Source organism: Thauera terpenica 58Eu, from assembly GCF_000443165.1.
Lineage (GTDB): Bacteria > Pseudomonadota > Gammaproteobacteria > Burkholderiales > Rhodocyclaceae > Thauera > Thauera terpenica.
Genome location: NZ_ATJV01000103.1, coordinates 1 through 57103, shown reverse-complemented (window position 1 = coordinate 57103; position 57103 = coordinate 1). Strand labels below are relative to the sequence as shown.

The following is a 57103-nucleotide window of genomic DNA, read 5'->3' as shown; positions in this document are numbered from 1 at the left end:
GCTCCATCTCCACCGGCTGCAGGTACACGGCGGCGACTTCCAGGCCGTTGAGGTCCTGCGGCTGACCGATCGGGTATTCGGCGGCAAGCGCGGAGGTAGCCAGCCCCACGCCAGCGAGGGCAACAAGCAAGGAACGAATCATGAACAATCTCCAGTATTAAAAGTGGTGCTTCTCATTGACATACGCTTATCCAACTCAGAACTCCCAGGCCACACCCACATTGGCGATGTTGCGGTCGTTGCCACGCCCGGCTGCAGCCGACAACTTCAGCCCCTCGGCAATCTCGTAGCGCACGCCGAGCTGGCGGTCCGGGCCGGAATGCTCCTCGCCGAAGGTTTCCACCGCGAAGTCGAGCTGCTCGGTGATCGGGAAATCCATCGCCACGCCCCAGAAGTTGGCGTTGTCGCCGTCACGCACCCATTCACGCCCGAGATTGACATGCAGCCGCGGTCCGGCAGGAAAGGTCCAGGTGGCGAGGCCGGCGAGCGCATTGGCATGCTCGGCACGGTCGCCGCTGACGCGCTCGCGGCCGTATTCGTATTTCAGCCCCGCAGAGAGCCCGGTCTCGGCCTGCAGCGGCACCCATTTCACCGCCGCACCCAGGCCGCGCACGTTCACATGTGGCGAAGGCTCACGATCTTTCGCGCGCCCGAACCCGAGCTCGAGCTCCACGTTGTCGATGGGCCCGAAGCCCCCCCGCCTTCCAGCCCGCGCACGCTATCGTCCTTGCTCCAGCCGAACTCGAGCTTGGCTCCACCGCGCTCCAGCGTTCCGGCATCATCGACCGCCATCGGACGCTCGGCGAGCGCCGGGCTGGCCGCAAGCGCGAGCAGCCCGGCCAGCACCGTCAGCCGCACGCATGTTTTCCTGTTCTGCATCAGTCAACTCCAAAAAAGGGGAGATAAACAACAAACAGACACGCCGCCTCCCGGACGACCCGCCCTTTCAAGCCACACCGGGCTCGTTCAACACTTCTTCACAGCCTGTGCCCGCATCCGGGCGCGCGCGCATGAACACCGCGCCCAGATAAATGGCCGCAAGCCCATAGCCCAGCACCCAGGCAGCACCGCTCAAGGCCCGCAGCGCCGCCACCGGCAGGCCGGGGAAGCCGGAGGCAGCGCGCGCCAGCGCAGCACTGCAGAGCGCAATAGCCGCCACCTGCACCCACGGCCGCAGGTCGAGCTCGAATCCGGCATGGGTGCGTCCGGCAATGCACAGCACGGCGAAGATCGACACCCCCATCGCACCCACCGTCAGCAGATGCAGGCCGGCTGAGGGAGCGAGCGGCGCGCCCAGCGCCGCCACACCGATCAGCGCATAGCCCAGCGCCATCAGCCAATACACCGCATAGAGCATCAAGGCCCAGCGCGAGAACAGCGCGCGCCCGACATGCCAGTCGTTGAGCACATTGAAGATGGCGGCGGCGGCGGCCAGCGCCAGCCAGCCCGAGACGACCGATCCCGGCCACAGAAAATCAGCGGCGGTGTACAGCGCAATGCCGAAAATCGCCAGATTGCGCCGCGGCGGACGAGCGCGGTAATCGACGATCTCGTCGTCCTCGCGCCGCAGGAGCGGCTCTTCCGCACGGTGGCGCACACGCTCGGCGTCCAGGGCGTCATTGACGATACGCATCGACACCCGGCCGAGCACGATGAGGATCAGCGCCATCATCACCCCCACGCCCACCAACACCCAGCGCATCGGGTACAGCCCGCGCAGCACGTCAGCCTGAAAGCCCGCCACGGCCAGCCCCATCGCCACCAGGCCCCACAGGAAAGACAAGTGAGGGCGCTCGGGATCGCGCCACAGGCGCGGCGCAACCAGCACCACCAGCGCGCCCATGAAGCCGACGTTGAGCAGTGCGGAAAGCACCACGCCTGCCGCGCCCAGCCACCCCGACGACCAGAACGCAAGCCGCCCCGCCGCCCACAGCAGCACCATCGCCAGCGCCACGCGCCGCCCGAAAGCTGCAGTCGCGGTGAATTCGGGCAGCGCGGTGAGCACGAAGCCGGCGGCCGCAGCCAGACCGAAGCCGAACATCAGCTCATGGGCATGCCATACGAAAGGGCCACCGGGCACCGCGGGCACTCCTTGCCCGGCGCCGAGAAAGGCAAGCCAGACGAGCAGCACCAGCACGCCATAAACCGCCGTCGCCAGAAAGAAGGGACGAAAGCAGCACATGAAAAGCGGCCTGGCGGCGAGCCGGTCGAGCGTCCTCATCTCCATCCTCATCAGCCGCAGCGCGGGCCCGTGCGGGCCGTCAGTGCGGGCTGGGCTGGCACCACCAGGCGCAGCCCGGGGTTCGTCCCCATCAGGTTCATGCTGACGCTGTTCGTGCCGGCTGCGACGCGTCTGCCTGCGCCCTGCACCACGGGCGGCAGGCCGAAGCTGGCGCGCACCGCGGCGCTTTGCAGCAGCTCGGCGGTATGCTGGTAGACCCACAGCTCGTCACGCTGCGCCGCGGGCACGCCGAGTTCGAATCGACACACGATGCGCCCCGGTTCGGCGGCCATGACGAGAATGGCGTCCGACAGCCGCACCGCTTCCATGAGGTCATGGGTGATCATCAACACACCCATGCTGCGCGCCGCCTGCTGCTCGAGCAGCAGGCGGTAGAGCTCTTCCTTGAGGCCGACATCGAGCGCCGAGAACGGCTCGTCGAGTAGCAACAGTTCCGGCTCCAGCACCAGCGCACGCGCCAGGGCCACCCGGCTTTGCATGCCGCCCGAGAGCTGGTGCGGAAACTTGTCGAGGTCGCGATGCGACAGTCCGAGGCGCAAGGCGAGCTCACGGGCGCGAAAGTGGCGCTCGTCGCGCTTCAGGCCTGCCGCCTTGAGACCGAGCGCGATGTTGTCGAGCGCGCTCTTCCACGGCAGCAGGCGCGCTTGCTGAAACATGAAGGCGGTGCTGGCAAAGCCATTGGCAACCTGCCCCTGCTGCACCGTCAGCAAGCCCGCCGCCAGATGCAGCAGCGTGGTCTTGCCGCAACCCGAGGGCCCGACCAGGGCAAGCACTTCGCCGGCACGCACACGAAAGTCGATGCCCGCGAGCACCTCATCGCGGCCGAAAGCATGGTTGAGCGCGCTCACCCGCAGTTCGCTGCGTGTCATGCCGCATGCTCCCGCCAGCGCTCGACCTCACGCTTGATCGGCTCCAGCAGCAGATACTCCACCGCCAGCAACAAGCCCACCAGGGCCACGATCCAGGCCATCGTCGCTGCGGTGTCCAGATGCGAGCGCGACACTGCCAGAGCCGCCCCCACCCCATCCTGGGTGGCGAGCAGCTCGGCCATCACCACCACCTTCCACGCGGTGCCAAGCGCAGCAATCCAGGCTGGGAACAGATAGGAAACCACATGCGGCAGATAGACGTCGGTGAGCATCATGCGCCGCGGCAGGCGGAAGGCCTCGGCCATGCCGAAGAGCTGGTTGTCGAGCGTGCGCGTGCCCTGCAGCGCACCGATGAAGATCACCGGAAAGGCGGCGACGAACACGGTAAATACCGGCGTGCCGTCGCTGGCGCCAAACCACAACATGGCCAGCACCAGCCAGGCGATGGGCGGCGTGCCCATGAGCACGGTGACGAGCGGACGCGACATCATCGACGCCGTCATCGACAGCCCGGCCAGCAAACCCAGCACGCTGCCGGCGATCACCGCCAGCGCATAGCCGCTCATGGCGCGACGCGCGGTAATCGCCAGCTCCGGCCAGGCGGCGCCGCTGTCGATCAGACCGAGCAGGGTCGCGAACGCCGCGCGTGGAGCGGGCATCACCAAGGGGCCGTAGAGCAGGCTCACCGTCTCCCATGCGGCGAGCAGCAGGAACAGGCTGGCGATCGCCCCCCAGCCACTCCACAGGTAGGCGGGCAGACCGGCCAGCCAGGCGCGCAGCAGGCTCATTGCGCGCCGGCTCCGCCATAGAAGCCGTCGTCGGGCAGCTTGCCGCCGATCAGCGCCGGGCTCTTCTTCATCAGCTGGCCGAACATGAACTCGAGCTCGGCGCGCGCAGCATGTGCCGGCACCGCGTCCATCTGACTCACCGCGATCGAATCGGCCACCGCCTCGGCGCTGAGCATGTCGATGCGGGCGGCCACACCCTGGCCGCAGGCCTCGGCGTGGTCGCGGCACCAGGCCAGCGAGCGCGCATATTCGGCTTCGATGCGAGCGACCACATCGGGGCGCTCACGCAAGGCTCCCATCACCGCAATGCCCGCCTGCGGGATACGGGCGCTACGCGCGAACACCCGCCCCCACTCCTGCTGCAGGTCCACGCTGCGATGCAGTTCGGGCGCAATCACACTGAGCGGAAAGGAGCCGGTCTTGCGCAAGGCCATCGACACCGCCGGTTCGGCCAGCAAGGCATGATCGACGCGGCGCATCACCAGCAGCTGCATGGCGTCGATCGGGCTAGCCACGTAGCGCAGCTGCACGTCCTTGCGCAGGTCGACGCCTTGCTGCTCCGCCAGGAGCTGAAACACGATGTCGGGCATGTCGCCGCGGAAAGGCACCGCCAGCTCCTTGCCACGCAGATCAGCGAGCGACTTCAGCGTCGGGTCGCGCGACACCAGCCACAACACGCCCCAGGTCGACACATTGAGCAGCTGCAACTTTGCGCCGCGGTTATGGAGGTTGGCGGCGACATTGGTCGGCATCGCCAGCACGTCGGCACGGCCATCGAGCGCCATCACCCGCAGCTGGTCAGGGTCGCGCCAGAGCACGAACTCGACGCGCTCGGCGACATCGGCCAGCGCGCCGGAATCGACCATGTGAATGAGCGGGTTCGACACCGAGGCCGGCGGACCGGCCAGCGTCAGCTTGGGCAGCTTCTGTGCGTCGGCGGTGCCGGTGACGATCAGAAACGCCAGCACCACGCACGCATGCAGGACGAAGCGGCTCCAGCTCGGCAGGGGCGGACGTGGTGATTGCATGTCAGAAACTCCCGGAAAGGCTCAGCGTGATGCCCCGACCGGGCGCAGCCAGCTCGCGGCCGGAGACGCCCTCGCTCAGATGCTCGTGGTAGCGCTTGTCGGCCAGGTTGTGCACACCCACTGCAAGCGTGGTGGCATCGAAGGCAGCGAGCGCACCGAAGCGCCAGCCGAGCTCGGCGTCGGCGGTGACGAAGCCGGCGGTGGCGTCTTCCGTGCCATTGGAGAAGCGCGTGGCGACACGGTCCTGCTCGGCCACCGCGCGCAGCTGCGCACGCCAATAGAAGCCGCGCTGTGCCGGCTGGCCGATGCCGAGCGTGAGCTCAGGGGCGGGCATCTGATACAGGGCTTCGTCGTCCTGGTGATTCTTGCCGCGCAGCCAGGTGAAGCTGGCGTCGGTCACGAAAACCCCCAGCGGCAGGCTGGCGCTGCCTTCGAGGCCGTAGATCGTCACCTTGTCGAGGTTCTCGGTGCGCTTGAGCGGCAGCCCGCTACCCGCATGCGTGGCCCCGGTGATGCGACCGGCCACGTAGTCGTCGATACGTGTGTAGAAGGCGGCCAGACGGTATTGCAGGCCGCTGCCCGCCGCCTTCAGGCCGAGCTCGAAGCTGCTCGACACTTCGGGATCGAGCTGCGGATTGCCGACGTGGTAATAGCCATCGCCGCGCGCCGAATCCTCGAAGCGCTCGCGCATGTCGGCGGCACGGTAGGCACGGCCGAGATTGGCGTAGGCACTCAGGCTGTCGGTCAGCGGATGAATCACCCCCAGCGACCACGACAGATTGTTGTCGCTATGGTCGAGGCCGGTGGTCTGCGCCGACGGCCCCTGGCCTTTCTGTGCTGCATCGCCACTGACGCGGTCGTAGCGCGCACCAGCGACGATGCGGCTGCGGCCGAGCTCGAATTCGTCCTGCACAAAGACACCGACGGCTTCGATCTCGCCCCTGGAGAACGGGTCGTTGCGCATATTGTTGTTGAACAGGGGCGCGTTGTTGTCCATATAGCGCTCGGGGTCGCCCTTCATGCGCCAGGTGTCGGCACCGACGCTGAGCAGATGGCCGCCGCCGAACGCAAACATGTACTTGGCACGCGCGCCGTCGGTGACGAAGCTGACGTCGTTGCGCACATAGTCGCGGCCCAGGTTCGATGCGTGGGCGCGGATCTGGCGGAACACTTCCTGTCGATAGACTTCAGCCGACAACTGGCCCTCGCCGATCGCGGCGTCGATCCCCACCTCATAGAGCTCGCGGCGCTGCTTGGGCGAATGGATGGTCGCCACCCCGAGCGGGCGCGGAATGCCGGCGCCGCTGCGCGCCGAGCCCGGGTACCACACGTCTTCATCGGCGTGGCGCTGCAAGTTCAGGCGCAGGCTGATGTCCTCGTTGAGGCGCTGGCGGTACTTGGCCAGCAGGGTGTTCGACTGGTAGCCGGTGCGCGCCTCGCGTCCATCCGGGCTGCGATAGTCATCCACATCGCGCCCGGCCACGCCCAGCACCAGGGCGTGATCGGCGTTCGAGCGCTGCACCAGCAGCGCGCCCGCCACACCTTTATCCACGCTGGAGAAGCGCGCGCCGACGCGACCGCCAAGCTCGTCTGCGGTGGTGAAGCGCGCCTCGGGCGTGATCAGATTGACCACGCCGCCGATGGCGCCGCTGCCGTACAGCACCGAACCCGGCCCCTTCACCACCTCCACCCGCTCGAGCAGGCCGAGATCCATGAAGGAGGCGATCGCGCCCTGCGGTTGCGCGGAGTTGAGGCGCAGGCCGTCAACCATCACCACCACGCTTTCCTTCTTCAATCCGCGCAACACCGGGTTCTGCCCCCAGGCGCCATCGGATTGCACCGCCAGCCCCGGCTTTGAGCGCATCAAGTCACCCACGAGCGCAGCATCAGCGCCTGCAGGCTGCAACACCTCCACTGCCTGTGGCGTGTCCTGCGCATCGGCGGCATAGCCATTGGCGGTGACGATCTGGGCATTGAGCAGCGTCTCGGCCTGAGCGCTGGAAAACGGAACGCCAACCAGGCCCACAAGGGCGAGGGCCAGCGCGCACGGGTGCAAATTCATCTGCGACTCCATGGTGACGATGAGCTGGCTGGCGGCGGCTGGCTTGCTCGGAATGATTCTGATTCAAGGAGCGGCACGATAAACAAATACGAATCATTACGTTTTAATATCGATCAAATCTGCCCCGCGCTCAGCTCCGCGACTACTTCTTTTTCTTCAACTTCGGACAGCCCTTGCAGGGCTTGTCCTTCTTGCAACATTTCTTGCTCATCTGTGTGCTCCGAGGGCGAGGCTCAATTGCGAACGATTCGCAATATCAATCAAGGCGAGAGCCGTGTCAAGGTTTTTTGATTCCGAGCGCTCCCGCAACGAAGCTCAAGCACAGCACACTTTCGCCCCGCCACCGCGCAGCGGAATCCCGCCGCAACAGGGCTCACCAAGCACCCTGGTGCTCGGCACGAACCGTCCATGCACGAATTCGTGCGCGCTCACGACTGGCCGCAGCGCCGGACAAACCTGCGTGCAGCACCCGGTTGGCAGAGCGCGGAGTGCTGCAGCGCAAAATTTCGCCGGAATTTGAGCTGGATCAGTTGACTGTTAATGCGAGCGCGTATCATTTCGACGCACATCCCCGCACATGCGCCCAAGCTGATCCATGAGCCACGCCGCCTCACTGTCCACCTTCTCCAATCCAATGCGCACCCTCGCGCTCGTCGGCCACCCCAACGTCGGCAAGTCCGTGCTCTTCCATCGCCTCACCGGCACCTACGTCACGGTGTCGAACTACCCCGGCACCACGGTTGAGGTGTCGCGCGCCACGCCGCGCTTTGACCGTGAGGTCTCGCTGCTCGACACCCCCGGAGTGCTGGCTCTGCCCTCGCGCAGTGACGACGAGCGCGCCACCATGCGCGCGCTGCTCAACGAGAACATGCGCACCCTGATCCAGGTCGGCGATGCCAAGAACCTGCGCCGCACGCTCAACCTCACCGCGCTGCTGGCCGAACTCGGCGTGCCGATGGTGCTGGCGCTGAACATGAGCGACGAAGCCAGGGCGCGCGGTGTCAGCGTAGATACCGCCACCCTGGCCGAGGCCCTTGCCCTTCCAGTGGTGGCGACGGTGGCGACCGGCGGTGAAGGCATGGGCGCGCTCACCGACGCGCTGGCGCACGCGGCCATCCCCGCGCCGCTGCTGCGCTATGACGAGGCGCTGGAGTCCCGGATCACGGCAGTCGAAGACTTGATCCTCACGCACTGCCCGCATCCGCTGCTGGCCGCGCGCGGCCTGGCCATTCTGGGCATCGGCCGCGACGCCGAGGTCGATGCCTGGCTCGCTGCCCAGCCCGGCGGCGCCCCGGTGCGTGAGGCGCTCGCCGCACTCACCGCGCCCACCGGTCGCGACACCTTGCCCGCGCGGCTGGCACGCCAGCGCAGCGCCGCGGCCGAGGCCCTCGCGCGCACGGTCACCCAGCAGGCCGGCGCCAAGGACCGCACGCTGTCGATGCTGGTCGGGCGTGTGGCGGTGCACCGCGTGTGGGGCTGGCCGATGCTGCTGGGCGTGCTCTATCTGGTCTATCTGTTCGTCGGTGATTTCGGCGCCAGCACCCTGGTCGGGCTGCTGGAAGAAGACTTCTTCGGCGGCGTGCTCAACCCGGCCATCGTCGACTTCGTCCACGGCCACATCTCCACACCCTGGCTCGCCGACCTCTTCGTCGGCGAATACGGCTTGTGGACGATGGGCATGACTTACGCGCTGGCGCTCATCCTGCCCATCGTCACCACCTTCTTCCTCGCCTTCGGCGTGCTCGAGGACTCGGGCTACTTCTCCCGCCTGTCGGTGATCGCCAACCGCATGTTCGCCGTCATCGGCCTCAATGGTCGTGCCGTGCTGCCCATGGTGCTGGGTCTGGGCTGCGTCACCATGGCCACGCTGACCACCCGCATCCTGCACACTCCGCGCGAACGCCTGATCACCATCTACCTGATGGCACTGGCCATCCCCTGCTCGGCGCAACTGGGCGTGGTGCTGGGCCTGCTCGGTGGCATCTCCTTCACCGCCACGGTGATCTGGGTGGCGTCCATCGTGCTGGTGCTGCTGTTTACCGGCTGGCTGGCGAGCAAGGTCGTGCCCGGCCGGCGCGTGCCGCTGATCACCGAGCTGCCGCCGATGCGCATGCCGGTGCTGGGCAATGTGCTGAAGAAAACCGGCGGCCGCCTGAAGTGGTATCTGATCGAGGTCATCCCGCTGTTCCTGATCGGCACGCTGATCATGTTCGGGCTCGACCGCAGCGGCGCGCTGCCGTGGATCATCGAAGCCGGCAAGCCGCTGGTGGTGGGCTGGCTGGGTCTGCCGCCGGAGGCCAGCGCCGCCTTCGTGATGGGCTTTCTGCGCCGCGACTTTGGCGCCAGCGGACTGTTTGCGCTGCAAAGCCAGCTCGACATGGTACAGGCGGTGGTCGGCATGGTGACCATCACCCTGTTCGTGCCCTGCATCGCCAGTCTGATGATGATCGTCAAGGAGCAGGGCCTGAGGGTCGCAGCGCTGATGCTGGCGATGATCATCCCCACCGCCTTCTTCATCGGTGGCGTGCTCAACCACGGCCTGCGGCTGATCTTTTGAGGGCACTCACATCATGAACGCCACACCCCGCCCCTTGCATGAGCGCATCCGCCTGATCGGCACCCCGGTGGGACGCATGGTGCGCGTGGTCGATTTCGGCGACGAGATCGACCCCCTGCAGCGCGAACAACTGCACGCCTACGGCCTGTCGGCGGCGCACGCGGTGAAGGTGCTGCAACAGCACCCGCTCACGGTGCTGCTGTGCGAGCACGTCGAACTCGCCATCGAGCACGAGGTGGCGCGCCACGTCTGGGTCGAGCCGGCGTAAACACCGCCAGCGCGACACCCCAGCTGCGCTCGCTCAGCTCCAGCTCACCGGCGTGGCCAGCAGATAGCCGGCGCCATACACCGTCTTGATGAACTTGCCACTGTGTCCGCCCTGCTCGAAACGTTTGCGCAGACGCGACACGCGCAGGTCGATGCTGCGGTCAAGCGCGCTGACATCGCGCCCCGAGAGCAATTGCTCACGCGACAGGACCTGATTGGGGCGCTCGAGAAAGGCGCTCAGCAGCTGCGACTCCGCCAGGCTCAGGGTGTCCTCGATGCCCTCGGGCGAGATCAGGCGGTGGCTCGCATGCTCGAAACGCCAGCCCGCAAAGTGAGCGACGCGCAACGCCAGGTCCGCAGGCTGTGGCTCGGGCTGATAGCGGCGCAGGATGCTGCGCACGCGCGCGATCAGTTCACGCGGCTCGAAGGGTTTCACCACGTAGTCGTCGGCGCCCAGCTCCAGCCCCAGCACGCGGTCATGGGTGTCGACCCGGCCGGTGGCGATGAGCAGGCCGAAGCGGTGGCGCTTGCGCAGCTGCTGCAGCACGTCCATGCCGTCCATGTCGGGCAGGCCGAGATCGAGGATGGCGAGATCGGGTGACTGCACCCGCAGCTGGCGCAGGAACTCGCCGCCGGAGGGGAACACCGCGTGCTGATAACCGAAGCGCTCCAACGTGGCGATGATCAGGCCTGCCACATTGACATCGTCCTCGACCACATGAATCAGAGCCTGCGCTTTATCGTTCAAGCCTCCCCCTCCGCCTGATCAGGCCATTGCGGCGCGCACAACCTCCACCAGACGTTCGAGGGTGAAGGGCTTGTCGAGCATCGGCAGCTCGCCATCCTCGCGTGTCGCGCCGCGCGTCTCCGCGTAGCCGCTCATCAGCACCACTGGCAGTTCGGGCCGGAAGCGCCGCACGAAGCGCGCCAACGCGCGTCCATCCATGCCGCCCGGCATGACGATGTCCGTCAGCACCAATGCAATCGCGGGGATATTCTCGACCATGTCGGCCGCTTCGTGGCCACTTTCGGCTTCAAGCACCGCACAGCCCAGCGCCGACAACTGCTTGCGCACCACGCCGCGCACCTTGTCATCGTCCTCGACGAGCAGGACCAGACGAGCGTCGAGGAGCTTGGCCACCATCTCGGTGGGCACACGTGGCACCGGCTGCGCCGCTGCGGTGGTACGCGGTGCATGCGGCAGCAGCAAGGACACCGTGGTGCCCACCGCCTGGCGGCTGCGCACCCGCACGCCGCCGCCCGACTGCTTGATGAAGCCATACACCATGGCCATGCCCAGGCCGCTGCCAAAGCCGAACTTCTTGGTGGTGAAGAAGGGCTCGAAGAGATGGCTCAGGATGCTGCTGTCCATACCGGTGCCGTTGTCGCTGACGGCGATCTGCACGTAACAGCTCGGTGACAGTTCGAGATCAGCCGCGGCCCTGCCCTCGATGCAGTCGAGCGAGCACTCGATACGCAACTCGCCGCCATTGGGCATGGCGTCACGCGCATTGAAGGCGAGGTTGAGGAGTGCGCTTTCGAGCTGCCCGGGGTCGACCAGCGCGTGCAGCTCGACGTCACGCGCTGCGGTGGCAATGCTGATGGTGTCGGGCAGCGAACGCCGGATCAGGCGCGCCATGCCCAGCACCAGCGCATTGACGTCGACGACCACGGGCGCAACCGGTTGCTGACGCGAAAAGGCCAGCAGGCGCCGAACCAGGCCCGCACCGCCTTCGGCCGCGGCCAACGCAGGCTCGACATAGTCGGCAGCGGCAGCGGCGGCGGCGGGATGCTCGGCGAGGACTTCGACCAGACCCTGCAGATTGCCCATCACCACCGTCAACATGTTGTTGAAGTCGTGCGCGAGGCCGCCGGTGAGCTGGCCGATCGCTTCCATTTTCTGTGCCTGCGCCAGCGCGCTCTGCGTGCGCCGCTGTTCAGTGATGTCCACCGCATGCACATAGCACCCCACGACCTCGCCGGCCGCGTTGAAATCGGGCACCAGCGTGCTGCGCGCATGCAGCAGCTCGCCACCACGGCCCGGCATGCTGTATTCGTAGGTCACTTCGTCTCCACCGAGGGCTCGCCGCACCGCGCTCTCGACCTGATCGAACACGTGCTGGCCGATGACCTCGAGGATGGGCCTGTCCTTCATGCCTTCACTGCTGGTACCGAACCACTGCGCATAGCGCTTGTTGCCGTAGCGAAACATCCAGTCGCGGTCGAAGTAGCCGACATGGGCGGGAATGGTGTCGGTGATCTGGCGCAAGCGCAGCTCACCATGACTCAGCCCGGTCGCGCCCGCCGTTTGCTGTTCCGAACTCATGCCTGCGCGCTCCTGCCCCACCCGTCGGCGACGGGCACAAGCGCGCCATTCTAGAGCGCCCTCCAGCGCCCGCAAGCGCCGGACAAGATTGAGTACATTGCGGCGCAATTGGCGACACGATGTTTTGTCATTCTCCGCGCCGGGCCAAAGCCGTGCCCTAGCCGCCCTGCCGGCTGCTGTTCTGCCCTGGGCAAGCCCTGTGTCCAAAACAACAACACCTGGAGTCAATGATGGCAATTGAACGCCAATACGGTGCCGAGCATCCCTACTGGCCGCTCGGCCCGCTGAAGATCCGCCTGCCCTTCATCCATTACCGCTGGGAATTCCCGGAGATGATGCAGGGCCTGTTCATGTTCGTCGTCAGCCTGGGCATGATTCCGCTGTTGATGAAGTACCTGGGCATGCCCTATGAGGCTGCGCTGGCCTTCTGCGTCATCGCTGGCGTCGGTTACCTGCTGCCGGCCCTGCTCGGCGTTCCCCTGGTGCCGGGCTGGATCACACCCGCCATCCCGGTCGTGCTGCTCTACCTGCAGGGTTTCGAGCCCGGCCCTGAGGCGGTGAAGGCGATGTTCGCCCTCCAGCTCGAGGTGTTCATCATCTTCCTCTTCCTTGGCCTGACCGGCCTGGGCAACAGGCTGGTCACCATCATCCCGAACTCGCTCAAGAGCGGCATCATCATCGGCGCGGGCATCGCGGCCATGATGGGTGAGCTGAAAACCGGCGGTCGCATCGACAACACCCCGATCTCACTGCTCATCGGCTCGATTGTGTCGGCCTACATCCTGTTCTCGCTGTCGTTCAAGCACATCGTCGAGCACAACCGCATCGCCAAGATGATCTCGAACTTCGGCATGATTCCCGGCATGCTCATTGCCATGATGGTGGGCTGGGCAATCGGTGAGTATCCGCTGCCCGACGTCCAGTGGGGCATCACCCAGCCCGACTTCGGCTTGATGATGAACTACCTCGTGTTCAACGTGGGCATGCCCAGCATGGACATGTTCCTGCTCGCGATCCCCACCGCGATCATTGCCTACGTCATTGCCTTCGGCGACATCGTCGTCGGCTTCACCCTGTGCAAGCGCGTCGACCACCTGCGTCAGGATGAAAAGATCGAGCTCGACGTCACCCGCGTTCACCTCGTGACCGCTCTGCGCAATGGCCTGCACGCCTTGCTCGCACCCTGGCCCGGTCTTGCCGGTCCGCTGTGGACCGCTGCGCACGCCACCGTGGCCGAGCGCTACGCCCTCGGTCGCAAGGCGATGGACTCGATCTACTCCGGTGGCGGCACGTTCTGGATCACCGGCCTGATCGCGATCTTCATTCTGCCGCTGGTGTCGGTGTTCAAGCCCGTGCTGCCGATCGCGCTGTCACTGACCCTGGTGCTGACCGCCTACATCTGCATCATGGTGGGCATGGAAGAGTTGAAGGGCTCGACCGAGCGCGGCGTGGCCGGCATCGTTGCGGTCACCCTGGCGATGCCAGACCCGAAAGCCACCGTCTATGCGGTGGTGATCGGCCTGGTGCTGTACTGGCTGATCGAGCGCCCGAACGCCGCCCAGCGTGGCCAGCGCGACCTGTCCATCATCAGTGACAACACCGCCGCCATCGAAGCCGGCGACGAGCACGGCGTAGCGAAGAAAAGCTGAGCCTTGCGCTCCCACCGCGAGCCCGCACGCCCGATTGGGCCCGGCCTCGCGGTACGCAGCCGCCAGGGGCTGGGCAGGTCGCGAAAGCTACCAGCCCAGCCCTTTTCTCATCATCAACAGCGCGCCCATACCGAGCACGAAGGGCAGCCACGGATTGCGCCAGCGCAGCGCCACCACCACCACCACCACACCGGCGGCAAACTTGGGGTTGAAGGGCGACACCGTCGCGCCGTCGAGCAGCAGGTCGGGCAACACCAGCGCCGACAGCGCCGCCGCAGGTGCATAGCGCAAGGCGCGCTGCAGGGCAGAGGGCAGGCGTCCTTTCTCACCGAGCAGGATGAAGCTGCCGCGGGTGCCTATCGTCGTCATCGACATCAGCACAAACGCCAGCCATAGCCACAGACCTTCGGTCATGCTGCCTCCCGACGCTGCTGCCAGTGCTCGGCCGCAAACCCGGCGGCAATGCCGATGGCGATGCCCGCCACCACGCCCAGGCGCAAGGGCAGCCCGCGCAGCAACACCGCCCCCAGTCCCCCCGCCAGCGCCGCGACCAGCATCGGTCGGCTGCGCAACATGGGCAGCACCAGCACCATGAGCGCGATCGTCACCATGAACTCCAGCGACCAGTCACTGGGCACGAACTCGGCGCCGAACACACCTCCGGCCACGAACAGCTGCCACACCAGCCAGTTGAACACCGAGGGCGCGATGTAATAGCCCCAGCGCCATTGCGGGTCATCGCTGGTGACGGCCTTGTCGGCACAGATCGCGAACACGCCATCGACGAGCAGATAGCTCGACAGCAGTCGCGTGCTCCAGCGCCGCCCGGCAAAGAGCGGCGCGATCGCCGCGCTGAAGATGACGAAGCGCAGATTGAGGGCGAGCGCGGTGAGCATGATCAGCCACAGCGGCGCGCCCGCGGCGATCAGCGGCAAGGCGCCGAGCTGGGCGGTGCCGGCGTACACCAGCAGGTTCATGCCCAGCGCCTCGAGCTCGGTCAGACCGATCGAGCGCATGGCGATGCCGGTCACCACGGCCCAGGGCAGGAGACCGACCGAGATCGGCAGGAAGTCGCGCACGCCCTCGCGGGCGCCGCGGCGGAAAGCAGATTCCATTGGCTACCGCCACCAAAGCCGCCAAGCATAGCGACACAGGCCCAGCCGCGGCAAGCCGGCGCGTGCTCAAGTCCTGCGTTGCAAGGCCAGGCGATACACCAGCGGAATCGCAAACAGGGTGAGCACGGTGGAGAAACCCAGGCCCCACACGATGCTCGCCGCCACCGGCCCCCACATCAAGGACTTGCCTCCCAGGCCCACCGCGAGCGAGAACAGGCCACCGATCGTCGTCGTGGACGTGATCAGGATGGGCACCACGCGCCGCCGCGCCGCATAGATGATGGCGTGCTGCACGCTCATGCCCACGGCGCGGCGCTCATTGGCGGCATCGATCAGCACGATCGCCGAATTGACCGCAATGCCGGTGAGCGCGATCACCCCATACAAGGTGTACAGCGACAGCGGATTGCCCGACAGCAGCAAGCCGAACACCACGCCAGTGAAGGCCAGGGGCACCGTGACCAGGATCATCACCGGCTGCCAGTAGCTGCGAAACTGCGCCGCGAGGATGAGGTAGATAAGGCCGAGCCCGAGCGCGAACAGGCGCCCCATCGCATTCAGGCTTTCGTTGATGTCCTCCAACTCACCGGAAAAGTCCAGCTCCACGCCCGGGAACTGTGGCTGCAGCGCGGCCCAGGCTGCTTTCAGACGATCGTTGGCGCTCACCGTGTCGATGAGCGTGCGATCGAGCTCGGCTTCGACGGTGATCGCACGCGTGAGCTGATAGTGGCGGATGTAGCCTTTGGACAGGCGCAGCTCATGGTCGACCAGCTCACCGAGCTGCACCTGACGGCCGTCGGCCAGCGCCACCGTGCGCTGCAGCAGCTCGGTGACATCGACAAAGTTCTCCGGCCGTGCGCGCACCACGACTTCGATCTTTTCGCCCGCCGCGCGCGTGGTGGCCACGATCTCGCCCTCGCCATACAAGCGCAGCAGACGCGACACCTCACCCGGCGCGACCCCGGCGCGGGCGAGCTTCTCGCGGTTCAACAGCAGACGCAGCTCGTTGCGCCCGGGCACGTCGTCGTCGGTGATGTCCTTCGCCCCGGGCAGGCGCGCCACCTCGGCCAGCATCGCATCGGCGGCCGCGCGCAGCTGCGGGTAGTCGTCGGACTTCACCTTGACGCTGACCGGCCGTGCCGTCGGCGGCCCGCCCTTGAGCTCGAGAAAGGAAAAACGCCCCTCGCCATTCAGGGCTTCGATGTGCGGGCGCAGCGCAGCGATGATGTCGCCGGTGTCGCGCATGCCATCGCCGCGCGGCAGCAGCGACACCAGCACCTGCGCGTACTGGTCGCCGTACACTGGTTCGGTGTCGGAGAATTTCAATCCGGAGTAGGCGGCGACCGCACGCAGTTCACTGGCCGGCAACGCGTCCTCCACCACACGTACCGCGCGCTGGGCTTCGTCCAGGCTACGCTCGAGGGTGACGCCTGCAGGCATATCAACGCTGACATAGAACAGGCGTATGGGGTCGAAGGCGAAGAACTCCAGGCGCACCATGCCCGAAGCCAGCGCCCCACCGGCGGCGGCCATCACCAGCACCAGCACCGCCATGCCCGCCTTGGGGCGGCGCATCACGGTAACAAGCAGGCGCGCATACTTGACCCGTACGCTGCGGGTGAAGCGCTCGCGCCAGGGCTGCAGGCGACTGCGGCGACTGTCCAGACCCAGGATCAGGATGTGCGTGGGCATGATCCAGTAGGCCTCGAGCAGGCTCACCAGCAGGCCGACGGTGACCACAAAGGGCACGATGAACATGAAGTCACCGAGGATGCCCGGCAGCAGCATCAAGGGCAGAAAGGCGGCGATCGTGGTCAGCACCGAGGCCAGCACCGGCAGACCCACTTCGCTGATGCCGTTGATCACCGCGCTGCGCGGCGGCTCACCGCGCTGCAGACGGTAGTAGATGGACTCGACGATCACCACCGCGTCGTCGACCAGCATGCCGAGCGCGATCACCACCCCCAGCAGCACCGTCAGGTTGAGCGTGTTGCCCACCAGGTCGACGGCGATGAAGGTGCCCGCCAGCGCAAAAGGCACACCCAGGCCGATCAGCACGGCCAGGCGCGAGCCCAGGAACAGCCAGCACGTCGCCAGCACCGCGAGCAGGCCGAACACCGCGTTCGACTCCATGATGGAGATCGCGCTGCGCGTCGCATGCGTCTGGTCGTCGACCAGGGTCAGACGCATGCCTTGCGCAGCGAGCAAGGTATTGCGCTGCACCGCATGCGCCTGCAGGCGTTCGACCAGCTGCAAGGTATTGGTGCGCGCCTGCTTGGTGATCGACAGCATCACCGCGGGCTCGCCGTTGTAGCTCACGAGCTGTCCGGAGCGCTCGTGGCCGCGCGCCACTTGCGCCACTTCGTCCAGCGCCACCCGCCCCTGCGGCGTGATGATGGCCGCCTGCGCGAGCTGTTCCGGGTCTGGCGTCTTGCCTTCGAGGCGCGCCAGCCATTCGCGGTCCTGCACGCGGATACGTCCGCCCAGCGTGTTGCGAAACCAGGCCGCGACGCCATCAGCGAGCTGCATTGGCGATAGCCCGGTCGCCGCCAGTTGCCCCGGGTCGAAGTCGACATGCAGCTCCGGCTCGTCGAAGCCGGCTGCAATCACCTGATCCACCCCCGCCAGGCCCTCGATCTCGCGCTTCAGCGCAAAAGCCTGCGCACGCAGCGCCTCGCCCGCCGCACCGTGGAGCACGAGGATGGCGGTCGGGAAGCCATTCGAGCTGGTGATTTCAACTACTTGCGGATCGGTTGCATCGGGAGGCAATTCAGCCGAGGCCTTGTTCTGGATCTCGCGGCGCAGATCGTTGGCGCGCTTGTCGAACTGGCGCTCGGAAATCTCCTCGAAGCGCACCAGGATCGATGACACCGCTTCGCGACTGGAGGAAGACACGAAGCGGATGTCCTTCACCTGCTTGATCGCATCTTCGAGCGGGCCGGTCAGTTCGCGCTCGACGTCCTCGGCGGATGCACCCGGCAGCGCGGTGACGATGCTCACCCAATTGAAGTTGATCTCCGGGTCCTGCGCGCGCGGCAGGCTCAGGTAGCTGGCGATGCCGCCCAGCAGCACGATCAGGAAGGCGATGTTGGCGAGCGGGTGGTTGTCGATCAGCCGCCCGTAGAGCCCCTTCATCGCGCCGCCTGCGGCGACAGGGTGAAGCGCCCTTCGTCGATGACGCGGGTCGCCAGCGGCCAATCGACCGTCACCGCGCGCCCGGCCTGGGCCTGTGGCAGCACGACGAACACCGGCGCGCCCTCACGCTCGACCCAGGCCCCGAGCACATCATCGCGTTGCTGCACGTAAGCGGGCGGCAACTGTGGCCTCACGCTGCGCCAGCGCAACTCGCCGCCCAGGCCGGGCGGCAGCGGGGAAAGCGGGTCGAGCACCGCCTCGCGCACCTGGCCGGCGGCATCGAGCAGGGGCGAGACCCGACGCAGGCGCAAGGCATGCGCATCACCGCCGGCGTGCAGCACAAGCTCGGCTGCAGCCTGCAGACTGGCGACCTGTGCAGCGGGCACCTGTGCGCGCACCTCGGCATTGGCGCTGGCGGCAAAACTGAGCAAGGCGGTGCCGGGTACCGCCAGCTCACCCACCGCGGCGTGGCGCTCACGCACCACGCCAGCGAAAGGCGCACGAATCACGCAGCGGGTCAGGGCCAGTTCGGCGGCAGCCCGCGCCGCCTGGGCCGCATCGCGCTCGGCGATGAACACTTCGAGCTCGGTTTCACGGATGCGCAGGCCATCGGCGCTGATGAAGCCGCGCTGCGCGAGCGCGCGCGACTGCTCGAGCTGGGCGCGGGCAAGCGCAATGCGCCCCTCGATGAGGCGCAGCTGGGCCTGAGTGCGCTGGAGCTCAAGGCGGTAACTGGCGTCGTCCAGACGCACCAGTTCGGCACCGTGCGCCACCGCCTCACCCGCACGTACCGGCATGGCGAGAATGCGGGCGCCGACCTCGGCCGCCAGTCGCGCCTCATCGGCGGCGACCACTGCCGCCGGCGCACGGAATTCGGCGAAAACGGCCAGCTCCTGCAAGGGGCGACTGGTCCACTCGGCCGCCTGCAGCGCCAGCGGCCAGATGAGGATCAAGGCGAGGAGAAGTTGCATCGGGGACTACCGCGGTTTGGTTTGCACGCGCGGTCGAGCACACGGCATGGGGTAGATTGGCAGACTCAGGCTTCGTCAATCACCTGAAAGCTGAGCGTGGGCGCGGTGAAATCATCGAGCTGGGCACCCAGACCGATCTCACCTTCGCCATACAGGGCGCAGCTGTCGCGGCGCAGAATCACCGGCGCCGCCGACCCGGCGAAACGCACCCAGCTGCCGTTGCTGCTAAAATCGGTAAAGGTGCATTGTCCGCCCGTCCATTCGATACGTGCATGACGCCGCGACACACGCTGATCATCGACCGCAAAACCCACGCTGTCGCCGCGACCGATGATGAGCGGCCCGTCACCCGGATGCAGCTCGACATGCTGGTCCATGCGGCGGATATCGAGGCGCTGCACACAATGATTGCCTTCGATCAACTGATTGAAGTCAAACAGCGCGGTCACCGTGGACTCGGCGGTACGCGCCCAATCCACCAGCCACACCGGCATCGGCTCAGCCTTGCCCTTGATGGTGATGCGATCCAGGCTGTGACAGGCCAGCCGTTGCGCCTCGGGCAGACAATCGAAAGCGCCCTCGCCGATCAGCGTCTCCCCGCCCTGGGCGCGATCACTGAGGCGGGCGGCGACATTGACCGCGTCGCCGTAGCAGTCACCGTCATGCTCGACAATCGGGCCACGCTCGACGCCGGTCTTGATGCCCAGCCCGCCACCTTGCGGCAGGCCGGGAACCTGCTCCGCCAGCACCTGCTGCATGCGCGAAGCCGCTTCCACCGCGGCAAGGGTATTGTCGAACAGGACCAGCACGCCATCGCCAAGATATTTCACCAACTGCCCGCCCGCGAGCACGAGGTGACGGCCCAGGGTATGCGTACAGCGGGTAATGATGCGCGTGGCAACGACATTGCCCGCCGTTTCGAACAAACCGGTGCTACCCGTCAGGTCGGCAAATACCACGGTCCTCACCGATTGCTTCACGCTACTCCTCGCTCTGGATCATGAAATCCGTGCGCGGCGGAGGCGTTCTGCGTCGACACGAGAAGCGCTCCCGCCAGGGCCGGATTCAGGATGCTAGCATCAAGATCGCTGATAGTCATCGGCGAGAACGCTCGCATTCCGGTCGGAGCGTGCGCAAGGCCTGAAAAGACCGCCGCCGGGGGTGCTCAGTGCGACGTGATGGTGCGCAGGGCCGCTGCCAGCTCAGGGGCAACGCTCACCGCGTTGCTTGGATGAATGATGCAGTCGGTACTCCACACTTCGCCCACCCCCGCGTCCTTCATCAAGGCGAGCGCACCAGGGGCAAAAAGGGCATGCGTGACCGCCGCGTCCACGCTTGCCGCACCCGCCGCCAGCAGCAGCCTTGCCGCCTGCGCCAGGGTGTGGCCGGAGCTGGCCACGTCATCGAGCAGCACGACGCTGCGCCCGGCCACCGCCAGCCCTTCAGGCAGCACGATGGCGACATCGCGGTCGCCATGACGCGTCTTGCGGCACACGCCGAAGTCAAACCCATGGCGCGCCGCGGCAAGCTCGACCCATTGCGCGGACTCGGCATCGGGCCCCAGCAGCAAGGCTCCCGGGCGATGGCTGGCAACAAGGTCGGCGAGCAAGGGCGCGCCCGACAGCGCCAGTGCATGCGCCACCGGCACCGCCTCGGCGAGCGAAGACACGCGGTGCAGGTGGGGGTCCACGGTAATGACGGCGTCGAACAGGCCGGCGAGAAACTCGCCGACGACGCGCTGGCTGATGGCCTCGCCGGGAGTGAATTCGGCGTCCTGCCGCATATAGGCCAGATAGGGCGCGACCAGGGTCAGGTGCTGTGCCCCCAGCCGCCCGGCAGTACGCGCCACCAGCAGCAGTTCGAGCAGTTTTTCGTTGGGACGATGCAGGCTGCGATAGATGATGACGCGCGCGGGCAAGTTTGCCGGCAGGCGCAGGTGCAGCTCATCATCAGGAAAGCGGTGACGCTCGATCACTGCGCACTCGACACCGGCGGCACGCGCAAGTCGCTCCGCCTCCTGCGTTTCATCGTCGAAGTGCAAGACCAGGGTATTCATCAGAACTCCACAAACAAACGCGGCACTTCGTCCGCACTGCCAATGCTGTAAGCCGAGGCGCGCATGCAGGCCTGACGGGCAAACTCCAGATCGGCCGCGTAGTCGGCATGGACCCGGTACAGCACGCCGCCCCGCTCCACCGCGTCACCCAGCTTGCGCATCAGGTCCACGCCCGCGCCCTGCACCTTGGGCGCACCGGCGATGCGCGCAATGCGGGCGAGCTGGTGGTTATCGATCGCGGTCACCACGCCGTGGGCATCGGCCAGCACTTCGAAGCTCAGACGTGCAAGTTGCGGCGCGTTGTGATCGAAGGGCTTTTCGCCCTGGGCGCGGATGATGGCGTCCATCTTGGCCAATGCACGACCCGAATCGAGGATGTCGCGCGCGATCGCGAAACCGTCGCCGCCACGCACGTCGGGGTCGAACTCCAGCATGCGTCCGGCCAGGCGCAGCGCCTTCTGGCGCAGGTCGTTCGGCGCCCGCGGGTCATTTTCCAGCACGCGCATCACATCGCGTGCCTCCAGCGCCGGACCAATGCCGGCGCCGATGGGTTGACGACCATCGGTGATGACGACGTCGATGCTCAGGTTCATGCGCCGCGCCACGAACTCGAACAGCTTGCGCAGGCGCTGCGCCTCCGGCATGGAGCGCACCTTGGCGGTGGGACCGAGCGGAATGTCGAGCAGCAGGTGGGTGGAGCCTGCGGCCACCTTCTTGGACAGGATGGAGGCGACCATCTGCCCGGGCGAGTCGATCGACAGCGGGCGCTCGACCGAGATCAGCACATCGTCGGCCGGGGACAACTGCGCCGTGCCCCCCCAGGCAATGCAGCCACGGTGTTCGCGCACGATCTCGAGCAGACGCTCGACCGGCAGCTCGACCTCGGTCAGCACCTCCATGGTGTCGGCGGTGCCGGCCGGCGAGGTGATCGCACGCGAGGAGGTCTTCGGGCACAACATGCCATGCGCGGCCACGATGGGCACCACCAGCATCGACGTGCGGTTACCGGGGATGCCGCCGATGCAGTGCTTGTCGACCACCACGCGCTCGTGCCAGTCCAGGCGCTGACCGACTTCCGCCATCGCCTCGGTGAGGAAGTAGACCTCCTCGCGATCGAGCTCGCCCTGGTTGGAGGCGACGACAAAGGCGGTGAGCTCGATCTTCGAGTAGCGGCGCTCGGCGATGTCACGCACGACAGCGCGAAAATCCTCGCGCGTCAGGCGCTCGCCGGCAATCTTGCGATGCAGGGCGGGAATGGAGCTGGGCGGCTCGGCCTGCGATACCTGCGCCGGATGACCGTTCCCCACGCCAAGCTGGGCAAACGCATCCATGCTCAGACCGATCTCGTCGCAGCGCACGATGCGCGGATCATCGACCACGTTCAAGGTCGCCAGCACCTGCCGTCCATTGGCGCGTACCTCCACCTTGGCCAGCGCCTGGAAACCTTCGGCACGGTAGATGGCGCAGTCGCGATGCAGATAGGCGACGTTCTCGCGGTAGGTGTCGATCGCCACCCGGCGCAGCGCGAGCGGGAACTGCTCTGCGCCAGGCGGGGGCGTGGTAATGGTAGCGGGCGAAGCGTCGATCTGTTTCATCCTCGACAGCCTACCCCCGCCAGACGCGGGTTTGAAGCCCGATCTGGGCGCGGACGAGAAGCACGCCACACTCAGGGAGCGTCCACAAAACAAGCCCTCAACGGCATTGCCAATGGTGCCGTGGGCACAGTCATCAGGGCCTTGCAAAAGATGTCGTCCGGCGCCACCCGGACACACCGCCACACGGGTGAGCACAGCCACGCCCTCAGCGCCGAACCCGCAGCGAACTCCCGCACCGAAAAAGCCGACGTGGAAGAGCCCGCCCTGCTGCCCTGAATCAACGATGAGACCCGCAGCTGAGCTGCTCAATGACAAGCCCTTAACGAATGTCAAGGACAAGTACCGCAGTCTGTCGCACACTGTGGACAGCTACCCCGACTTCATCAACCGACTTCATCAAAGGAGCGTGCCATGAACGGCCATAACCGCAAGATCTCCACCATCGTGAAGGATCAGTACCTGGTCAAGCTGCGCCCCACCGACACCGTGCAGGCCGCTTGCCTGCGCATGTGCGAGCAAGGAGTCGGCGCCGTGCTGGTCACCGACAGCCTGCGTCATCTGAAGGGAATTTTCACCGGACGCGACGCGGTAAGGTTGATCAGCACCGGAAACAACCCCGCCGAAACACTGCTCGAAGACGCGATGACGCGCAACCCTGACACCGTCGCCCCCGACCAGCAGGCTGTCGAGGCACTGCACATGATGTGCGATGGCGGCTATCGGCATCTGCCGGTGATCGAGGACGGCAAGGTTGTCGGCGTTTTGTCGCGGCGCGACTTCAAGGGCCTCGAGCTGGACAAGTTCGAAGACCGCCAGAGCCTGTGGGAACGCATCTGCTGACACGCTGAGCCAGACGCCTGCGCCCTGAGCCAGCTGACTCAGGGCGCAGCAGCAGCGGTCTCACGCACGCGGAAACGCAGCGTGCCGATCATCCGTCCATCACCCGTCAGCACCCTGACCTGCCAGCGCCCCCCGGGCGCCGGCGGGAAGTTTTTCTTCGATGTCCACGCTCGATAGCCCTCCTCGCGCCCCCCGCGAATATCGAGTGCGATGCGGTCAAGCTCCCGCCCTTCGTGAAGCCACACATGCTCGATGCGCTCCTGCAGCCCGAGCGGCGCCTTGATGGCGGTGTAGGCGTATAGCCCGCGCTCGACCAATTGCGCGGCATCTATTTCCTCCAGCCGGTTGCGCGGCGCACGATTGTCATCGTCGATCACCGTCGCAATCGCGACCTCGGTCAATCTCAGGGTGGCCGGCGGCACCCATAGCCGCGCCAGCCAGCCCACCCCGGCCAGCATCAGCATCAGCCCCACGACCAGCAGCCCGCGCCACCACCGCGGCACCGTGATCGACCCCAGCAGACTGGGGAAGGCCAGCACGACGGCGAGGGCCAGCGCCAGTTCGTAGCTGCGGCCGGTGGGCACGTGCAGGATCAGCGGCAGGGCCACCAACAGGACCACGAACAGGGTCAGGGTGTGAAAGGTCAGGAACAACCAGCGCCGCGGCGCAAGGCGCTGGTAATAGATGGGGTCAATCAACACCACCAGCGCCGCCACGATCAAGCCGCCGGTAAACAGTGCCTGCCCGCTGTTCCAGGAGGTGCTCGCAAGAAAGAAGGGCAGCGTGAAGAACAGGCTTTCCTGGTGAATCATCTGCGTCGCATAGCGCAGCAGCGCCGGCGGCAGGCGCAGGCCGAAGCGTCTGGCCAGCACGCCGCTCAACACCGGCTCCAGCACCAGCCACAGCCAACCGAGCAACATCAGCAGCGCGATGATGCGGGCAGAAGCCTCGTGCCGCTCCACCAGAAAGAAGCTTGCAAGGCCAGACGCGAAACCAAACACAGCGACCACGCCCGGATAGCGCTGGACCTGGGCAATGAGCCACTTTAAACGGGCCTCGAGGGGGAGCATGGTGAAGGGAACTCGTGCAAAGGGGATGGAAGCCGGTTCGAAGAGCGCACATGGGCAGCAAGCGTGCGCCACGCTGGACGACACTGGCAGCCGGGAGCAGAAAATACAGCATGCCCCGCCTCCCGCGCACGCGGGTCAGAAACTCTTGCCATTCTCCACCCCAGCCTCAAGCTCGCCATCGCCTCGAACAAGCCCTGTGAGCACGACACGGAGGCGTTGAGGAGCGCACAATGAAGCGCATGAAGAGGCCGATCCCGGGAGGCAGAAATGAGCGATTCAGGAATTAAGCTGCGCGGCGTCAACCTGGGCAGCTGGCTGGTGCTGGAGAAGTGGATGGTGCCTAGCCTGTTCGAGGGCCTGCAGGCGACCGACGAGACCACCTGGTGTGCCGAGATGGGCCCCCGTGCCGCCGAACGCCTGCGCGCGCATTGGGACAGCTTCATCACTCGTGAGGACTTTTGCTGGATTGCCGAGCACGGTCTTGATGCAGTGCGCATCCCGGTCGGGCACTGGATCTTCGGCCCGGACTACCCCTACCACCCCAAGTACGGCGAGCAGCGCCACCCCTTCGTCAGCGGTGGCATCGAGGTGCTCGACAGGGCGATGGAGTGGGCGGCCGAGTGCGGTCTACGGGTGGTGCTTGACCTGCACGCCGCCCCCGGCTGCCAGAACGGCTTCGACAATGGCGGCATCAAGGACGTGTGCGAGTGGCACACCCGGCCGGAGTACCGCGCACACTCGCTCACCGTGCTCGAGCGCCTGGCCGAGCGCTATCGCGCCCATCCTGCCCTGCACGCCATCGAGGTCCTCAACGAACCGCGCTGGGATGTGCCGACCGAGTACATCAAGGCCTACTACCTTGACGCCTACGCACGCATCCGTCGTCACTGCCCAGCCGAGCGCGTGGCGGTGATCTTTCATGATGGTTTCCGCTCGTTTCGCGAATTTCTCGGCTTCATGCAGCCACCGGCCTTCCGCAACGTCATCTTCGACATCCACCGCTATCAGTGCTTCGAGCGCGGCGACATCGATGCCGACATCCACGACCACTTGCGCAAAGCGGCCGGCGAGTGGAAGGACGAGGCCGATGCAATCATCACCGAGCTCGGCCTGCCCACCGTGTGCGGCGAATGGAGCCTGGGCCTGGACCTGAAGGTGGTGTCGCTGTGGGCCGAGGGGCCATTCAATCACGCCCTCGAGAAGATGGACGGCTTCCAGCAAGATGTCGCCAGCCGCGGCTATGCAGCCGCGCAGCTGCTGACTTTCGAGAAGTACCAGGGCTGGTTCTTCTGGAGCTACCGCACCGAGACCACACCCGCCTGGAGCCTGCGCTCCTGCGTCGAACGCGGCTGGCTGCCGTCAAGCTTCAGCTGACGCATGCGGTGACAGGTCGCGCGCACGCTCGTTGCGCACACGCTGCAAGCGCAGGCTGCGCGTGAAGTGACGCGACATGTCGCTGCGAAAGCTGATCAGCAGGACCGTGGCGTCGGGCAACTCACGCAGGAGGAGCTCGATCAGCAAGCGCTCGGCCTCCGGATCGAGGGCGTTGGTCGCCTCCTCCAGAAACACCCAGGAAGGCCCTTGCAGCAACACGCGCGCAATGGCCAGGCGTTGACGCGCCCGCAGCGGCAGGACGTGATCCCAACTGTCGCGCTCGTCCAGACGCGGTGCGAGCCAGGCCGCACCGACACATTCGAGCACGTGGCGCATTGCGGCAGGGGAAAATCCAGCCTCGTCATGCGGATAGCTCAACGCCGCCTTCAGGCTGCCGTCCGGGAAATACGGCCGCTGGGGCAGGAAGACGATCTCCTGTCCGGCCGGCAACGCGATCTCACCCTGCCCCCACGGCCACATGCCCGCGACCGCCCTGAAGAGACAAAGCGCGACCGAGGGGTCACCCTCAATGAGCACCCGTTCGCCGCAGCGGACCACGAAGTCGATGTCCTCGGCCAGCACGCGTCCGCTGGGATCGGCAAGACGCAGTGCGCGCAGCACGAGCTTGCGTTCACTGTCGCTATGCACTTCGATGCGGCTATGCGAAGGCGTGCGCTGCTCGAGCTCTAGCGCCTGCAGGTCCTCGTACAGACTCAGGATGCGGTCCGTAGACGCGCGACAGCGAGCCAGCTCACCCAGGTTGTCGATCGGCCACGACAAGGCCGAAGTCAGGCGCTGGAAGGCCTGCGCCGCCTGCATCAGCACGCCTAGCGTCATCACGCCGGCGATGTACTGCGGCGCCGCGATCAGGATCGGAAACACCGGCAGCAAGGTGCCATAGGCAGTGGAGAAGGACACGATGCCAAGATAGCTCAGGGTCTGCCGATTCCAGCCCCGGCCCACATCGTCGAACAGCGCCTCGGCGCGGTGGCGTTCGACCGCCTCACCGCGCAAGAGCGCGATCGACTCGGCGTGTTCGCGCTCGCGTGCCAGACCGTAGCGCAGGTTGGCCTCGAAGGTTTGCAGGCGATTGGTGGCCTTCACCAGGGGGCGTCCGAGCAAGGTCCCCAATACGGTGCCGATGCCGGCATAAAGCACGGCAAGCCAGACCAGATAGCCCGGCACCACGATTCCGGTCCCCGGCAAGCTCAGGCTGCCGGAGACCTGGAGCAGGATGTCGGTGAAGCTGCCGAGGATGAGTAACGAAAACAGCAAGGAATGTGCAAGACCAATCGCTGACTCGGTGGCAATCCGGATGTCCTCGGCGATGCGTGCGTCCGGATTGTCGTGGTCGCCCGCGGCAAAACCGAGCTGATACAAACGATGCTCGGTCAACCAGGTGTCGAGCAGACGTCGGCTCAGCCACCGCCGCCAATCCAGCTGCAACCAGCGCTTGACGTGAAGATGGAGCGCAGTGACGGCGATCGTGAGCACGAAGATGAGCACGAACAGTCCTCCCTGCACCAGCACCGCACGCATCGCACGTGCCTCCAGGGCATCGAACAGGGCGCGGTTCCAGTAGCTGATCCACACCGCCAGCGCCACCTGCCCCAGCGTCAGCAACACCAGCAGCAGGGTCGCCGCCCCCGCCTGCCACCTGCGCTCACCACTCCAGTACGGCATCGCCAGGCGCAGGAAACGCCTGATCGAACTGCCGCGGGGAGGCGAGGCGGGCGAGGGCTGCACGGACGGAGCTCCGGGACTTTGAAACCGAGAGCGCCCATTTTCGCGCGAACACGAGAGCTTGCACCGTGGAGAAAGTGGCAGCATGCAGAAAAGCATGCGCGAGCCCGTAAAATGCGGTTCTCCAACACCACTCGCGAGCCCCCATGTCAGCCCACCGGCACATCCTGTTCGATCTCGACGGCACCCTGATCGATTCAGCGCCCGCCATCCTCGCCAGCTATCGCGACAGTTTCGCTGCAGCCGGGCGCGAGCCGGTGCGTCCGATCGACGCCTCGATCGTCGGCCCGGCGCTGACCGAGACCCTGCAGCTGCTGACCGGCAGCACCGACCCCGCGCTGATGGAGGAACTGGCGGGCCACTTCAAGGCCAGCTATGACAGCACCGGCTACCTGCAGACGGCGGCCTACGAGGGCGTCAGTGACATGTTGTCGCAACTGGCCGCCAGCGGTCTGCACCTCGCCATCGCCACCAACAAGCGCCTGCATCCGACGCAGTTGATCTTGCAGCACCTGGGCTGGAGCGCATACTTCGAGGCGGTGTACGCACTGGACATGATCACCCCGCGTCTGCCCGACAAGGCGACGATGATCGCGCGCCTGCTTGCCGAGCGCAGCATCCCGCGCGCGACCGCGGTGTACATCGGCGACCGCAGCGAAGACGGCGAATCGGCCGATGCCAACGGCCTGGCCTTCATCGCCGCCACCTGGGGCTATGGCAGCCTGCAGCCCGCACACATGGCCCCGCACTGGCGCGCGGCGAGCAGCCCGCAGGCCCTGGCTGCCACCCTCATGTGCACCTGAGCGCAGCAGCCTGCGTCGTACACACTCAGTGCCGGCGGCGGCCTTTTCCCCTGTCAGCCGCTGAGGCCGCGACCGTGGGCGAATACACGCACCAGCGGTTGCCACCGCCGCGCTTGGCCACGTACAGCGCCTGATCGGCATGCTCTTCCAGGGTGGCGGCATCGCTGCCATGCGTCGGTGACAGTGCGATGCCCACCGAGCTGGCCACCTGTGCTTCGCCCTGCGGCAGCATGAAAGGCGCTGCCAGCGCAACACAGATGCGTTGCGCGACCTCTTCGGCCTCGGCAAAGCCGCCCACCTCGGTCAGGATCACGGCGAACTCGTCGCCGCCAAAGCGCGCCACGGTGTCGGACTCGCGCGCGCAGGCCGCAATCCTGGCCCCGGCCTCGATAAGCAAGGCGTCGCCTGCCGGATGGCCAAGGCGGTCATTGACGGCCTTGAAGCGGTCGAGATCGACGAACAGCACGGCGAAGGGCTGCCGCGTGCGGTGCGAGGCAGCCAGCGCCGCCGCCAGCCGGTCCTGGAACAGACCGCGGTTGGGCATGCCGGTCAGCGCGTCATGGTCGGCGCGATACAGCATGCGCTCCTCCACTTCCTTGCGCAGGGTGATGTCGGTCAGTGTGGCCACGTAGGCGCCGACCTCATCAGGCAGGCTGGCGCGGGTGATCGACATCCACTGCACGTAGGCGTCGCCGCTCTTGCGCCGGTTCCACACTTCGCCCTGCCAGCGCCCGCGCTCGGCCAGGGTGCGGCGGATGGTGTCGAAGAAGGCCTGATCGTGACGCCCCGCACCCAGCACCTCCAGGCCATGACCACGCACCTCCTCTGCCTCGTACCCGGTAATGGTGGTGAAGGCGGGATTGACCTCCTCAATCCGGGCCTCTTCGTCGATCAGCATGAGGCCCTCGGCCGTGCTGTCGAAGATCGCCCGATAGCGTGCCTCGCTGGTGGCCAGCTGACGCTGATCGCGCCGCCGCTGCTCGACCTCGCGCGCCAGCCCGGCGTTGCTGGCGGCCAATTCGCTGGTGCGCTGGACAATGAGTCTCTCCTGCTCGGCGTTGATGCGGGCGATCGCACGCAGATGGCGTCGGGTGAGGACGAGCAGGTAATGAAAGAGCCCGGAAGCAAGCGCAAACGCGGCCAGAAACAGCCCCACCACCCGCAAGCGCTGGGCATCGCGCAGCACCAGCAGCGGCTCGGCCGGCATCGTCATCGAGATGCCGCCACGAACTTCACCGACCTTGAAGTTTTTTTCCGCATGGCACTGCAAACAGGACTCGGTCGTGCGCAGCGGCGCCATGTAGCGATGCACCGGGCCACGCTCGTCGCGCGTCAGCACCAGCATCTCGGGCGCGCCTTGTTCGAACGCGCGCAAGGCCTCGGCCTCCCAGGGATCAGGCGCATTGCCCGGGCGCACCGGCCTGAGGCTGGTGATGTGCAGGCTCAAGCCCTCGACCTGCTGCGCCAGCTCGGAAATCTGCCGCGTCATGCACGCGTGATCGATCAAGGTCAGGGCCTGCCCGTCCGTGGTCAGCACGTCGCGATGCGGATGGCTCAGATAGGGGTTGGGTTGGGTTTCCGCCGTGATCGGGACGTACACCCCGCCATGGCGCGCGTTCCAGTCGCGCGACACCTCGATCAGCCTGAACAGCGCGGCCCCGCGCTCACGTGCGGCCGCCATCGACGCCCGATCGACGCGCAGGGACTCGACCCACAACAGCCCGCCACACAGGAGCGCCGCCACCACATACACGAGCACCACACTGCGTCGATGACGGGCATCGCCATGGCACGGCATGACGTAGGGCTCAGGGGAAGGGGCCATGTCAACATTCTATCCAAGGTCAGCCGGCCAGAACTCGGAAGGCGCGCGTGCTCAGGTAACAAAGTCTTGCGCGGCGCGCGCTCAAACCTGCGTTGAACCAGGGTCGGCGGGCGCGGCATCGCCTTCCACCGCCTCGCCCAGAAAGCCTCCACTCTGGCGCGCCCACAGCCGGGCGTAGAGCCCACCGCGCGCCAGCAGGCTGCGATGATCGCCCTCCTCCACGATACGCCCTTTATCCATCACCACCAGGCGATCCATCGCGGCGATGGTCGACAGGCGGTGAGCGATCGCGACCACGGTCTTGCCCTCCATGAGCTCGTAGAGGCTGGCCTGGATGGCGGCCTCGACCTCGGAGTCGAGCGCGCTGGTGGCCTCATCGAGGAGCAGGATGGGTGCGTCCTTGAGCATGACGCGGGCGATGGCGATGCGCTGGCGCTGGCCACCGGACAACTTCACGCCACGCTCGCCGACATGGGCATCGTAGCCCCGGCGCCCCTTCACATCACTCAGGCCGAGGATGAAGTCATGCGCCTCGGCACGCCGGGCGGCCGAGATCATGTCGGCATCGGTCGCGTCCGGGCGACCGTAGAGGATGTTGTCGCGCACCGAGCGATGCAGCAAGGAGGTGTCCTGCGTCACCATGCCGATCTGCGCGCGCAGGCTATTCTGCGTCACCGTGGCGATGTCCTGACCGTCGATGAGGATGCGGCCCTGCTCCAGGTCGTAAAAGCGCAGCAGCAGATTGACCAGGGTGGACTTGCCCGCGCCCGAGCGCCCGACCACGCCGATCTTTTCGCCGGGGCGGATGCTCAGCGAGAAGTCGTCAATCACCGGGCGCCCTTGCGCCGCGCTGGCACCGTAGGCAAAGCCCAGATGCTCGAAGCGAATCTCGCCGTGCGCCACGCGCAAGGGCTGAGCCTCGGCCTTGTCCAGCACCGCATGAGCGCGCGACAAGGTGTTGATGCCGTCCTGCACCGTGCCCACGTTCTCGAACAGGGAGGCCATCTCCCACATGATCCAGTGCGACATGCCATTGAGGCGCAACGCCATCGCAGTCACCGCCGCGACCGCGCCGACCCCGATCTGGCCCTGGCTCCACAACCACAGCGCGGTGCCGCTGGCGGCCAGGATGAGCAGCATCGACAGCGCATGATTGATGATCTCGATGCCGCTCACCAGGCGCATCTGCGCATGCACGGTGTGCATGAATTCCTGCATCGCACTGCGCGCATGGCCCGCCTCACGGCCGGCGTGGGAGAACAGCTTGACGGTGGCGATGTTGGTGTAGGCGTCGGTGATGCGACCCACCATCAAGGAGCGCGCATCGGCCTGGGCGCGCGACACCTTCGCCAGATGCGGCACGAACCAGCGCAGCGAGAGCGCGTACAAGACCAGCCAGCCCAGAAAGGGCAGCAGCATCCACAGGTCGAAGTTCGCCACCACCGCCACCATGGTGACGAAGTAGATGACCACGAAGACCAGGATGTCGGTCAGGATCAGGCAGGTGTCACGCACTGCCAGCGCGGTCTGCATGACCTTCGCCGACACCCGCCCGGCGAATTCGTCCTGGTAGAAGCTCATGCTCTGACCGAGCATGAGGCGGTGAAAGTTCCAGCGCAGGCGCATGGGGAAATTACCCGCCAGGGCCTGATGCTTGAGCATGGTCTGCGCCGCCACCAGCACCACACTGCCGATCACGATGGCCGCCAGCAACAGCAGCTTGTCGCCTTCCTCTGACCACAGCCGCGCCGGCTCGACCGCAGCCAGCCAATCGACCACGCGCCCGAGCATGGCAAACAGCAGCGCCTCGAACGCGCCGATGCTCGCGGTCAGCAACATCATGGCGCCGATGAAGGGGCGCGTGCCCTCGGTACCCGCCCACAGAAACGGGAAGAAGCGCTTCGGAGCCGGTTTCGGCAAGGTGTCGGGATACGGGTCGACGCGACGCTCGAACCAGTTGAAAAGCACGGCAGGACTCCGGATCGAAGACAGCAACACACAGGGACGGGGAGAGCGCCATCGGCGCCAAGCTCAGCCGCCGTCCACGGCCTGAACAGCAAATGCCCCGCACGGGCGATCCCGGCGGGGCACTTTCACGCCAGCAGCTCAGGGCATCAGGCCGGAGCGGACGTGCGGATGAGGTGATCGAAGGCCGACAGCGCTGCCTTCGAGCCTTCGCCCATGGCGATCACGATCTGCTTGTACGGCACCGTGGTGCAGTCACCAGCAGCGAACACCCCCGCTACCGAGGTCTGCGTCCTGGGGTCGATGATGACCTCGCCGAAGCGGCTCAAGTCGAGCGTGCCCTTGAGGAAGTCGGTGTTGGGCAGCAGGCCGATCTGCACGAAGATGCCTTCGAGCTCGAGCCGGTGCGCCTCGCCCGAGGTCCGGTCCTTGTACACCAGGCCATTGACCTTTTCAGTGCCGGTCACTTCGGTGGTCTGCGCGCTCTTGAGGACGCTGACATTGGGCAGGCTGTAGAGCTTGCGCTGCAACACGGCGTCAGCGCGCAAGTCGTGGTCAAACTCAAGCAAGGTCACATGGCCGACGATGCCGGCGAGGTCGATTGCGGCCTCGACGCCGGAGTTGCCGCCGCCAATCACCGCCACGCGCTTGCCCTTGAACAGCGGACCATCGCAGTGCGGGCAGTAGGCCACACCCTTGCCACGGAATTCCTGCTCGCCGGGTACGTTCATCTCGCGCCAACGGGCGCCGGTGGCGATGATCACCGTCCTGGTCTTGAGCGCGGCGCCGTTCTCGAGATGAACCTCGGCAAGCTGGCTGCCATCTTCGCTGCCGGGCACGAGCTTGACCACGCGCTGCAGGTTCATCACATCAACTTCATACTCCTTGACGTGCTCTTCGAGCGCCATCACCAGCTTGGGGCCTTCAGTGGCCTTCACCGAGATGAAATTCTCGATCGCCAGCGTGTCCATCACCTGACCGCCGAAACGCTCGGCGACGATGCCGGTGCGGATGCCCTTGCGCGCTGCATAGATCGCGGCCGCGGCGCCGGCCGGCCCACCGCCGACGATCAGCACGTCGTAGGCCTCCTTGGCCGACAGCTTCTTTGCATCGCGCGCCGCGGCGCCGGTGTCGAGCTTGGCGAGCATCTCGCCCAGTTCCATGCGGCCCTGACCGAACTCCTGACCATTCAGGTACACCGTGGGCACCGCCATGATCTGGCGCTGCTCGACTTCGTCCTGGAACAGGGCGCCATCGATCATGGTGTGGCGGATGTTGGGGTTGAGGATCGCCATCAGGTTGAGCGCCTGCACCACATCGGGGCAGTTGTGGCAGGACAGCGAGATATAGGTCTCGAAGTTGTATTCGCCTTCCAGACTCTGGATCTGCTCGATCACGTCCGCATCGACCTTGGGCGGATAGCCCGCCGACTGCAGCAAGGCGAGGATGAGCGAGGTGAATTCATGGCCCATGGGCAGACCGGCGAAGCGTACCCGCCCCTCCTTGCCAGCTGCTTTCGGCCCCACCGAAAATGAAGGTGTGCGCGTATTGGCCTGATCAGTGCTTGCGCTCAGGGTGATGAGGGCGGACTGCTCGACCACGTCGTTCAGCAACTCCCGCATCTCGCGTGACTTTGCTCCTTCATCCAGCGACGCCACGATCTCGATCGGCTGCGTCACCCGCTCCAGATAAGATTTCAGTTGAGCCTTGATATTGGCGTCCAGCATGATGGTTTCTCCCTTTCCAGTTTGCGATTGCCGCTGTTTTCGGCGCTGCGGATACAACACAGCCGGCTCATGGCCGGCTGCGGATCAAGCAGCCCGGGCCTTCGCGGCCCGGGCGGTGCGAGGACTGACTCAGATCTTGCCGACGAGGTCGATCGACGGTGCCAGCGTGGCTTCACCTTCCTTCCACTTCGCCGGGCACACTTCGTTCGGGTGCGAAGCGACGTACTGGGCAGCCTTGAGCTTGCGCACGGTCTCGGTCACGTCACGAGCGATGGCGTTGTCGTGCACTTCCATCGTCTTGATGATGCCTTCCGGGTTGATGATGAAGGTGCCGCGCAGGGCCAGACCTTCTTCATCGATATGCACGTCGAACGCACGCGTCAGCTTGTGGGTGGGGTCACCAACCAGGGCAAAGCGGGCCTTGCCGACGGCGGCCGAGGTTTCGTGCCACACCTTGTGCGAGAAATGGGTGTCGGTGGTGACGATGTAGACCTCGGCACCGGCCTTCTCGAACTCGGCGTAGTGATCGGCCGCGTCCTCGATTTCGGTCGGGCAGTTGAAGGTGAAGGCGGCCGGCATGAAGATCAGCACGGACCACTTGCCTTGCAGATCGGCATCACTCACTTCGATGAACTTGCCGTTCTTGAACGCTTGGGCCTTGAACGCTTGAACCTGGGTATTGATCAATGACATCTGTAGTCCTCCGGGCGGGTTGATGAAACAGCGAGTTGAAACTCGATGGATTGGAGTTTAGAGCGGATGGAAAGATTGCTCTAATTGATAATCAAGATACTCTTGATTGTAAATTGCTATCACCAGCCATTTCAGCCAAGACCCCGTCAGCGACACGACATCGCGACAGGCGATCACACCCACGTGGGGGCGAACACCTGAAATTCAAGCGCCCGCGAGATGGCGGCGCACCGAGATGACCGCCCCCAACCAGCCCAGCAAGGCCGCGAAGGCGACGATCGCGAGCGCAGCGCGCCAGTCCGGACCGCTGAGCACGAACACCGCGCCATAGGTCTCGGCGAGGTGGGCGACAGCCGGCCCCAGGGCCTGCACGCCCAGCCACACCGTGCCCAAGGCCACCAGGCCGCCCAGCGCACCCTGCAGGCCACCGAACCAGTAGAACGGTCGCCGGATGAAGGGGTCGGTGGCACCGAGCAAGCGGCTGACCTCGATCTCCTGACGCTGGGTGAGGATCTGCAGACGGATGGTGTTGAAGGTGACGATGACCAGCGCGAAGCCGAGCAGTCCCGCCAGCATCAGCACTGCCGACTGCCCCAGCGTCAACAGCGCGTGCAGACGCTTGACCCAGGCCGAGTCAACCTGCACATGAGCCACCCTGGGCCAGCCGCCGATCTCGCTCGCCATGCGCTCGAACAGCGCCGGATCTTCGCCGCGCGGACTCAGCACGAAGGCGTCGGGCAGCGGATTGTCACCAATGCCGCCGAGCACATCGCCAAGACCGCTGGCGGCGAGCTGCTGCAGGGCTTCGTCACGCGCGACGAAGCGGTAGCTGGCCAGCTCGGGCAGGGCCTTGAGGCGCGCTTCGAGCGCTTCGGCGTCAGCTTTCTTCGCTCCGGTATCGAGAAAGACGCTGATCTCGGGCGTGCCCGACACCCCACGCGCGAGCGCGGCGACGTTGTCGAGCAGCAGGTAGCCACCGCCCGGTAGCGACAGCGCGATCCCCACCACCAGCGCCGACAGCACGGTGCCGACGGGCTGACCGAGCAGGCTGCGCAGCGCATGGGCAATGGCGCGCGCATGCAGGTAGAGCCAGTTCCTCATGCCGCCACCTCCTGCGCCGGACGCCCATCGGGGCGCGTGTCCTCGATCAGCAGGCCACCGGCGAGCACCAGCCGCCGCGGCCGGCTGGCGGCGAACAAGGCGCCATCATGGGTGGTGACGAGCACGGTGACGCCTGCTTCGTTGAAGGAGCGAAACAGGTCCGCAATGTCGGCCGCGTAGGCCGGATCGAGGTGAGCCGTGGGCTCGTCGGCGATCAGGATCGACGGCCGATTGACGATCGCGCGCGCAATCGCCACGCGCTGCTGCTCGCCGCCCGACAGCCCTGCCGGCAATTCCTTGCCACGGCCCTCGAGGCCGACACGCTCCAGCGCCGCCGCCACACGCCGGCCGGCATCGCGCGGCGGATGGCCGGTGATCACCAAGGGCAGCATGACGTTGTCGAACACATTGCGATCGAACAACAGCCGGCTTTCCTGCAACACCAGCCCAAGATTGCGGCGCAGATAGGGGATCGCCGACCTGGGCAGGCGCGACACGTCCTCGCCGTTGATCAGCACACGCCCGGCGCTCGGGCGCTCGATGACCGCAATCAGCTTCAGCAAGGTGCTCTTGCCGGCACCGGAGTGGCCGGACAGCACCACCAGTTCACCGTGGCGGATCTCGCAGCTGACACCCGCCAGCGCGGTATAGCCGCCCGCATAGCGCTTGGCCACCTCGTCAAACACGATCATGCGTGCTCGCCTGCGTCCTTGCCCTTGCGCGCCGAGCCCACAGCGGGCTCGAACAGCGCATCGACAAATTCACGCGCCTTGAACGGCTGCAAGTCGTCGATGCCTTCGCCCACACCGATGAAGCGCAGCGGTTTCGGGCACTGGCGCGCGATCGCCGCCAGCACCCCACCCTTGGCCGTGCCATCGAGCTTGGTCACCACCAGGCCGGTGACACCTATGGTCTTGTCGAAGGCCTTCACCTGGGCGAGCGCGTTCTGGCCGATATTGGCGTCGAGCACGAGCAAGACTTCATGCGGACCGCTGGGGTCAGCCTTGACGATGACCCGCCTCACCTTGGCGATCTCTTCCATGAGGTGGAGCTGGGTAGGCAGTCGCCCCGCGGTATCGGCCAGCACGATGTCGATATTGCGTGCGCGTGCGGCGCTGATCGCATCAAAGATCACCGCTGCGGCATCACCGCCATCCTGCGCCACCACGGCGACGTTGTTGCGCGCCCCCCAGGTCATCAACTGCTCGCGCGCTGCGGCGCGGAAGGTGTCGCCCGCAGCGAGCAGGACGCTCTTGCCCTGGTTCTGGAAATACTTCGCCAGCTTGCCGATCGACGTCGTCTTGCCTGCGCCGTTGACGCCCGCAATCATGATGATGAAGGGGCGCTGCGTGCCGATCACCAGCGGCTGCTCGAGCGGGGTGAGGATGGCGTGCAACCCGTCGGCCAGCGCCTTCTGCAACTGGTCCGCGGTTTCAAGCCGGTCGCGCTTCCAGCGCCGGCGCAGGTCATCGATCAGGTGCTGGGTGGCATCGACGCCACAATCGGCCATCAACAAGGTGGATTCGAGCTCTTCGAGCAGGTCTTCGTCGATCTTGCGCCGACCGAACAGGCTCGCCAGACCGCCCCCCAGCTGCTGGCGCGTACGCGCCAGGCCCGCCTTGAGCCTATCCCCCCAGGAGCGCCTGGGCGCTGGCGCCTCGGTCTCGAGCGCAAGCGCTGCGGGCTGCTCGACCTCAGGCACAGTGACCTCAGGCACAGGGACCTCGGCCGCAAGCTGGTCAGGCACCTGCGCTGCGGCCACGGGCACGGGCACGCTGACCGTCGCCGCGGGCGCGGCAGGGGCTGCTGGCGTGGTAGCTGCTGGCGCGGTGACAGGGGATTCGGTGGCAGGCGCTTCATCCACCGCAGCAGGCGCGTCGGCGCGCAAGTCCTGATCGACACCATCGGCGCTCGCTGGCTGGCCGGATTCAGCCTGTTCGGTCTTGCCGAACTTCTTCTTCAGGAAACCAAACATGAAACGCTCGGGTCAGAGGGTGAATTTCGCGTCGACAGGGCTTCACGCCAAGCGTGGGCAGCCGTGGCCGATCGCGTTAATATGCGGCTCCCCGTTCGACTGGTGCACGGTGCACCGACCCCCGCGGAGCGCCGCGAATTCTAACAGATGCAGGACATCCCCATGTTTCTCCAGACGTTTGCCCGCGCCCTCCTCCTTGGCAGCGCGCTCGCGACTCCACTGGCCGCCCTGGCCAATCCGTACGAGACCACACTCACCAACGGCATGAAGGTGATTGTCAAGGAAGACCGCCGCGCACCCTCCGCAGTGCACATGGTGTGGTATCGCAGCGGCGCAATGGACGAAATGGACGGCGTCTCCGGCGTCGCCCACGTGCTCGAGCACATGATGTTCAAGGGCACGAAAAACGTCGGCCCCGGCGAGTTCAACAAGCGCGTGGCCGCTGTCGGCGGGCGCGACAACGCCTTCACCGGCAAGGACTACACCGCCTACTTCCAGCAGATTCCGCCCGACCGCCTGAGCGAGATGATGGCGCTCGAAGCCGACCGCATGCAGCACCTGGTGCTGGACGACGACGCCTTCCGCCGCGAGCTCGAGGTGGTCAAGGAAGAACGCCGCCTGCGCACCGACGACCAACCACGCGCGCTGGTGTACGAACAACTGATGGCCACCGCCTTCAAGGCCCACCCCTACCGTCGCCCGGTGATCGGCTGGATGCCTGACCTTGAGGCCATGCAGCCTGCGGACGCACGTGACTGGTACCGACGTTGGTACACCCCGGCCAATGCCTACCTTGTGGTGGTGGGCGACGTCGACCACCGCCGCGTGTTCCGCGACGCCGAACGTCACTACGGCCCGATCGTGGCACGCGCACTGCCCGAGCGCCGCATCAGCGCCGAACCGCAGCAGCAGGGTCCGCGTCAGGCCGTGGTCAAAGCCCCCGCCGAGCTCCCTTACCTGAGCATGGCCTGGCATGTGCCGGCGCTGCGCGACCCCGCCACCGACCGCGAGGCCTATGCCTTGCAGGTGCTGGCCGCCCTGCTCGACGGCTACGATGGCGCCCGCCTCACCCGCCATCTGGTGCGCGACAGCGGCCTCGCCCTCTCCGCCGGCGCCAGCTACGACGGCAGCGGCCGCGGCCCGGCGCTGTTCTACCTGGACGGCGTGCCCGCTGCCGGCCATTCGGTCGAAACCCTGCAGGCCGCGCTGCGCGCCGAACTGCAAGCCATCGCCGACGAGGGCGTGAGCGCCGCCGAGCTCGCCCGCGTCAAGACCCAGGCCGTCGCGAGCCGGGTCTACAAGCGCGACTCACTGATGGGGCAGGCGATGGAGATCGGCTACCTGGAATCGGCCGGGCTGTCCTGGCAGGACGAGGAGCGCCTGCTCGAGGGCCTGCGCAGCGTCACCGTGGCCGAGGTGCAGGACGTCGCCCGGCGCTACTTCAGCGATGACAGCCTGAACATCGCCCGCCTCGATCCGCAGCCGCTCGAAAGCGCGCGCCCGCGCCCGCCCCTTGTCCCTACACGCCACTGAGCGCCACTGAGCGCCACTGAACGCCCTTGAGCGCCTCCGGGCGCCCTCGCGAACCGACGGAAACCCCTCTCGCCATGCCTCATTTTCTACGCTCCCTCACCCCCGTCCTCGCCGGCTTCGCCCTGCTCGCGCAAGCGGCGGCGGGCCCGGCGCTCGCCGGCCCCAAGATCGAACAATGGACGGCGCCCACCGGCGCCCGCGTGCTCTATGTCGAGAGCCGCGCCCTGCCGCTGATCGACATCCAGATCGATTTCGCCGCTGGCGCAGCCTACGAGCCGGCTGACAAGGCCGGCCTCGCCAGCCTCACCCGCAGTCTGCTCGACGCCGGCACGAGCGAACTCGACGAGCAGCAGATCGCCGACCGCATCGCCGACATTGGCGCCCAGATCGGTGGCAGCACCGACAACGACCGCAGTGCGCTGTCCATCCGCACGCTGTCGTCGGCGGCTGAGCGCGACGCCGCGATCGAACTCGCTGTCGGTCTGCTTGCGCAGCCGAGCTTTCCCGCCGACATTCTCGAACGTGAGCGCACGCGCGCCATCGCCGGCCTGCGCGAAGCCCTGACCAAGCCCGCAACTCTGGCCGCACGCCGTTTCAATGAGCTGCTCTACGCCGGCCACCCCTACGGCACCAGCACCACACCCGAATCGCTGCAGACCATAACGCGTGACGACCTGGTCGACTTTCACCGCCAGCACTTCGGCGCCCTGCGCGCCTCGATCGCCATCGTTGGCGACCTCAACCGCGCCACCGCCGAGCACATCGCCACCCGCCTGAGCGAAAACCTGCCGCCCGCCGAGCCTGCCGCCGCCCTACCCACCCCAGCGGCCACGCAGGCGCAAACCCTGCACATTGCGAACCCTTCGGCGCAGGCCCACATCCTCATCGGTCAGCCCGGCATGGCACGTGAGGACGCAGACTACTTCCCCTTGCTGGTGGGCAACTACGTGCTCGGTGGCGGCGGCTTCGTGTCGCGCCTGACCAAGGAGGTGCGCGAGAAGCGTGGCTTCGCCTACAGCATCTACAGCTACTTCGCGCCGCAGCAGGTCGCCGGCCCCTTCCAGATCGGCCTGCAGACCCGCGGCAGCCAGTCCGCAGAGGCGCTGGCGGTGGTGCGTGACACCCTGGTCGGCTTCATCACCGAAGGACCGACTGCGGCCGAGTTGCAAGCAGCCAAAGACAACCTCATCAATGGCTTCGGCCTGCGTCTGGACTCGAACGCCAAGATTCTCGACTACGTGGCGATGATCGGCTTTTACCGCCTGCCCCTGGACTGGCTGGACAGCTATCCGCGTCAGGTCGCAGCGGTCAGCGTCGAACAGGTGCGCGACGCCTTCGCACGCCGCATTCGCGGCGAACAACTCGTCACCGTGATCGCCGGCGGCGACGGCGACCACGCAGCGCCGTCCACCCCCGCAGCGGCAGCCGCCCCCGCCGCGCAATGAGCCGGGTGCGCATCGTTGGCGGGGCGTGGCGCTCGCGCCTGCTCGAGGTCGTTGACGTGCGCGGCCTGCGCCCCACTCCCGATCGTGTGCGCGAGACCTTGTTCAACTGGCTGGGCCAGGACCTTGACGGCCAGCACTGTGTCGATCTTTTCGCCGGTAGCGGCATCCTCGGTTTTGAAGCCGCTTCGCGCGGCGCCGCCTCGGTGGTGCTGGTCGAACGCGATGCGCGCGCGCTCGACGCACTGCACAAGAGCGCGAAGACCCTACAGGCGTCGCATGTAGAGATCGTGCGCGGCGATGCGGTAAGATTCATGCAGAGCACGCCCTTGAAGTTTGATGGCATGTTCCTCGACCCGCCCTACATGCAGGGCTGGATCGAGCGTGTTCAGCCCTGGCTGGACGGGCCGATGAAGGCGGACGGATGGCTCTATGTCGAGTCTCATGCGGCGCTGGAAGGTTTGGGTAATTGGCGCACTGTCAAACAAGGCAGCGCGGGGCAGGTTCATTTCCATCTAATGCGCAGGAGCCAGAAATGAGGGAAGCGGTGGCGGTCTATCCGGGGACGTTCGACCCCTTCACCCGCGGTCACGAGGATCTCGTGCGCCGGGCTGCGCTGCTTTTCAGTCGCGTTGTCGTTGCCGTTGCGCGCAGCAACAGCAAGAATCCGATCTTCGATCTCGACGAACGCGTCGACATCGCGCGCAATGCCCTGACCAACTACCCCAACGTGGAGGTGGTCGGCTTCGACTGCCTGCTGATGAAATTCGTCAAGGCACATGATGCGCGCGTGATCGTACGCGGTCTGCGCGCGGTCTCCGACTTCGAATACGAATTCCAGATGGCGGGAATGAACCGCAAGCTCTATCCGGACGTCGAAACAGTATTCCTGACGCCGGCAGAGGAGTACATGTTCATCTCCGCCACGATGGTGCGGGAAATCGCCCGCCTTGGCGGCGATGTGAGCAAGTTCGTCCAGCCCTCGGTGCTGGCGCGACTGCAGGACAAACTGAACTCAAAGCAATAGCAAGGAAGCGAACACCATGGCTCTGATCATTACCGACGAATGCATCAATTGCGACGTCTGCGAACCCGAATGCCCCAACGGCGCCATCTCCCAGGGCGACGAAATCTACGTTATCGACCCCGACAGCTGCACTGAGTGCGTCGGTCACTTCGACGAACCGCAGTGCCAGCAGGTCTGTCCGGTCGACTGTATCCCGCTCGACCCGGAGCACGTCGAGACCAAGGAGCAGTTGATGGAGAAGTTCCTCAAGCTCACCGCTCAAAGCTGAGCAACCGAGTTTGGATCTCGCAGGACGATGAGGACGAACCCACCCGCCGCTCCAGGCTGCGGGTGGGTTTCTTGCTTTTTGCGGCTCCGGCTGCCGGGGGCGCGGAGCTGAGCCGGGTCACGCGGCGGCGCGAACCTCGCCAGGCATGGAATTCACTTCCACCCCAAGCGTCTCGGCGATTTCACGCTGCAGCGCGGCGAGCTGCTCGAGCATCGCCATCACGCCGTCTTCGCTGTGCTTGAGCTCTTCCACCCTGTCCTCCAGCGTATCGGTTGCCTGGTGGATGCGCTTGACGCTTTCGAGCCGGCGCTTGAGCTGGATCTGATATTCGCGCACCTGGGTCTCGAGCGGTGACATCACGGCGCGCAGCCACTGCTCCACATCCCGGTTCGCGAGCTCGAAAGTGCTGCGCGCCTGCACCGCAACCGTCTCGAAGAAGCGTTGCGTCAGCGCATGCTTTTCGGTCGTCACCAAGGTCAGCGTGGTGTTGATCTGGCGGTTGAAGGCCGCCTCCAGGCGGTCGATTTCCTTCTCGTAGCGCAGGGTTGAAAAGCTCTCGGGCTGGCTCAGCTTGAGCCCGTGCTCGACGCAGAAGCGTTTGTACATCACCTCGAGCATCCGGGTGATCTCGCCAATCTCTGCGGTCGAGCGCTCAAGATTCGCGCGCAGGTGCTGAAAGAAGCCCTTCATCGCATCGCGCAGCCCCTTGGTGAAGGTGGACTCCAGCATCGCCTCGCGTGTGCGCCGGGTTTCATCGCGCAGCGCGTCCATGCCGATGTTGGCGAGCAAGCTGTTGGTGAGGCTGGAAAATACCGAGCGCACCGCGTAGTACTTCTGCAGCCCCTGCTCGAAGTCATCCTTCTCCATGCGGATCTTGCGCATCATGTATTCGATGACGCTCTGGTTCTTGCCGCGCAGATCGGTGAGTTCCTGCAACTGCTCGCGCAAGCCCGTCAACCGCGCCTCGAGCAAGGCGCGCGTCTGCGCCGTGACATCGCCGGTTTCGGCCAGAGTGTCATCGCGCACGATGTCCTGCTTGGCCGGCAACAGATCGTTGGTCAACGCCTTCTCCAGCGCCGGCATGCGGCTGCGCTCGAGCAGCGCCGCATCATCGGTGATGCGCGCCACCAGGCCCTTCTGCGCCGACACCGGGAACACCGCCGCGCGCTCGACCTCCAGCGTGTCCGCCACGGAGGCGCATTGTTTGGCGATCTCAGCCTCGATTTTCGCTTCGTCGCGCAGACCGTCCCACAGGCCATCGATCTTGTTCAACACCACCAGCCGACCGCGCTGGCGGCTACCGCCACCTTGCACATAGTCGCGCCATACGACGAGGTCGCTGTGCGTGACGCCGGTATCGGCGGCGAGGATGAACAGCACCGCGTGCGCGCTCGGCAGCATGGACAGGGTGAGCTCGGGTTCGGCGCCGATGGCGTTCAGACCCGGCGTGTCGAGCACGACCAGGCCCTGCTCGAGCAGCGGATGTGGAAACTGAATCACCGCGTGGCGCCAGCTCGGGATCTCGATGAGGCCGTCGGCGCCGGGTTTGAGCCCCTCTTCACCCTTGGGGTCGACGACGAAGCCGAGGCGGACGGCCTCCTCCTCGCTCACGCGCTCGGTCTCGCCCACGCGCGCCAAAGCCGACTGCAGGCTGATCACATCGAGGGTTCGCAGCGGCAGCACCCGCCACTCCTCGGGGTAGCGCTTGAGTTCACTCACCGCGGCCTGACGCTCACGGGAGCGGATCGGCAGCAGGCGCAACTCGGGCTTGTCACCCTTGCTCCACTGCAACTCGGTGGGACACATCGTGGTACGCCCCGCGCTCGAGGGCAGGACGCGGTCGCCGTAGTCGGCAAAGAAAATGGCGTTGATCAGTTCCGACTTGCCGCGCGAGAACTCGGCGACGAAGGCAACCGTCAGCTTGTCGTCGCGCAGGCGCTCGAGCAGATACTGCAGGCGCAGGTCGCACTGCGCGTCGCCCACCTCGTTGCGCGCCAGCCACGTACGCAAACGCATCACCGACTCGGCGGCGGAGGCCCGCCACTTGGCGTAGGCAGAAAACTGATCGATCAATTGGGTCATCGGTTCGCTCATCGGGATGACACCGCGCAGGTGCGCGAGGATGGACTACATCATAACGCCAGCATAGCGGCGAACTCGAAGTGCTGCCACGCGCAATCGCAGGCGCAGGACCAGCGGCCGCCTTCGCCCGACCAGCGCAGAGGGCTCAACTGCGGCGCTGACAGCGCGGACAGAAATAGCTCGCACGCTGGGCGCTGACCAGCCGTCGCACCAGCGTGCCGCACTGCCGACAGGCCTGGCCGTCGCGGCCGTAGACGAAGTACTGCTGCTGGAAGTAGCCGGGCTGGCCGTCGCCGCCGACGAAGTCGCGCAAGCTGCTGCCGCCGGCGGCAATGGCGGCGTGAAGCGTCTCGCGCACGGTCTGCACCAGGCGCGCGCAACGCCGCGGCCCGAGCGCTCCGGCCGCCTGCAGCGGATGGATGCGGGCACGGAACAGGCTCTCCGACGCATAGATGTTACCCACGCCGACGACACGATGGCTGTCCATCAGCACGTGCTTGATGGGCGCTCGCAGCCCACGCGTGACCCGGTGCAGCCAGTCAGCCGTGAACGCCTCGTCAAGCGGCTCCGGCCCCAGTCGTGCCAGCAAGGCATGTTGCGCGGCCTCACCTGCTTGCCACACCACCAGGCCAAAACGGCGCGGGTCACGCAGGCGCAGGGCCTGCGCACCGAACACCAGATCCACATGGTCGTGCACCCCGGGCGCCTGCGTGGAGTCGACCACGCGCAAGCTGCCCGACATGCCAAGATGCACGATCAAGCTACCGTGGCCAAAGTCGAACAGCAGATATTTTGCCCGGCGCGACACCCCAAGCAGCACCCGCCCCTCGATCTCGTGCGCCAGATCGGGCGGCACCGGCTGGCGCAGGCGGGCGTTGCGCACAACCAGGGCGCTGAGCACGCGGCCTTCTACATGAGGCCGCACGCCGCGGCAGATGGTCTCGACTTCAGGCAGTTCGGGCATCAGGCGGGTACACGACGGAAGGACTTGTAGCGGCAGCGCCGGCTCGTCCGTCTTGCGGGCAGGGCGCCGAACTGCATACCATGGAGCGAACCGAATTCTAGTCCAGGGCTCCAAGCTGCAACGGCGCGGTGCGCCTGGAAGCCGTAAAATCCCCTCCCAAGACATCGTCGCGCGGCCGTTTGTCGTCCGCCGCCGATTGCTTGCGCGGCGCCAGACCGGCGTGCGCGAACCGCCGAACCGCTGCAGCCCGCCGGACCATTGCCATGAAAATTCGCTCCTCCCGCACCCTTCGCACCTTGTGCCTGGCCATCAGCCTTGGCACTACCGCCTGCCTTGCCGGGGCGGCCGACAAGGACGTCGTGGGCGGCCCGCTGCCAGCGCAAGAGCTGACGCCGCGAACGATCTACCAGTTCCTGCTCGCGGAAATTGCAGGTGCGCGCGGTCAGATCAGCCTGTCGGCGCAGCTGTATCTCGATCTGGCGCGCACGACGCGCGACCCCCGCATCGCGCGCCGCGCAACCGAGGTCGCGATGTACTCGCGCAACCCGCAGATGGCCGGCGAGGCCGCGCAGCTGTGGTCGGAAACCGCACCCGACTCCGAGGAGGCGCGCCGCGTGCTCGCCGGCGTGGGCGGTGGCGCGCGCAACCTCGAACAGGTCCAGGCCCAGCTTGCACGCGCGCTGGCGCAATCCAGTGCTCGTCTCGGCCAGAACCTGCTCGGCCTGAATCGGGCGCTGGCGGGCATACCCGACAAGGATGCGGTGCAGCGCATCGTGCAACGCCTCACCGAGCCCTATCTTGAGCTGCCCGAGGCGCAGGTCGCACGGGCGCACGCAGCCATGGTGGCCGAGGAGCCGATGCAGGCGCTGGGCGCGGTCGATGCCGCCTTGCAGCTCAAGCCGGGCTGGGAAGCAGCGCTGCAGCTGAAGGCACAGATCCTGCAACATACCGGGGCCTCTGCCGAGGCTGCGCGCCAGCTCGAGGCTGAACTCGAGCGCAACCCTGACAGCACAACGCTGCGCCTCACCTACGCCAGGGCGCTGGTCAGTGCACAGCGCTTCGAGGATGCGCGCACGCAATTCAAGCACCTGCTCGCCGCCAACCCGGAGGACGCCGAACTGCTCTACGCCGTCGGCCTGCTGTCGATGCAGCTCAACGACAGCCAGACCGCCGAAGCCCACTACCTGAAAGCGCTCGAAGTCGGCTATGCACAGCCCGACCTGATTCGCCTGCAACTGGGCCAGCTGGCCGAGCGCCGCGGTGAGGGCACGCTGGCACGCAAGTGGTTCAGTGAGGTGCGCGACGAACAACATCAAGCCGAAGCCATGATCCGCAGCGCACACAGCATCGCCGCCGAAGGCCGTATCGACGAGGCGCGCGCCCTGCTCAAGGCCCAGGACGGCAACGCAGCACTCAAGCAGCGCTATCTGATGGCCGAAGCCCAGCTCCTGCGCGAAGCCGATCGCAGCGCAGAAGCGCTTGCCGTGCTCGAGCAAGCCTTGCGCGCCGCACCGGACGACAGCGATCTGCTTTATGAAACCGCGATGCTGGCCGAACGTCTCAACGACCTTGAGCTGATGGAAAGCCGCTTGCGTCGCGTGATCGAACTCAAGCCCGACCACGCCCATGCCTACAACGCACTCGGCTATTCACTGGCCGACCGCAAGCTGCGCCTGGACGAAGCCGAGACCCTGGTCGCGCGCGCGCTCGAGCTCTCTCCCGACGACCCCTTCATCCTCGACAGCATGGGCTGGGTCCGCTTCCGTCGCGGCGACGTGCCGGCGGCGCTGAAGTACCTCGAACGCGCCTACGCCATCCGCGCGGACGCCGAGATTGCCGCCCATCTGGGCGAAGTGCTGTGGTCGGTGGAGCGCCGCGAGGACGCCAACCGCCTCTTCGACGAGGCCCTCAAGGCCCACCCTTCGAGCAAGGTGCTGGCCGACACCGTGCGTCGCCTGCGCGCCGAATGAGGGTGGCTAGCCACCCTCTCCTGAACACTGCGGTGGTAGCGATCCTGGCTGTGGCCACGCTCGGCCTGTCCGCCTGTGCGCCCCTGCCCAGCGCTGCACCGGCGCTGATCGCGGCACGCACCTTCGCACCGGCTTTCGAACTCCAGGGCCGCATCTCGGCCAGCGCCGGGGAGCAGGCGGCAAGCGGCAGCATCGACTGGCGTCATGCCCACGGCACGGATAGCTTCACCCTGCTCACGCCCCTGGGCCAGATCGCCGCCCAGCTCGAGGCCAGCGCCGTCGGCGCGCACCTGCGCACCGCCGACGGCCAGGAGCTCAGCGCCGACAGCGCCGAGACCCTGCTGCCGCATGTGCTCGGCATCGACATCCCCGTCGCCAGCCTTGGACGCTGGGTGCAGGCTGCGCCCGACGCCGCGGCCGAGGTGCGCAATCGTGACAGCGCCGGCCGGCCCGCACTCGTCATCGATCAGGGCTGGCGCATCGAATACCTCGCCTACCTCAGCACTGCCGCCGACTCACCCCCGGCCCGGCTCGACATCTCCCGCGGCGACGCCCGCATCCGCCTCGTCATCGATTCATGGACCACCCTGCCCTGACCCCGCCTGACACCTCCGATCCGCAGCGCCTGCTGGGCTGCCCCGCCCCGGCCAAGCTCAACCTCTTCCTGCATGTCGTCGGCCGTCGCGCCGACGGCTACCATCTGCTGCAAACCGCCTTCCGCCTGCTCGACTGGGGCGACACCCTGGACTTCACCCGCCGTGACGATGGCGTGATCCGGCGCACCACCGACATCGCCGGCATCGCCCCCGAACACGACCTGGTCGTGCGCGCAGCGCGTCTGCTGCAGGCCCATACGGGCTGCCAGCTCGGCGCCGACATCGCCGTGCACAAGGTGCTGCCGATGGGCGCCGGCATCGGCGGCGGCAGCTCGGACGCGGCCACCACGCTCATCGCCCTCAACCGCCTGTGGCAAACCGGCCTGGGGCGTGCCGAACTGCAGACGCTGGGTTTGCAGCTCGGCGCCGACGTCCCCGTTTTCATCTTCGGCCGTGACGCCTTTGCCGAAGGCGTGGGCGAAGCGCTCCAGCCACTGGAGCTGGCGCCGGCCTGGTATGTCCTCGTGTCACCGGGCGTTTCCATCCCCACTGCAGAAATTTTTGGCGCCGGGGACTTGACGAGAAACACGCCGCTGATCAGAATGCCGGACTTCGCAGTGAGCACGACGCGAAACGATCTGCAAGCAGTGGCCTGCAAGCGTTATCCGCAAGTGCAAAGCGCGATCGACTGGCTGGGGCAGCATGCACCGGCACGGATGACAGGATCGGGGAGTTGCGTTTTTGCTGAAGTCGCTTCGGCACAGCACGCAGATTGGGTCGCAGCACAGTGCCCGCCCGCCTGGACAGCATGGAAAGTGCGCAGCAGCTCTCGCCATCCGCTGTTTGAATGGCTAGAATAGCGGCCGCTTCGTCAGTCGATACGCAAAGCTAGCGAAACCAGTTTATTGGGGAGTCGCCAAGTCGGTTAAGGCACCGGATTTTGATTCCGGCATTCGAGGGTTCGAATCCTTCCTCCCCAGCCACACAATGACGGGCAGGCCCAGGTTATCCGGGAGCCTGCCCGAGTCGTTTTCACGCACAGCGTCGTTACGTACAGCGTCATCACGCACACAATTTTTACGGCATCGGAGTAGCAGTCATGCCCCACGGCAGCCTGATGGTCTTCACTGGCAACGCCAACCCCAAGCTCGGCGCCGATGTCACCCGACGCCTGGGCATCTCCCTCGGCTCGGCGACCGTAGGTCGATTTTCGGATGGTGAGGTCAACGTCGAGTTGCTCGAGAACGTGCGTGGCAAGGACGTCTTCGTGCTGCAGCCGACGTGTTCGCCGACCAACGACAACCTGATGGAACTGCTGGTGCTGGTCGATGCGTTGAAGCGTGCTTCCGCCGGCCGCATCACCGCTGCCATCCCTTATTTCGGCTATGCCCGTCAGGATCGTCGCCCGCGCTCGGCGCGCGTCCCGATCACCGCCAAGGTCGTCGCCAACATGTTGCAGGCCGTGGGCGTCCAGCGCCTGCTCACGATGGACCTGCACGCCGACCAGATCCAGGGCTTCTTCGACATCGCCGTCGACAACGTCTATGCCGCCCCGGTGCTGCTCAACGACCTGGACAAGCAAAGGCATGACGACCTGCTGGTGGTGTCGCCAGACGTCGGCGGCGTGGTGCGTGCGCGCGCCTTCGCCAAGCGCATGGAATGCGACCTCGCGATCATCGACAAGCGCCGCCCCAAGGCCAACGTCTCCGAAGTCATGAACATCATCGGCGAGGTCGAAGGTCGCACCTGCGTGATCATGGACGACATCGTCGACACCGCCGGCACCTTGTGCAAGGCCGCTGCCGCGCTCAAGGAGCATGGCGCCAAGCGTGTGCTGTCCTACTGCACGCACGCGGTACTGTCGGGTTCTGCGGTGTCACGCATCGACAACTCCGAGCTCGACGAGCTGGTCGTCACCGACACCATTCCGCTGCGCGAGGACGCCAAGGCGAGCACGCGCATCCGCCAGGTCTCGGTGGCCTCCTTGCTCGCTGACACCATTTTGCGCATCAGCAACGAGGAGTCCGTGTCCTCGCTGTTCATGGAATAAGCTTTCTGCCCGCAGCCCGCTTCATGCGCGGCGCGGGTTTTTACCGTTTTCGTCTGGTCGCGGGCGAAGACTTACATCACCAGGAGCAACACCATGCAAATTCAATTCCAGGCCACCAAGCGTGACGCTCAGGGTACGGGTGCGAGCCGCCGCCAGCGTCGTGCCGGCCAGCTGCCGGGCATCGTCTACGGCGGCACCAAGGACCCCCAGCCGATCACGCTCGACCACAACGAGCTGTACCACCTGCTGAAGAAGGAAGTTTTCCACTCCTCCCTGCTCAGCGTCGAAGTCGACGGCGAGAAAGAAACCGTCATCCTGCGTGACACCCAGTGGCATCCCTTCAAGCAGCAAGTGCTGCACATCGACTTCCAGCGCGTCGCAGCCGACGAGAAGATTCACGTCAAGGTGCCGCTGCACTTCATCGGCGGTGACGACAGCCCTGCCGTCAAGCTCGGTGGCTGCATCGTTTCGGCCGTCATCAACGACATCGATGTCGTGTGCCTGCCGGGCAACCTCCCGGAATTCATCAAGGTCGACCTTTCGGCCCTGGATGCCGGTCATTCGGTGCACGTCTCGGAGCTGACGCTGCCGGCCGGTGTCGAGCTGGTCGTACGTGGTGAAGGCGACGCCGTCGTTGCCACCGCGCTGAAGGTGCGCGGCGCTGCAGCCGACACCGAAGACGAAGGCGAAGAGGCGTAAGCCACGCATCGCCCGCTGCCCATCCGGATGCCCTGGACCGAACAACGATGACCACGCCGCCTGCGCGCCCCTTGCGTCTCATCGTCGGCCTCGGCAATCCGGGGGCCGAATACTCCGAAACCCGGCACAACGCCGGGTTTCGGTTTTGTGAGCGGCTCGCCGATCAGCTCGGCGTGCGCTTCTCGCACGAATCCCGCTTTCACGGTCTGGTCGCCAATGCACGCGAGGCTGGCGTCTGGTTGCTGATGCCACAGACCTTCATGAACCGCTCGGGTCAGGCAGTGGGCGCGCTGGCGCGTTTCTACCGCATCGAGCCCGCTGAAATCCTCATCGTCCATGACGAGCTCGACATCCCCCCGGGCCAGCTGCGGCTGAAGTTCGGCGGCGGATTGGGCGGTCACAATGGGCTGAAGGACACCTCGGCCCATCTCAACACCCACGATTACTGGCGCTTGCGCATCGGCATCGGCCACCCCGGCGAGCGCAGCGAAGTGGTTAACTTCGTGCTCAAGCCCGCGCGTCGCGAAGAGCAGCGCGATATCGACGAGGCGATCGACAAGGCGCTGGCGCTGTGGCCACAGCTGGCACGCGGCGAGCTCAACGCCACCGCGACCAAGCTCAATGCGCGACCCAAGGCCGCCAAGCAGGCCGCCTCCGCGCCAGATCCTTCATCCGATCCGGCGCGAGACGACAAGCCCGCCTGACGGCGGCACCCGACCCGACTCAGGCCGCGTAGCCCACCGCGGCCATGGCCTGCAGTGGCCCGACCCGACGAACCGCCTCGATCTGCTCGGACGTGCGCGTGTACAGCGTTCCCGCAAAGCACACCGCGCTCATCGAGATGCCCTCGAAGTGCTCCTGGCTGCGCGGCAGCACCAACAGGCAGCCATCCCCCACGAGCAGATTGAAGGGTGGCAGCAGACCATCGGCACCCGGCTTCAGATCAAGCTCATCGCAGGCACGCGCAAAACCCGCCGCCATGCTGTCGGCAGCCAGGTCCACCGCCACCCCCTTGCCACAGTGCACGCGCACGAAACAGTGCTTCATCGCCAATGCCGGATGCGTCGCCACCCCCTGCTCGGGCAGGTCCGCCGGCAGCCCGGGGGCAAACAGCTGCAGGCTGGCGTTGCCTTCTGCCTCCGGCATCCACTGCACATGCTTGTGGCGCTGGCTCGCGCCGGCGGCGGTGCCACCGTTGTAAAGTCCGATGCCGCCGGCCTCGGCCATGATGATTGCGAGTGCGGCAAAGTCGCTGCGCACCAGCGGCAGCAACTGCTCCTCGAACTCGCGCCTGGCCAGCACCAGATGGCGCTCGCAGAGCGGAAACTTGTTCAGGATCACGACGTGCTCGTCGCCGATGGGGCCGACCGTCAGCTCCGGATCGGGCTTGAGGAAGGGGTTAAAGTCCGGATCGCGCGGGCCACCCGGAATCGCCGCCTTTGCGGCGGCATCCTTCACCGCCAGCGAGGACACCCAGCGCACGATGAAGCGCATGCCGCCGTCTTCCATCTCGGTCTGCTCGACCTGCACCGGCTGCAGTGCCCCGGACGCGAGCGCAGCCGCGCTGCACGCATCGATCATCTTCATCCAATTGCTCGTCATGTCGTCTCCTTCTGGAATGGGCTTTCTGGCAAGACAGAGCGCAGATTGTAGGCGTAGCGCCGAGCTTTTGTAGCCGAGGTCTGGCGCGGCCTTTTGAAGCCCCGCCTCCGACACGGTACAATTCACGGCTTTCCACACCGGATCAAGGCTGTAGCCCGCCCGCAGCGCCCCGGAACGACAAGGATTCAAATGAGCCTGAAATGCGGAATCGTCGGCCTGCCCAACGTCGGCAAGTCCACCTTGTTCAACGCCCTCACCAAGGCCGGCATCCAGGCCGAGAACTATCCCTTCTGCACCATCGAGCCCAACGTGGGCATCGTTGAAGTGCCCGACGCCCGCCTGGACGCGCTATCTGCCATCGTCAAGCCGCAGAAGGTGCAGCCGGCGATCGTCGAGTTTGTCGACATCGCCGGCCTGGTCGCCGGCGCCTCCAAGGGCGAAGGTCTGGGCAACCAGTTCCTCGCCAACATCCGCGAAACCGACGCCATCGTGCACGTGGTGCGCTGCTTCACCGACGACAACGTGATTCACGTCTCGGGCAGCGTGGACCCGCTGCGCGACATCGAGATCATCGACACCGAGCTCGCCCTGGCCGACATGGCGACCGTGGAGAAGGCGCTCGCACGCTACCGCCGCCCGGCCTCCTCCGGCGACAAGGAAGCCAAGATCCTGGTGTCGGTGCTGGAAAAATGCTTCGCCCAGCTCGACCAGGGCAAGGGCATCCGCGCCCTGGACCTGGCCAAGGAAGAATGGGCGAGCATCAAGCCCTTCTGCCTGATCACCGCCAAACCGGTGCTGTATGCCGCCAACGTCGCCGAGGATGGCTTCGACAATAACCCCCAGCTCGAACTCGTGCGTGCCCACGCTGCCGCCGAGGGCGCGCAGGTGGTCGCCCTATGCGCCGCGATCGAGGCCGAGATTGCCGATCTCGACGACGTCGACAAAACGGATTTCCTCGCCTCCATGGGCCTGGAAGAACCCGGCCTCAACCGCCTGATCCGCACCGGCTACAAGCTGCTCGGCCTGCAGACCTACTTCACCGCCGGGGTGAAGGAAGTGCGCGCGTGGACCATCCACGCCGGCGACACCGCCCCGCAGGCCGCAGGCGTGATCCACACCGACTTCGAACGCGGCTTCATCCGCGCCCAGACCATCGCCTTCGACGACTTCATCCAGTACAAGGGCGAAGCCGGCGCCAAGGAAGCCGGCAAGATGCGCGCCGAAGGCAAGGAATACGTGGTCAAGGATGGGGATGTGTTGAACTTTTTGTTCAACGTCTGAGTCGCTAAGCCGTTTTCCTGATGTTTCATGAAACACCAGGAAAGCATGAAAATCCCAATAAAACCGAGCATTTGCGCGGTTTTATTGTTTCATAGCACTGCTTCAAGTTTCCCGAGCAGTCAATGCATGCCTGAGTACACTAGCGAGTACAGCTCTTGGAGCATGTGCGAATAAGTGAGTATAGTGCCGCTGTCGCCATGACAAGGAGTCAGCCACCATGCTTACCGATACGCACTGCCGCAACGCCAAGCCCAGGGAGAAGCTCTACCGCTTGAATGACCAGCGCGGGCTCTACCTCGAAGTCAAGCCCAACGGAGTCAAGGCTTGGCGATACCGCTTCACACTGGATGGCAAGGCCAGCATGTTTGCGCTTGGCGAATACCCTGCTGTTACGCTCTCTGAAGCCAGGGAACGCAGCGAGGCCGCACGCAAACTGGTCAAGCAAGGCATCAATCCCGCCCAGCAAAGGCAGCTCGACCGCATCCGGAAAGCCAGCGAAGCAAAGAACACCTTCGAGATCGTCGCCAAGGAGTGGCTGCAGACAAAGGACTGGGAAGATGTCACCAAGAACCGGCGTCTGGATATGCTGGAGCGCGTGGTATTCCCCAGTATCGGCAGCATGCCGGTTCGCGAAATAACGCCAACCCATGTCCTGGACATCCTGCAGAAAACAGCAAAGCGTGGCGCCCCCACGGTCGCCGCCGAGGCGCGGCGCACCATGTCCGCCGTATTCGAGTTCGCCGTCGCCACCCTGCGAGCGGACAGCGACCCGGTTTGGCCGGTACGCAAGGCGCTACCAGCAAACAAGACCCAGCACAAACCGGCGCTGAGTAAAGAGCAGATCGGCAAACTGCTGAGTGACTTCGCAAACCACCGCTGCAGCTTTCAGGTAAGTCATTGCATGCAACTGATGTGGTGGACCTTGGCGCGACCGAGCGAAGTGGCCGAGGCGGCTTGGGATGAGTTTGACCTTGAGAAGGCTGTTTGGCGTATCCCTGCGCAGCGCATGAAAGCGCGCAAGGAGCACCTCATGCCTCTACCACGTCAGGCAGTGGACATGCTCAAAAGACTGCATGCCATTACCGGCAACCGTAAGCACCTGTTTCCCGGCCGGGATGATCGCAACGCTCCCATGTCCGCCGCATCGCTTCGCCAGGCGCTCAAGGTTTTGGGGTGGAGCGGCGCCTATAGCCCACACGCCACGCGGACCACCGGCAGTACCCGCCTTAACGAGATGGGCTACCGTCCCGATGCCATCGAGGCGCAGCTTGCCCATGCCGACCAGAACAATGTGCGTCGTACCTACAACCACGCCACCTATTTCGATGAGCGCCGCACCATGATGCAGGAATGGGCGGACAAGTTGGATGAATGGAAGGGGCAAGCATGAAGCCGATCAAAACATCAAGCGATGGGCATGCCTTTCTCCCCCTCGGTCAAATTGAATATGAAATTTTCGTCAGCAGAACCCGTTGTGGCCTTCCTGTTTTCAGAGACCCCGCTGCTTTTTCCGAGCAGCTCAAAACTTTGGCGGCGTGGCATGCGGACCACGTCAACCCCCTCAGAGACGAAGAGAGGAAAAAACGCTACCAGGCCGTCGCCAAAGCCGTTCACCTACTGCAGGAAGCATTGCTGGGTTTGAAGCCTGATGAAATCGAGCGGCTCCTAAGTGAGGAAAATCGATATTTGTCGTCAGGCACGCTTGATGCGGCAGCTAATGAGCCGGATGACGAGCAGTTGTGGGCGGAGCTAAATATCGAACCAGCACAGTGCCATGAGCACGTCCTGATCCGACACAACCTGCACACACTTCAAATGATTGCAGAAGGACTCGCTTCTAACAAAAGAGGTAGACCATCACTTACCGCCGAGCTTGATACCGCGATGGAGTTCGTTTGGATTTGCCACATCGCTGGTTGGACGCTTGGCGTTGCAAATAGCGGGAGAGAGGAAAAACGCGGGGACCAAATCCTGGAGTCCGACGCGGTACGTTGCTTGGCCGCAGTCTTTCACGAGGGGGGAGAAAACCCCGTAACCAGTATTCAGCGTGCTAAAACTATGCTTCGCAAGATACGTAAGGGGGAAAGGTACTACCTCCATGGTGACAAACACGTATCCGGTGAAATCAGCTACCGGATCAGTTTTCAAGGCGTTTCTACAAACTCTCCGGATTGATCTGGCAGCTCGCATCCGCTGGAGGGGATTTACGACGGACAGAAAGTGACGCGGTTTTGCGCATATTTAATGTCCGTGCGCACGGCTTCAATCAGTCGCAGCATGGCCTCGTGTTCAAGATCATTCGAGGTGTTTCATGCGCGTCATAAAGGTTCAGGATGTCTGCGACAAAATTGCCGTCAGCCGGACAACCCTCTGGCGACTTTGCCAGACTGAAGATTTTCCAAAGCCAGTTCGGCTAGGCCCTGGCGGCCGTTCGATTGGCTTTTTTGCCCACGAGATCGACGCGTGGCTTGAGACTCAGGCGGCGGAGCGCGAGCACGCCGGTTGTCCGGCTCGCCAGAGGGCGAAGTCATGAGCCGCATCCGCATTGACGACTCCGCCGAATACTGGTGGTCTCTGCCTTGCAGCCTGCTGCGCGATGCGCGGCTGAGCTATGAAGCGCGAGGCGTGGCTTGCCACTTGCTCTCGCTGGGCCGCAACTGGCAGTTGCGCGCTGTCGCACTGCCGCGCGTGTTGCACGATCAGTCACGAGCGAAAGGCCATCTTGGCCGAGACCTTTGCCGCCGCATCCTGCGCGAACTTGAAGATGCCGGCTACCTGGCGCGGAGGAAATTCCAGGACGAGGAAGGGCTTTGGCGATGGGAGTCCGTGTTAACACCCGTTTCGCAAAAGGTGCCACAGACATCCATGGCCGGCTTGGCCGGCGACGGAGAAACCGTGGACGGCACATCCGTCGCCGGTCAGGGCGGTGATATAGGTGTAGGTGAATACAAGGAAGAAGTAGTAGTTAAAAATATAAAACCACTACTACAGACCGGGGCTGTGGATAACTCTCAGAAAATTGGCGAGGCTTCCGCGCCCTTGGACTTGTCGCACCCTTCCCTTCTACCCTACCTGCGCGTCATAGGCGACGTAACCCGCCGCTTCGGGCCCTCGCTCACGGCAGAACAGATACAGCTTGCCGCTGACGAATTGGCTGGCGTGCTATCGGCAGCCGGTAGTGGCAAGCATGTGGGCATCCGCTCCGTCCGCTCATGGCTATTGGCCGTGATGAATAACGCTGTCACGGGGGAGTTCATCCCTGAGTTCGCGCCGAGTATCGCCCGCTGGCGAAAGAACCGACAGGAGGCGATGGAAGTAGCGGCATCGCGCCCCACTGTGCAACAGTCAGAAGCCGAGCGTCAAAAAGCAAAGGCTGAACGCGCAAAGGCCATTGCCGATTTGAAAGCGATGTTTCAGGGCCGGAAGCAATGATCGACGCGGATGAGATGGTTGCGCTCATCGAGAGTTGCCGGCGCGAGATGCAAGCCATGCTTCCGGCCGATGAATTTGCCAGCTTGAGTAGCAAGACCAGGCAAGACTATCGCCAGCTCGGCCGAACGCTGTTGCAGCGTGCCCGCTACGCCGAAGGTGGGGTGGCCGAAGTCATGACGGCCACCCGGCGACCGACAACCTTCTACAAACGCCTCGCAGCGTTTCGCTACTGCCTGTACGCCGATCTTGTCGGGCACCTGAAAAGCCTGCATTCCGCGCTCTCTGCTCGGCCTGCTGCGTATTCCGATCGTTCGTGACCGGTCAGTCCAGTTCGACGTGATCACCAGTTCCGATTCGTACTGATCAGTCGTCCCGGTGCTC

Annotated in this window: 52 protein-coding genes and 1 tRNA gene (1 of these 53 cut by a window edge); 23 read left to right on the top strand and 30 right to left on the bottom strand. The window is 65.5% G+C overall.

The genetic code is table 11. From position 1 onward, the window contains the following. The 8 genes from M622_RS37330 to M622_RS37300 all read right to left on the bottom strand — a co-directional run. A protein-coding gene (locus M622_RS37330) for an iron transporter (RefSeq protein WP_021250835.1) crosses the window boundary here: on the bottom strand, positions 1–142 show its 5' end (the start). 395 nt of this gene lie to the left of the window's left edge; only the first 142 of its 537 coding nucleotides appear in the window; it begins with the start codon at positions 140–142; its stop codon lies off the left edge, out of view. Positions 143–196: 54 nt separating this feature from the next. Then, positions 197–619: a PA4824 family protein gene (locus tag M622_RS40765; protein WP_021250834.1), complete on the bottom strand. Its 423-nt coding sequence runs from the start codon at positions 617–619 to the stop codon at positions 197–199. Further along, a complete protein-coding gene (locus M622_RS40760; RefSeq protein WP_306415641.1) occupies positions 616–879 on the bottom strand; it encodes a hypothetical protein in 264 nt (87 codons plus the stop codon). Before M622_RS40760 ends, M622_RS40765 begins: the two co-directional genes overlap by 4 nt. A gap of 67 nt (positions 880–946) precedes the next feature. Then, positions 947–2221: an NnrS family protein gene (locus tag M622_RS37320; protein WP_021250832.1), complete on the bottom strand. Its 1275-nt coding sequence runs from the start codon at positions 2219–2221 to the stop codon at positions 947–949. A gap of 11 nt (positions 2222–2232) precedes the next feature. After that, positions 2233–3111 (bottom strand): ABC transporter ATP-binding protein, encoded by an 879-nt coding sequence (locus tag M622_RS37315; RefSeq protein ID WP_021250831.1) that lies wholly within the window; start codon positions 3109–3111, stop codon positions 2233–2235. After that, the gene (locus M622_RS37310) at positions 3108–3899 is read right to left on the bottom strand and encodes an ABC transporter permease (protein WP_021250830.1); all 792 of its coding nucleotides are present in this window, start codon (positions 3897–3899) and stop codon (positions 3108–3110) included. The genes M622_RS37315 and M622_RS37310 overlap by 4 nt, the downstream gene beginning before the upstream one ends. Then, positions 3896–4927, bottom strand: a complete 1032-nt coding sequence (locus M622_RS37305; protein ID WP_021250829.1) for an ABC transporter substrate-binding protein — start codon at positions 4925–4927, stop codon at positions 3896–3898. Before M622_RS37305 ends, M622_RS37310 begins: the two co-directional genes overlap by 4 nt. 1 nt (position 4928) lies before the next feature. Beyond that, complete coding sequence (locus M622_RS37300; protein WP_021250828.1) at positions 4929–6989, bottom strand: TonB-dependent receptor; 2061 nt, start codon at positions 6987–6989, stop codon at positions 4929–4931. A 595-nt stretch (positions 6990–7584) separates the two neighbouring features. Between M622_RS37300 and feoB the strand changes: the two genes are divergently transcribed. Beyond that, entirely contained in the window at positions 7585–9546 is a 1962-nt protein-coding gene (gene feoB, locus M622_RS37295) for a ferrous iron transport protein B (protein WP_031347508.1), read from the top strand. 13 nt (positions 9547–9559) lie between these two features. Beyond that, positions 9560–9814 carry a ferrous iron transport protein A gene (locus M622_RS37290; RefSeq protein WP_031347507.1) on the top strand — a complete coding sequence of 85 codons (255 nt, stop codon included), beginning with the start codon at positions 9560–9562 and terminating at the stop codon, positions 9812–9814. 33 nt (positions 9815–9847) lie between these two features. On the opposite strand, the gene M622_RS37285 is transcribed toward M622_RS37290, so the two are convergent. Next, positions 9848–10561: a response regulator transcription factor gene (locus tag M622_RS37285; protein ID WP_021250825.1), complete on the bottom strand. Its 714-nt coding sequence runs from the start codon at positions 10559–10561 to the stop codon at positions 9848–9850. Between the two features lie 18 nt (positions 10562–10579). After that, positions 10580–12139, bottom strand: coding sequence for a hybrid sensor histidine kinase/response regulator (locus M622_RS37280; RefSeq protein WP_021250824.1), 1560 nt, complete (start codon positions 12137–12139; stop codon positions 10580–10582). A gap of 230 nt (positions 12140–12369) precedes the next feature. Between M622_RS37280 and M622_RS37275 the strand changes: the two genes are divergently transcribed. Next, complete coding sequence (locus M622_RS37275; protein WP_021250823.1) at positions 12370–13788, top strand: solute carrier family 23 protein; 1419 nt, start codon at positions 12370–12372, stop codon at positions 13786–13788. Positions 13789–13875: 87 nt separating this feature from the next. Here M622_RS37275 and M622_RS37270 read toward each other — a convergent pair whose 3' ends face one another. The 7 genes from M622_RS37270 to M622_RS37240 form a co-directional block, all read right to left on the bottom strand. Then, positions 13876–14202 carry an AzlD domain-containing protein gene (locus M622_RS37270; RefSeq protein WP_021250822.1) on the bottom strand — a complete coding sequence of 109 codons (327 nt, stop codon included), beginning with the start codon at positions 14200–14202 and terminating at the stop codon, positions 13876–13878. Beyond that, positions 14199–14903: an AzlC family ABC transporter permease gene (locus M622_RS37265; RefSeq protein WP_021250821.1), complete on the bottom strand. Its 705-nt coding sequence runs from the start codon at positions 14901–14903 to the stop codon at positions 14199–14201. The genes M622_RS37270 and M622_RS37265 overlap by 4 nt, the downstream gene beginning before the upstream one ends. Before the next feature lie 66 nt (positions 14904–14969). Beyond that, a complete protein-coding gene (locus M622_RS37260) occupies positions 14970–18038 on the bottom strand; it encodes an efflux RND transporter permease subunit (protein WP_021250820.1) in 3069 nt (1022 codons plus the stop codon). Next, positions 18035–19009 carry an efflux RND transporter periplasmic adaptor subunit gene (locus M622_RS37255; protein ID WP_021250819.1) on the bottom strand — a complete coding sequence of 325 codons (975 nt, stop codon included), beginning with the start codon at positions 19007–19009 and terminating at the stop codon, positions 18035–18037. The genes M622_RS37260 and M622_RS37255 overlap by 4 nt, the downstream gene beginning before the upstream one ends. 65 nt (positions 19010–19074) lie before the next feature. Next, entirely contained in the window at positions 19075–19989 is a 915-nt protein-coding gene (locus M622_RS37250) for an adenylate/guanylate cyclase domain-containing protein (protein WP_021250818.1), read from the bottom strand. Positions 19990–20174: 185 nt separating this feature from the next. After that, entirely contained in the window at positions 20175–21065 is an 891-nt protein-coding gene (locus tag M622_RS37245) for a ribose-phosphate diphosphokinase (protein WP_021250817.1), read from the bottom strand. Further along, on the bottom strand, positions 21065–22660 hold the full coding sequence (locus M622_RS37240) for a thymidine phosphorylase family protein (protein ID WP_021250816.1): 1596 nt from the start codon (positions 22658–22660) through the stop codon (positions 21065–21067). The genes M622_RS37245 and M622_RS37240 overlap by 1 nt, the downstream gene beginning before the upstream one ends. Positions 22661–23071: 411 nt before the next feature. Here M622_RS37240 and M622_RS37235 point away from each other — a divergent pair, with 411 nt between their 5' ends. Next, on the top strand, positions 23072–23500 hold the full coding sequence (locus M622_RS37235) for a CBS domain-containing protein (RefSeq protein WP_021250814.1): 429 nt from the start codon (positions 23072–23074) through the stop codon (positions 23498–23500). A 38-nt stretch (positions 23501–23538) separates the two neighbouring features. On the opposite strand, the gene M622_RS37230 is transcribed toward M622_RS37235, so the two are convergent. Continuing rightward, positions 23539–24570 (bottom strand): DUF5924 family protein, encoded by a 1032-nt coding sequence (locus M622_RS37230; RefSeq protein WP_021250813.1) that lies wholly within the window; start codon positions 24568–24570, stop codon positions 23539–23541. Positions 24571–24837: 267 nt separating this feature from the next. Here M622_RS37230 and M622_RS37225 point away from each other — a divergent pair, with 267 nt between their 5' ends. Next, on the top strand, positions 24838–25944 hold the full coding sequence (locus M622_RS37225) for a glycoside hydrolase family 5 protein (RefSeq protein ID WP_021250812.1): 1107 nt from the start codon (positions 24838–24840) through the stop codon (positions 25942–25944). Here M622_RS37225 and M622_RS37220 read toward each other — a convergent pair. Further along, positions 25930–27690: an ABC transporter ATP-binding protein/permease gene (locus tag M622_RS37220; protein WP_021250811.1), complete on the bottom strand. Its 1761-nt coding sequence runs from the start codon at positions 27688–27690 to the stop codon at positions 25930–25932. The genes M622_RS37225 and M622_RS37220 overlap by 15 nt on opposite strands. 143 nt (positions 27691–27833) lie before the next feature. Between M622_RS37220 and M622_RS37215 the strand changes: the two genes are divergently transcribed. Further along, complete coding sequence (locus M622_RS37215) at positions 27834–28490, top strand: HAD family hydrolase (RefSeq protein WP_021250810.1); 657 nt, start codon at positions 27834–27836, stop codon at positions 28488–28490. Positions 28491–28515: 25 nt separating this feature from the next. On the opposite strand, the gene M622_RS37210 is transcribed toward M622_RS37215, so the two are convergent. The 7 genes from M622_RS37210 to ftsY all read right to left on the bottom strand — a co-directional run bounded on the left by M622_RS37210 (position 28516) and on the right by ftsY (position 37776). Further along, the gene (locus M622_RS37210) at positions 28516–30315 is read right to left on the bottom strand and encodes a diguanylate cyclase domain-containing protein (protein WP_245543106.1); all 1800 of its coding nucleotides are present in this window, start codon (positions 30313–30315) and stop codon (positions 28516–28518) included. Between the two features lie 81 nt (positions 30316–30396). Further along, positions 30397–32283: an ABC transporter ATP-binding protein gene (locus M622_RS37205; protein ID WP_021250808.1), complete on the bottom strand. Its 1887-nt coding sequence runs from the start codon at positions 32281–32283 to the stop codon at positions 30397–30399. A 146-nt stretch (positions 32284–32429) separates the two neighbouring features. Beyond that, the gene (gene ahpF, locus M622_RS37200) at positions 32430–34007 is read right to left on the bottom strand and encodes an alkyl hydroperoxide reductase subunit F (RefSeq protein ID WP_021250807.1); all 1578 of its coding nucleotides are present in this window, start codon (positions 34005–34007) and stop codon (positions 32430–32432) included. Positions 34008–34136: 129 nt separating this feature from the next. Beyond that, complete coding sequence (gene ahpC, locus M622_RS37195) at positions 34137–34700, bottom strand: alkyl hydroperoxide reductase subunit C (protein ID WP_021250806.1); 564 nt, start codon at positions 34698–34700, stop codon at positions 34137–34139. Positions 34701–34904: 204 nt separating this feature from the next. Next, complete coding sequence (ftsX, locus tag M622_RS37190) at positions 34905–35801, bottom strand: permease-like cell division protein FtsX (RefSeq protein WP_021250805.1); 897 nt, start codon at positions 35799–35801, stop codon at positions 34905–34907. Beyond that, positions 35798–36493 carry a cell division ATP-binding protein FtsE gene (locus tag M622_RS37185; RefSeq protein ID WP_021250804.1) on the bottom strand — a complete coding sequence of 232 codons (696 nt, stop codon included), beginning with the start codon at positions 36491–36493 and terminating at the stop codon, positions 35798–35800. The genes ftsX and M622_RS37185 overlap by 4 nt, the downstream gene beginning before the upstream one ends. Further along, a complete protein-coding gene (gene ftsY, locus M622_RS37180; protein WP_021250803.1) occupies positions 36490–37776 on the bottom strand; it encodes a signal recognition particle-docking protein FtsY in 1287 nt (428 codons plus the stop codon). The genes M622_RS37185 and ftsY overlap by 4 nt, the downstream gene beginning before the upstream one ends. Before the next feature lie 162 nt (positions 37777–37938). Between ftsY and M622_RS37175 the strand changes: the two genes are divergently transcribed. The 5 genes from M622_RS37175 to M622_RS37155 all read left to right on the top strand — a co-directional run bounded on the left by M622_RS37175 (position 37939) and on the right by M622_RS37155 (position 42046). Then, on the top strand, positions 37939–39309 hold the full coding sequence (locus tag M622_RS37175) for a M16 family metallopeptidase (RefSeq protein ID WP_031347502.1): 1371 nt from the start codon (positions 37939–37941) through the stop codon (positions 39307–39309). Between the two features lie 74 nt (positions 39310–39383). Then, complete coding sequence (locus tag M622_RS37170) at positions 39384–40754, top strand: M16 family metallopeptidase (RefSeq protein WP_021250801.1); 1371 nt, start codon at positions 39384–39386, stop codon at positions 40752–40754. After that, the gene (gene rsmD / locus M622_RS37165) at positions 40751–41290 is read left to right on the top strand and encodes a 16S rRNA (guanine(966)-N(2))-methyltransferase RsmD (RefSeq protein ID WP_031347501.1); all 540 of its coding nucleotides are present in this window, start codon (positions 40751–40753) and stop codon (positions 41288–41290) included. The genes M622_RS37170 and rsmD overlap by 4 nt, the downstream gene beginning before the upstream one ends. Further along, the gene (gene coaD / locus M622_RS37160) at positions 41287–41778 is read left to right on the top strand and encodes a pantetheine-phosphate adenylyltransferase (protein ID WP_021250799.1); all 492 of its coding nucleotides are present in this window, start codon (positions 41287–41289) and stop codon (positions 41776–41778) included. Before rsmD ends, coaD begins: the two co-directional genes overlap by 4 nt. A gap of 16 nt (positions 41779–41794) precedes the next feature. Continuing rightward, positions 41795–42046, top strand: coding sequence for a YfhL family 4Fe-4S dicluster ferredoxin (locus M622_RS37155; RefSeq protein WP_021250798.1), 252 nt, complete (start codon positions 41795–41797; stop codon positions 42044–42046). 117 nt (positions 42047–42163) lie between these two features. On the opposite strand, the gene M622_RS37150 is transcribed toward M622_RS37155, so the two are convergent. Then, positions 42164–44128, bottom strand: a complete 1965-nt coding sequence (locus tag M622_RS37150) for a dynamin family protein (RefSeq protein WP_021250797.1) — start codon at positions 44126–44128, stop codon at positions 42164–42166. A 145-nt stretch (positions 44129–44273) separates the two neighbouring features. Beyond that, positions 44274–45092: a bifunctional DNA-formamidopyrimidine glycosylase/DNA-(apurinic or apyrimidinic site) lyase gene (mutM, locus tag M622_RS37145; RefSeq protein ID WP_021250796.1), complete on the bottom strand. Its 819-nt coding sequence runs from the start codon at positions 45090–45092 to the stop codon at positions 44274–44276. Positions 45093–45355: 263 nt separating this feature from the next. Here mutM and M622_RS37140 point away from each other — a divergent pair, with 263 nt between their 5' ends. The 7 genes from M622_RS37140 to pth all read left to right on the top strand — a co-directional run bounded on the left by M622_RS37140 (position 45356) and on the right by pth (position 51111). Beyond that, entirely contained in the window at positions 45356–47062 is a 1707-nt protein-coding gene (locus M622_RS37140; RefSeq protein WP_021250794.1) for a tetratricopeptide repeat protein, read from the top strand. Positions 47063–47094: 32 nt separating this feature from the next. Continuing rightward, positions 47095–47658, top strand: a complete 564-nt coding sequence (lolB, locus tag M622_RS37135) for a lipoprotein insertase outer membrane protein LolB (RefSeq protein ID WP_021250793.1) — start codon at positions 47095–47097, stop codon at positions 47656–47658. Beyond that, positions 47640–48518 carry a 4-(cytidine 5'-diphospho)-2-C-methyl-D-erythritol kinase gene (gene ispE / locus M622_RS37130; RefSeq protein WP_021250792.1) on the top strand — a complete coding sequence of 293 codons (879 nt, stop codon included), beginning with the start codon at positions 47640–47642 and terminating at the stop codon, positions 48516–48518. The genes lolB and ispE overlap by 19 nt, the downstream gene beginning before the upstream one ends. A gap of 46 nt (positions 48519–48564) precedes the next feature. After that, positions 48565–48641 (top strand) — tRNA-Gln (locus M622_RS37125). 116 nt (positions 48642–48757) lie between these two features. Then, positions 48758–49708: a ribose-phosphate pyrophosphokinase gene (locus M622_RS37120; RefSeq protein WP_021250791.1), complete on the top strand. Its 951-nt coding sequence runs from the start codon at positions 48758–48760 to the stop codon at positions 49706–49708. 93 nt (positions 49709–49801) lie between these two features. Then, positions 49802–50407 carry a 50S ribosomal protein L25/general stress protein Ctc gene (locus M622_RS37115; RefSeq protein ID WP_021250790.1) on the top strand — a complete coding sequence of 202 codons (606 nt, stop codon included), beginning with the start codon at positions 49802–49804 and terminating at the stop codon, positions 50405–50407. Positions 50408–50454: 47 nt separating this feature from the next. After that, positions 50455–51111 carry an aminoacyl-tRNA hydrolase gene (gene pth, locus M622_RS37110; RefSeq protein ID WP_021250789.1) on the top strand — a complete coding sequence of 219 codons (657 nt, stop codon included), beginning with the start codon at positions 50455–50457 and terminating at the stop codon, positions 51109–51111. A 19-nt stretch (positions 51112–51130) separates the two neighbouring features. On the opposite strand, the gene M622_RS37105 is transcribed toward pth, so the two are convergent. Next, the gene (locus tag M622_RS37105) at positions 51131–52009 is read right to left on the bottom strand and encodes an ATP adenylyltransferase family protein (RefSeq protein WP_021250788.1); all 879 of its coding nucleotides are present in this window, start codon (positions 52007–52009) and stop codon (positions 51131–51133) included. A 189-nt stretch (positions 52010–52198) separates the two neighbouring features. Between M622_RS37105 and ychF the strand changes: the two genes are divergently transcribed. From ychF to M622_RS37085, 5 genes are all read left to right on the top strand, one after another. Further along, on the top strand, positions 52199–53290 hold the full coding sequence (gene ychF, locus M622_RS37100) for a redox-regulated ATPase YchF (protein ID WP_021250787.1): 1092 nt from the start codon (positions 52199–52201) through the stop codon (positions 53288–53290). Between the two features lie 217 nt (positions 53291–53507). Next, a complete protein-coding gene (locus M622_RS37095) occupies positions 53508–54680 on the top strand; it encodes a tyrosine-type recombinase/integrase (RefSeq protein WP_021250786.1) in 1173 nt (390 codons plus the stop codon). Further along, the gene (locus M622_RS37090) at positions 54677–55465 is read left to right on the top strand and encodes a hypothetical protein (RefSeq protein WP_021250785.1); all 789 of its coding nucleotides are present in this window, start codon (positions 54677–54679) and stop codon (positions 55463–55465) included. Before M622_RS37095 ends, M622_RS37090 begins: the two co-directional genes overlap by 4 nt. A gap of 136 nt (positions 55466–55601) precedes the next feature. After that, positions 55602–55823, top strand: a complete 222-nt coding sequence (locus M622_RS40905) for a helix-turn-helix transcriptional regulator (RefSeq protein ID WP_079744038.1) — start codon at positions 55602–55604, stop codon at positions 55821–55823. Then, positions 55820–56722, top strand: coding sequence for a hypothetical protein (locus tag M622_RS37085; RefSeq protein ID WP_031347499.1), 903 nt, complete (start codon positions 55820–55822; stop codon positions 56720–56722). Before M622_RS40905 ends, M622_RS37085 begins: the two co-directional genes overlap by 4 nt. Here M622_RS37085 and M622_RS40455 read toward each other — a convergent pair. After that, positions 56704–57103: hypothetical protein (locus M622_RS40455; RefSeq protein ID WP_217995336.1), on the bottom strand; the 400-nt coding region annotated here is incomplete at its 5' end. The two genes, M622_RS37085 and M622_RS40455, sit on opposite strands and share 19 nt — an antisense overlap.

What these genes read in the sequence shown, in the direction of transcription:
- M622_RS37120 (WP_021250791.1), top strand. Translation starts at nt 48,758, where the DNA reads ATGCCCCACGGCAGCCTGATGGTCTTCACTGGCAACGCCAACCCCAAG.
- M622_RS37245 (WP_021250817.1), bottom strand. Translation starts at nt 21,065, where the DNA reads ATGAATACCCTGGTCTTGCACTTCGACGATGAAACGCAGGAGGCGGAG.
- M622_RS37210 (WP_245543106.1), bottom strand. Translation starts at nt 30,315, where the DNA reads ATGGCCCCTTCCCCTGAGCCCTACGTCATGCCGTGCCATGGCGATGCC.
- M622_RS37300 (WP_021250828.1), bottom strand. Translation starts at nt 6,989, where the DNA reads ATGAATTTGCACCCGTGCGCGCTGGCCCTCGCCCTTGTGGGCCTGGTT.
- M622_RS37105 (WP_021250788.1), bottom strand. Translation starts at nt 52,009, where the DNA reads ATGACGAGCAATTGGATGAAGATGATCGATGCGTGCAGCGCGGCTGCG.
- M622_RS37150 (WP_021250797.1), bottom strand. Translation starts at nt 44,128, where the DNA reads ATGACCCAATTGATCGATCAGTTTTCTGCCTACGCCAAGTGGCGGGCC.
- M622_RS37265 (WP_021250821.1), bottom strand. Translation starts at nt 14,903, where the DNA reads ATGGAATCTGCTTTCCGCCGCGGCGCCCGCGAGGGCGTGCGCGACTTC.
- M622_RS37310 (WP_021250830.1), bottom strand. Translation starts at nt 3,899, where the DNA reads ATGAGCCTGCTGCGCGCCTGGCTGGCCGGTCTGCCCGCCTACCTGTGG.
- coaD (WP_021250799.1), top strand. Translation starts at nt 41,287, where the DNA reads ATGAGGGAAGCGGTGGCGGTCTATCCGGGGACGTTCGACCCCTTCACC.
- M622_RS37315 (WP_021250831.1), bottom strand. Translation starts at nt 3,111, where the DNA reads ATGACACGCAGCGAACTGCGGGTGAGCGCGCTCAACCATGCTTTCGGC.
- M622_RS37225 (WP_021250812.1), top strand. Translation starts at nt 24,838, where the DNA reads ATGAGCGATTCAGGAATTAAGCTGCGCGGCGTCAACCTGGGCAGCTGG.
- rsmD (WP_031347501.1), top strand. Translation starts at nt 40,751, where the DNA reads ATGAGCCGGGTGCGCATCGTTGGCGGGGCGTGGCGCTCGCGCCTGCTC.
- ahpC (WP_021250806.1), bottom strand. Translation starts at nt 34,700, where the DNA reads ATGTCATTGATCAATACCCAGGTTCAAGCGTTCAAGGCCCAAGCGTTC.
- pth (WP_021250789.1), top strand. Translation starts at nt 50,455, where the DNA reads ATGACCACGCCGCCTGCGCGCCCCTTGCGTCTCATCGTCGGCCTCGGC.
- ahpF (WP_021250807.1), bottom strand. Translation starts at nt 34,007, where the DNA reads ATGCTGGACGCCAATATCAAGGCTCAACTGAAATCTTATCTGGAGCGG.
- M622_RS37290 (WP_031347507.1), top strand. Translation starts at nt 9,560, where the DNA reads ATGAACGCCACACCCCGCCCCTTGCATGAGCGCATCCGCCTGATCGGC.
- M622_RS37170 (WP_021250801.1), top strand. Translation starts at nt 39,384, where the DNA reads ATGCCTCATTTTCTACGCTCCCTCACCCCCGTCCTCGCCGGCTTCGCC.
- M622_RS37140 (WP_021250794.1), top strand. Translation starts at nt 45,356, where the DNA reads ATGAAAATTCGCTCCTCCCGCACCCTTCGCACCTTGTGCCTGGCCATC.
- ispE (WP_021250792.1), top strand. Translation starts at nt 47,640, where the DNA reads ATGGACCACCCTGCCCTGACCCCGCCTGACACCTCCGATCCGCAGCGC.
- M622_RS40760 (WP_306415641.1), bottom strand. Translation starts at nt 879, where the DNA reads ATGCAGAACAGGAAAACATGCGTGCGGCTGACGGTGCTGGCCGGGCTG.
- M622_RS37095 (WP_021250786.1), top strand. Translation starts at nt 53,508, where the DNA reads ATGCTTACCGATACGCACTGCCGCAACGCCAAGCCCAGGGAGAAGCTC.
- M622_RS37270 (WP_021250822.1), bottom strand. Translation starts at nt 14,202, where the DNA reads ATGACCGAAGGTCTGTGGCTATGGCTGGCGTTTGTGCTGATGTCGATG.
- ftsX (WP_021250805.1), bottom strand. Translation starts at nt 35,801, where the DNA reads ATGAGGAACTGGCTCTACCTGCATGCGCGCGCCATTGCCCATGCGCTG.
- M622_RS37320 (WP_021250832.1), bottom strand. Translation starts at nt 2,221, where the DNA reads ATGAGGACGCTCGACCGGCTCGCCGCCAGGCCGCTTTTCATGTGCTGC.
- M622_RS37305 (WP_021250829.1), bottom strand. Translation starts at nt 4,927, where the DNA reads ATGCAATCACCACGTCCGCCCCTGCCGAGCTGGAGCCGCTTCGTCCTG.
- M622_RS37155 (WP_021250798.1), top strand. Translation starts at nt 41,795, where the DNA reads ATGGCTCTGATCATTACCGACGAATGCATCAATTGCGACGTCTGCGAA.
- ychF (WP_021250787.1), top strand. Translation starts at nt 52,199, where the DNA reads ATGAGCCTGAAATGCGGAATCGTCGGCCTGCCCAACGTCGGCAAGTCC.
- M622_RS37090 (WP_021250785.1), top strand. Translation starts at nt 54,677, where the DNA reads ATGAAGCCGATCAAAACATCAAGCGATGGGCATGCCTTTCTCCCCCTC.
- M622_RS37240 (WP_021250816.1), bottom strand. Translation starts at nt 22,660, where the DNA reads ATGAAACAGATCGACGCTTCGCCCGCTACCATTACCACGCCCCCGCCT.
- ftsY (WP_021250803.1), bottom strand. Translation starts at nt 37,776, where the DNA reads ATGTTTGGTTTCCTGAAGAAGAAGTTCGGCAAGACCGAACAGGCTGAA.
- M622_RS37185 (WP_021250804.1), bottom strand. Translation starts at nt 36,493, where the DNA reads ATGATCGTGTTTGACGAGGTGGCCAAGCGCTATGCGGGCGGCTATACC.
- feoB (WP_031347508.1), top strand. Translation starts at nt 7,585, where the DNA reads ATGAGCCACGCCGCCTCACTGTCCACCTTCTCCAATCCAATGCGCACC.
- M622_RS37115 (WP_021250790.1), top strand. Translation starts at nt 49,802, where the DNA reads ATGCAAATTCAATTCCAGGCCACCAAGCGTGACGCTCAGGGTACGGGT.
- M622_RS37280 (WP_021250824.1), bottom strand. Translation starts at nt 12,139, where the DNA reads ATGAGTTCGGAACAGCAAACGGCGGGCGCGACCGGGCTGAGTCATGGT.
- M622_RS37255 (WP_021250819.1), bottom strand. Translation starts at nt 19,009, where the DNA reads ATGCAACTTCTCCTCGCCTTGATCCTCATCTGGCCGCTGGCGCTGCAG.
- M622_RS40905 (WP_079744038.1), top strand. Translation starts at nt 55,602, where the DNA reads ATGCGCGTCATAAAGGTTCAGGATGTCTGCGACAAAATTGCCGTCAGC.
- M622_RS37230 (WP_021250813.1), bottom strand. Translation starts at nt 24,570, where the DNA reads ATGCTCCCCCTCGAGGCCCGTTTAAAGTGGCTCATTGCCCAGGTCCAG.
- M622_RS37260 (WP_021250820.1), bottom strand. Translation starts at nt 18,038, where the DNA reads ATGAAGGGGCTCTACGGGCGGCTGATCGACAACCACCCGCTCGCCAAC.
- M622_RS37085 (WP_031347499.1), top strand. Translation starts at nt 55,820, where the DNA reads ATGAGCCGCATCCGCATTGACGACTCCGCCGAATACTGGTGGTCTCTG.
- M622_RS37235 (WP_021250814.1), top strand. Translation starts at nt 23,072, where the DNA reads ATGAACGGCCATAACCGCAAGATCTCCACCATCGTGAAGGATCAGTAC.
- M622_RS37275 (WP_021250823.1), top strand. Translation starts at nt 12,370, where the DNA reads ATGGCAATTGAACGCCAATACGGTGCCGAGCATCCCTACTGGCCGCTC.
- M622_RS37215 (WP_021250810.1), top strand. Translation starts at nt 27,834, where the DNA reads ATGTCAGCCCACCGGCACATCCTGTTCGATCTCGACGGCACCCTGATC.
- mutM (WP_021250796.1), bottom strand. Translation starts at nt 45,092, where the DNA reads ATGCCCGAACTGCCTGAAGTCGAGACCATCTGCCGCGGCGTGCGGCCT.
- M622_RS37175 (WP_031347502.1), top strand. Translation starts at nt 37,939, where the DNA reads ATGTTTCTCCAGACGTTTGCCCGCGCCCTCCTCCTTGGCAGCGCGCTC.